Annotated in this window: 46 protein-coding genes and 1 pseudogene (1 of these 47 running past the window's edge); 21 read left to right on the top strand and 26 right to left on the bottom strand. The window is 68.6% G+C overall.

The window, feature by feature from the left end:
* Positions 1-80 precede the first annotated feature (80 nt).
* Together DAT35_RS12320 and DAT35_RS12315 are read left to right on the top strand one after the other, a co-directional pair.
* Complete coding sequence (locus tag DAT35_RS12320) at positions 81-425, top strand: hypothetical protein (RefSeq protein WP_108067125.1); 345 nt, start codon at positions 81-83, stop codon at positions 423-425.
* A gap of 215 nt (positions 426-640) precedes the next feature.
* Entirely contained in the window at positions 641-1,201 is a 561-nt protein-coding gene (locus tag DAT35_RS12315) for a Uma2 family endonuclease (protein WP_233261430.1), read from the top strand.
* Between the two features lie 57 nt (positions 1,202-1,258).
* On the opposite strand, the gene serA is transcribed toward DAT35_RS12315, so the two are convergent.
* From serA to DAT35_RS12300, 3 genes and pseudogenes are all read right to left on the bottom strand, one after another.
* Positions 1,259-2,509 carry a phosphoglycerate dehydrogenase gene (serA, locus tag DAT35_RS12310; protein WP_108067123.1) on the bottom strand — a complete coding sequence of 417 codons (1,251 nt, stop codon included), beginning with the start codon at positions 2,507-2,509 and terminating at the stop codon, positions 1,259-1,261.
* A 143-nt stretch (positions 2,510-2,652) separates the two neighbouring features.
* Positions 2,653-2,895: pseudogene (locus tag DAT35_RS60640) on the bottom strand (serine protease); the annotation flags it as partial.
* A 137-nt stretch (positions 2,896-3,032) separates the two neighbouring features.
* Positions 3,033-3,410 carry an STAS/SEC14 domain-containing protein gene (locus DAT35_RS12300; protein WP_108067121.1) on the bottom strand — a complete coding sequence of 126 codons (378 nt, stop codon included), beginning with the start codon at positions 3,408-3,410 and terminating at the stop codon, positions 3,033-3,035.
* Between the two features lie 180 nt (positions 3,411-3,590).
* Between DAT35_RS12300 and DAT35_RS12295 the strand changes: the two genes are divergently transcribed.
* From DAT35_RS12295 to DAT35_RS12285, 3 genes are all read left to right on the top strand, one after another.
* Complete coding sequence (locus tag DAT35_RS12295) at positions 3,591-3,917, top strand: hypothetical protein (protein ID WP_108067120.1); 327 nt, start codon at positions 3,591-3,593, stop codon at positions 3,915-3,917.
* A gap of 271 nt (positions 3,918-4,188) precedes the next feature.
* Positions 4,189-4,593 carry a hypothetical protein gene (locus DAT35_RS12290; RefSeq protein WP_108067119.1) on the top strand — a complete coding sequence of 135 codons (405 nt, stop codon included), beginning with the start codon at positions 4,189-4,191 and terminating at the stop codon, positions 4,591-4,593.
* A gap of 31 nt (positions 4,594-4,624) precedes the next feature.
* The gene (locus DAT35_RS12285) at positions 4,625-5,257 is read left to right on the top strand and encodes an outer membrane beta-barrel protein (RefSeq protein WP_146209677.1); all 633 of its coding nucleotides are present in this window, start codon (positions 4,625-4,627) and stop codon (positions 5,255-5,257) included.
* 2 nt (positions 5,258-5,259) lie between these two features.
* Here DAT35_RS12285 and DAT35_RS12280 read toward each other — a convergent pair whose 3' ends face one another.
* Positions 5,260-7,194, bottom strand: a complete 1,935-nt coding sequence (locus DAT35_RS12280) for a S9 family peptidase (protein WP_108067117.1) — start codon at positions 7,192-7,194, stop codon at positions 5,260-5,262.
* A 330-nt stretch (positions 7,195-7,524) separates the two neighbouring features.
* Here DAT35_RS12280 and DAT35_RS12275 point away from each other — a divergent pair, with 330 nt between their 5' ends.
* Positions 7,525-8,073 carry a pilus assembly protein PilB gene (locus DAT35_RS12275; RefSeq protein WP_158501668.1) on the top strand — a complete coding sequence of 183 codons (549 nt, stop codon included), beginning with the start codon at positions 7,525-7,527 and terminating at the stop codon, positions 8,071-8,073.
* A gap of 2 nt (positions 8,074-8,075) precedes the next feature.
* On the opposite strand, the gene DAT35_RS12270 is transcribed toward DAT35_RS12275, so the two are convergent.
* On the bottom strand, positions 8,076-8,990 hold the full coding sequence (locus tag DAT35_RS12270; protein ID WP_158501667.1) for a phosphatase PAP2 family protein: 915 nt from the start codon (positions 8,988-8,990) through the stop codon (positions 8,076-8,078).
* Positions 8,991-9,138: 148 nt separating this feature from the next.
* On the opposite strand from DAT35_RS12270, the gene DAT35_RS12265 reads away from it, so the two are divergent.
* Positions 9,139-10,389, top strand: a complete 1,251-nt coding sequence (locus DAT35_RS12265; RefSeq protein ID WP_233261429.1) for a cytochrome-c peroxidase — start codon at positions 9,139-9,141, stop codon at positions 10,387-10,389.
* 7 nt (positions 10,390-10,396) lie between these two features.
* Here DAT35_RS12265 and DAT35_RS12260 read toward each other — a convergent pair whose 3' ends face one another.
* On the bottom strand, positions 10,397-11,896 hold the full coding sequence (locus DAT35_RS12260) for a LysM peptidoglycan-binding domain-containing protein (RefSeq protein ID WP_108067113.1): 1,500 nt from the start codon (positions 11,894-11,896) through the stop codon (positions 10,397-10,399).
* A gap of 266 nt (positions 11,897-12,162) precedes the next feature.
* Here DAT35_RS12260 and DAT35_RS12255 point away from each other — a divergent pair, with 266 nt between their 5' ends.
* Positions 12,163-13,107 (top strand): class I SAM-dependent methyltransferase, encoded by a 945-nt coding sequence (locus DAT35_RS12255; RefSeq protein ID WP_233261446.1) that lies wholly within the window; start codon positions 12,163-12,165, stop codon positions 13,105-13,107.
* Here DAT35_RS12255 and DAT35_RS12250 read toward each other — a convergent pair.
* On the bottom strand, positions 13,094-18,076 hold the full coding sequence (locus tag DAT35_RS12250) for an ATP-binding protein (protein WP_108067111.1): 4,983 nt from the start codon (positions 18,074-18,076) through the stop codon (positions 13,094-13,096). The genes DAT35_RS12255 and DAT35_RS12250 overlap by 14 nt on opposite strands.
* 343 nt (positions 18,077-18,419) lie before the next feature.
* Entirely contained in the window at positions 18,420-19,004 is a 585-nt protein-coding gene (locus DAT35_RS58915) for a collagen-like protein (protein WP_158501666.1), read from the bottom strand.
* Positions 19,005-19,670: 666 nt separating this feature from the next.
* On the opposite strand from DAT35_RS58915, the gene DAT35_RS12240 reads away from it, so the two are divergent.
* Positions 19,671-20,723 carry an alpha/beta hydrolase gene (locus DAT35_RS12240; RefSeq protein WP_108067255.1) on the top strand — a complete coding sequence of 351 codons (1,053 nt, stop codon included), beginning with the start codon at positions 19,671-19,673 and terminating at the stop codon, positions 20,721-20,723.
* A gap of 71 nt (positions 20,724-20,794) precedes the next feature.
* Positions 20,795-22,024 (top strand): MFS transporter, encoded by a 1,230-nt coding sequence (locus tag DAT35_RS12235; protein ID WP_199242868.1) that lies wholly within the window; start codon positions 20,795-20,797, stop codon positions 22,022-22,024.
* A gap of 153 nt (positions 22,025-22,177) precedes the next feature.
* Here the strand turns inward: DAT35_RS12235 and DAT35_RS12230 are convergent, their stop codons facing one another.
* Positions 22,178-23,083, bottom strand: a complete 906-nt coding sequence (locus DAT35_RS12230; RefSeq protein WP_108067110.1) for a LysR family transcriptional regulator — start codon at positions 23,081-23,083, stop codon at positions 22,178-22,180.
* A 170-nt stretch (positions 23,084-23,253) separates the two neighbouring features.
* Here DAT35_RS12230 and DAT35_RS12225 point away from each other — a divergent pair, with 170 nt between their 5' ends.
* On the top strand, positions 23,254-23,754 hold the full coding sequence (locus tag DAT35_RS12225; RefSeq protein WP_233261428.1) for a cyclophilin-like fold protein: 501 nt from the start codon (positions 23,254-23,256) through the stop codon (positions 23,752-23,754).
* 115 nt (positions 23,755-23,869) lie between these two features.
* On the opposite strand, the gene DAT35_RS12220 is transcribed toward DAT35_RS12225, so the two are convergent.
* On the bottom strand, positions 23,870-26,776 hold the full coding sequence (locus DAT35_RS12220; RefSeq protein WP_233261427.1) for a PHB depolymerase family esterase: 2,907 nt from the start codon (positions 26,774-26,776) through the stop codon (positions 23,870-23,872).
* Positions 26,777-27,113: 337 nt separating this feature from the next.
* Between DAT35_RS12220 and DAT35_RS12215 the strand changes: the two genes are divergently transcribed.
* From DAT35_RS12215 to DAT35_RS12205, 3 genes are all read left to right on the top strand, one after another.
* Positions 27,114-28,544: a triacylglycerol lipase gene (locus tag DAT35_RS12215; RefSeq protein WP_158501665.1), complete on the top strand. Its 1,431-nt coding sequence runs from the start codon at positions 27,114-27,116 to the stop codon at positions 28,542-28,544.
* Between the two features lie 99 nt (positions 28,545-28,643).
* Entirely contained in the window at positions 28,644-30,050 is a 1,407-nt protein-coding gene (locus tag DAT35_RS12210; protein ID WP_108067108.1) for a hypothetical protein, read from the top strand.
* 11 nt (positions 30,051-30,061) lie between these two features.
* Positions 30,062-30,832 (top strand): 3-hydroxybutyrate dehydrogenase, encoded by a 771-nt coding sequence (locus DAT35_RS12205; protein WP_108067252.1) that lies wholly within the window; start codon positions 30,062-30,064, stop codon positions 30,830-30,832.
* A gap of 3 nt (positions 30,833-30,835) precedes the next feature.
* Here the strand turns inward: DAT35_RS12205 and DAT35_RS12200 are convergent, their stop codons facing one another.
* The 8 genes from DAT35_RS12200 to DAT35_RS12165 form a co-directional block, all read right to left on the bottom strand.
* On the bottom strand, positions 30,836-32,197 hold the full coding sequence (locus DAT35_RS12200; RefSeq protein WP_233261426.1) for an MFS transporter: 1,362 nt from the start codon (positions 32,195-32,197) through the stop codon (positions 30,836-30,838).
* Between the two features lie 148 nt (positions 32,198-32,345).
* Positions 32,346-33,230: a hypothetical protein gene (locus DAT35_RS12195; RefSeq protein WP_108067106.1), complete on the bottom strand. Its 885-nt coding sequence runs from the start codon at positions 33,228-33,230 to the stop codon at positions 32,346-32,348.
* A 127-nt stretch (positions 33,231-33,357) separates the two neighbouring features.
* Entirely contained in the window at positions 33,358-34,665 is a 1,308-nt protein-coding gene (locus tag DAT35_RS12190) for a TolC family protein (protein WP_108067105.1), read from the bottom strand.
* Positions 34,665-35,897 carry an ABC transporter permease gene (locus tag DAT35_RS12185; protein ID WP_108067104.1) on the bottom strand — a complete coding sequence of 411 codons (1,233 nt, stop codon included), beginning with the start codon at positions 35,895-35,897 and terminating at the stop codon, positions 34,665-34,667. Before DAT35_RS12185 ends, DAT35_RS12190 begins: the two co-directional genes overlap by 1 nt.
* Positions 35,894-36,640 carry an ABC transporter ATP-binding protein gene (locus tag DAT35_RS12180; RefSeq protein WP_108067103.1) on the bottom strand — a complete coding sequence of 249 codons (747 nt, stop codon included), beginning with the start codon at positions 36,638-36,640 and terminating at the stop codon, positions 35,894-35,896. The genes DAT35_RS12185 and DAT35_RS12180 overlap by 4 nt, the downstream gene beginning before the upstream one ends.
* A gap of 18 nt (positions 36,641-36,658) precedes the next feature.
* Positions 36,659-38,101: an efflux RND transporter periplasmic adaptor subunit gene (locus DAT35_RS12175; RefSeq protein ID WP_108067102.1), complete on the bottom strand. Its 1,443-nt coding sequence runs from the start codon at positions 38,099-38,101 to the stop codon at positions 36,659-36,661.
* A gap of 46 nt (positions 38,102-38,147) precedes the next feature.
* Complete coding sequence (locus DAT35_RS12170; RefSeq protein ID WP_108067101.1) at positions 38,148-39,566, bottom strand: cell wall metabolism sensor histidine kinase WalK; 1,419 nt, start codon at positions 39,564-39,566, stop codon at positions 38,148-38,150.
* Entirely contained in the window at positions 39,563-40,291 is a 729-nt protein-coding gene (locus DAT35_RS12165; protein WP_108067100.1) for a response regulator transcription factor, read from the bottom strand. The genes DAT35_RS12170 and DAT35_RS12165 overlap by 4 nt, the downstream gene beginning before the upstream one ends.
* A 299-nt stretch (positions 40,292-40,590) precedes the next feature.
* Between DAT35_RS12165 and DAT35_RS12160 the strand changes: the two genes are divergently transcribed.
* Positions 40,591-41,586 carry a DUF3616 domain-containing protein gene (locus tag DAT35_RS12160; protein ID WP_108067251.1) on the top strand — a complete coding sequence of 332 codons (996 nt, stop codon included), beginning with the start codon at positions 40,591-40,593 and terminating at the stop codon, positions 41,584-41,586.
* A gap of 3 nt (positions 41,587-41,589) precedes the next feature.
* On the opposite strand, the gene DAT35_RS12155 is transcribed toward DAT35_RS12160, so the two are convergent.
* The 6 genes from DAT35_RS12155 to DAT35_RS12130 all read right to left on the bottom strand — a co-directional run bounded on the left by DAT35_RS12155 (position 41,590) and on the right by DAT35_RS12130 (position 48,192).
* A complete protein-coding gene (locus tag DAT35_RS12155; protein ID WP_108067099.1) occupies positions 41,590-42,216 on the bottom strand; it encodes a DUF47 domain-containing protein in 627 nt (208 codons plus the stop codon).
* Positions 42,217-42,260: 44 nt separating this feature from the next.
* Positions 42,261-42,929, bottom strand: coding sequence for a DUF4956 domain-containing protein (locus DAT35_RS12150; protein ID WP_108067098.1), 669 nt, complete (start codon positions 42,927-42,929; stop codon positions 42,261-42,263).
* Positions 42,916-44,598, bottom strand: coding sequence for a dTMP kinase (gene tmk, locus DAT35_RS12145; RefSeq protein ID WP_108067097.1), 1,683 nt, complete (start codon positions 44,596-44,598; stop codon positions 42,916-42,918). Before tmk ends, DAT35_RS12150 begins: the two co-directional genes overlap by 14 nt.
* A complete protein-coding gene (locus DAT35_RS12140; protein WP_108067096.1) occupies positions 44,598-45,707 on the bottom strand; it encodes a porin in 1,110 nt (369 codons plus the stop codon). The genes tmk and DAT35_RS12140 overlap by 1 nt, the downstream gene beginning before the upstream one ends.
* 89 nt (positions 45,708-45,796) lie before the next feature.
* Entirely contained in the window at positions 45,797-46,528 is a 732-nt protein-coding gene (locus tag DAT35_RS12135; protein ID WP_233261425.1) for a VTC domain-containing protein, read from the bottom strand.
* Positions 46,529-46,557: 29 nt separating this feature from the next.
* Positions 46,558-48,192 (bottom strand): CotH kinase family protein, encoded by a 1,635-nt coding sequence (locus DAT35_RS12130; protein WP_108067094.1) that lies wholly within the window; start codon positions 48,190-48,192, stop codon positions 46,558-46,560.
* Between the two features lie 401 nt (positions 48,193-48,593).
* Here DAT35_RS12130 and DAT35_RS12125 point away from each other — a divergent pair, with 401 nt between their 5' ends.
* Together DAT35_RS12125 and DAT35_RS12120 are read left to right on the top strand one after the other, a co-directional pair.
* Entirely contained in the window at positions 48,594-50,957 is a 2,364-nt protein-coding gene (locus DAT35_RS12125) for an FG-GAP-like repeat-containing protein (RefSeq protein ID WP_108067093.1), read from the top strand.
* A gap of 232 nt (positions 50,958-51,189) precedes the next feature.
* Positions 51,190-52,230 (top strand): hypothetical protein, encoded by a 1,041-nt coding sequence (locus DAT35_RS12120; protein ID WP_108067092.1) that lies wholly within the window; start codon positions 51,190-51,192, stop codon positions 52,228-52,230.
* Between the two features lie 3 nt (positions 52,231-52,233).
* On the opposite strand, the gene DAT35_RS12115 is transcribed toward DAT35_RS12120, so the two are convergent.
* Complete coding sequence (locus DAT35_RS12115) at positions 52,234-52,815, bottom strand: TIGR02265 family protein (RefSeq protein WP_108067091.1); 582 nt, start codon at positions 52,813-52,815, stop codon at positions 52,234-52,236.
* A 228-nt stretch (positions 52,816-53,043) separates the two neighbouring features.
* On the opposite strand from DAT35_RS12115, the gene DAT35_RS12110 reads away from it, so the two are divergent.
* The 4 genes from DAT35_RS12110 to DAT35_RS12095 are packed head-to-tail and all read left to right on the top strand — an operon-like array spanning position 53,044 to position 56,139.
* The gene (locus DAT35_RS12110; protein WP_108067090.1) at positions 53,044-54,021 is read left to right on the top strand and encodes a fumarylacetoacetate hydrolase family protein; all 978 of its coding nucleotides are present in this window, start codon (positions 53,044-53,046) and stop codon (positions 54,019-54,021) included.
* On the top strand, positions 54,018-54,665 hold the full coding sequence (gene maiA / locus DAT35_RS12105) for a maleylacetoacetate isomerase (RefSeq protein ID WP_108067089.1): 648 nt from the start codon (positions 54,018-54,020) through the stop codon (positions 54,663-54,665). Before DAT35_RS12110 ends, maiA begins: the two co-directional genes overlap by 4 nt.
* 50 nt (positions 54,666-54,715) lie before the next feature.
* Positions 54,716-55,879, top strand: coding sequence for a 4-hydroxyphenylpyruvate dioxygenase (gene hppD, locus DAT35_RS12100; RefSeq protein WP_108067088.1), 1,164 nt, complete (start codon positions 54,716-54,718; stop codon positions 55,877-55,879).
* Positions 55,880-55,887: 8 nt separating this feature from the next.
* A complete protein-coding gene (locus DAT35_RS12095) occupies positions 55,888-56,139 on the top strand; it encodes a hypothetical protein (RefSeq protein ID WP_304466049.1) in 252 nt (83 codons plus the stop codon).
* Between the two features lie 123 nt (positions 56,140-56,262).
* On the opposite strand, the gene DAT35_RS12090 is transcribed toward DAT35_RS12095, so the two are convergent.
* A protein-coding gene (locus tag DAT35_RS12090) for an FG-GAP-like repeat-containing protein (RefSeq protein WP_158501663.1) crosses the window boundary here: on the bottom strand, positions 56,263-56,448 show its end. Its footprint extends 6,210 nt past the window's final position; 186 of the gene's 6,396 nt are visible here — the last part of the coding sequence; its start codon lies beyond the right edge, outside the window — the gene reads right to left on this strand; its stop codon occupies positions 56,263-56,265.

Here is a 56,448-nt window from a genome sequence, read left to right as displayed (position 1 = left end):
GCGGTAGAGGGGTCTGCCGCCTTGGTGGGCGAGGGCGGTGTCGAACGAGCCCACGCGCCTCGAAGTAGAGTGGCCCGAGAATGAGCACCTCACCTGGCAGCGGCGGCCGCACCCGGTTTCTCTCCATCCTGAGTGGTCTCTTTTTCATCCTGGCGTGCGGCGTGCTCGGGGGCGTGCTGGGAATCTCCCTGGGCGTGCCGATCGACAAGATGCTCACCACCCATCCCCACGCCTTGGCTGGGCTGGGCGGCCTGTTGTTTGGGACGCCCCTGGGCTTCTTGATCGGCCTCGTCACCGGCGCGGCCATCGTCAAGCGGATGCCTCCACCCCGGCGGGTGCGACTCGGGGGGACGGTGCTGCTCGCCGCCATCGTGTTCGTCGCCATCGATGCGCTGGCCATCTCCACCGGCCTCGTGGAGTGGTAGCCCTCACCCTTCACGTCACGTGGGTTGAATCCAGGTGACGTATGAAGTAGTGTCTTGAGGGATAACGCGCCTCCTGCCCAGGGATTGGGAGTGCGGGCCTCCATGCATGTCCACGGCTCCGCATTCCCGAGAATGGAGGGCCGGAGGACTTGGGGGGCGGACGCAGAGGGATGATGCTGAGCCCTGAATCGACGGACTGGAGAGGACACGCTGGAATGGCGGAGGAGAACCAGCCCCCTCATCGTGAGGCCACCTACGAGGAGCTCGTTGCCCTTCCGCCACACCTGGTGGGGGAGATTCTCGGAGGAAAGCTCTTCGCGTCACCCTGGCCTGCAAGCCCTCACTCGGCCGCCAGTCTCGCGCTTGCGGCGGAGCTGGGCGGCCCCTTCCAACGGGGTCGGGGCGGACCGGGAGGCTGGTGGTTCTTCACCGAGCCGGAGCTGCACTTCGGCAGGGATGTGCTGGTGCCGGATTTGGCGGGCTGGCGGCGCTCGCGCATGCCCGTGCGCTCCGATGTTCCCCACTTCACCCTCGCCCCGGACTGGGTTTGCGAGGTGCTCTCTCCCTCGACGGCCCGCATCGACCGGACCCTCAAGAAGCAGATCTACGCCCGAGAGGGATTGGAGTTCCTCTGGCTCGTGGATCCGGCGCTTCGCCTGCTGGAAGTCCTCCGGCTCCACGGCGGTCAATGGTTGGAGCGGGGCTCCTGGAGTGGTGGTTCCCACGTCCGCGTCGAGCCCTTCGAGGCCCTCGAGCTGGAGTTGGAATCCGTCTGATTCTCCGAGTCGCCCGGGGAGCCCGGCTGAATCACCGGGCTCCGAGCGGCGAACGGCTCAGGACACGATGCGCGTCTTGATGTCCGTCTGCAGGCCGGCGATGGCCTGGGCCACCGGTTTGGCCACGTCCTGGTCCAGGTCCATCACCAGGTAGCCGATGTTCGAGTCCGTGCTCAGCACCTGCGCGTGGATGTTGGCGTTGAGGTCCGAGACGATGCGGTTGATGTCACGCAGCACGCCCGGCGTGTTGCGGTGCACGTTGAGGATGCGGTGCGTCCTGGGAATCAGCGGCGTCTCCACCTGCGGGAAGTTCACCGCGCCCGTGGTGGCTCCGCTCCTCACGAACTTGATGAGCGAGGTGGCCACCTCCTTGCCAATCGACGCCTGGGCCTCTTCCGTGGAGCCGCCGATGTGCGGGGTGAGGATGACGTTGGGCAGCCCCTGCAGCGCGGAGATGAAGCCGTCGCTGTTCGTCTCCGGCTCCTCCGGGTAGACGTCCACCGCGGCGCCGCCGATGTGGCCCGACTTGAGGGCCTCCGCCAGCGCCGGGATGTCCACCACCGTGCCGCGGCTCGCGTTGATGAGGTAGGCGCCCTTGTGCATCCGCGCCAGCTCGGCCGCGCCAATCATCTTCTCCGTGGACTGCGTGGCCGGCACGTGCAGCGTCACGAAGTCCGAGGACTCCAGCAGCTCCTTGAGCGTGGCCGTGGGACGCGAGTTGCCCAGCGGCAGCTTCGTCATGACGTCATAGAAGAGCACGCGCATGCCCATGGACTCGGCCAGCACGCCCAGCTGCGAGCCGATGTGCCCGTAGCCGACGATGCCCAGCGTCTTGCCGCGCACCTCGTGGCTGCCCACGGCCACCTTGCGCCACTGGCCCGTGTGCACCTCGCGGTTGCGGTCCCCGAGCTGGCGGCTGAGCATGACGATTTCCGCGATGACCAGCTCCGCCACGCTGCGCGTGTTGCTGAAGGGCGCGTTGAAGACGGGCACGCCGTGCTTGTTGGCCGACGTCAGGTCCACCTGGTTGGTGCCGATGCAGAACGCTCCCACCGCCAGCAGGTTGGGCGCCTTGGCCAGAGCCGGCTCCCACACGTTCGTCTTGCTGCGGATGCCCAGCACGTGGACGCTCTGGATGCGGGCCTCCAGCTCCTCGGGCTTGAGCGCTCCCTTGAGCTTCTCCACCGAGAAGCCCTCCGCCGCGAACATCTCCTCGGCGGATGAGTGGATGTTCTCCAGCAGCAGGACCTTCAGGGGCCCTTCGATGGACACAGGAGTGGACGGTGATGGGAACGTGGGCGTGCTCATATTGACTCTCCGCGTTAGACCCCGCCCTCCGAGCTGTCAAGCATCGGCTGCTGAAAGGAGGGGCCGCCCGCCACGAGGACGAGCGGCCCGGGGGTTCTTCTGTCCGCCCGGTTGCTGCAGCTGTCGTCGTTGACGGCCACCTGCGTGCCCGCCGAGGGCTGGTCGTAATTGAAGACGAAGCGCGTGTTGGTGCAGTCGTTGGCGCTGGTGACGCAGTGGCCCGCGGTGAGCACCAGGTCGTCGTCGATGCGTGTGCCGGAGCAGAAGGCCGCCGTCGGATCATCCCGGAAGCGCTGGCTGGTGCAGAGGTTGTAGGCGGTACCCAGGTTCTGCCCGGGGAAGGTGACGTTGTTGGGGTTCGTCGCGTCGAAGTCCGACGGGCTCATTTTCTCGGGAAATGAGATAGAGACGTCAAGCCGGTAAAACCGGCAAGCGCATGATGCCCCAAGGAAACCCGTACCGCGTCAAACGTTTGACGGAGCGTGAGGAGACGGACGGCCCGGCGGTGTGAAGGAGGGCCGGGCTACTCGTCGTCGGGGTTGCGCAGCCAGGCCAGGGCATCCTCGCGCGTCTCGAAGGTGCGCGTGGGGATGGTGAGCATGGCCTTCTTCGTCATGCGCCAGGCCTGCAGGCCGGAGGCGGCATCGCTCACCACGCGCGCCGAGCGCTTCATGTGGTGCAGCTGCGCGAAGGCGTTGAGGTTGGCCATGATGGCCACCATGTCTGGCGGCATCACGCGCAGCTGACCCTGGTCCACCAGCGCGCTCCAGGGGCCGTTCATGCGGATGATCGTCTCGCGGATGCGCTTGAGGTAGTCCGACACGTCCTCCGCCGAGGGCTGCGGAGGGTAGACGACGTCGATGATGCGGTCTGCCTCGTAGACGGTGATCTGAAAGGGCATGCGTTGCTCGGTGCTCCCAGGCGCGCGGCCGGGGGGGCCGACGCGGGCAGCACTCTAGCGCCAGAGAGGCCCGGGTCGAAAACTCCCTGTCAGACGTCGTGGCTCCTTCCGTCCCTGGCGCTGGACTGGAACCGATGCGCCAGAGGGCGTGACGGTGGTCGCACCCGGCAAGGAGGTCTCATGAACACGAAGCTGTATGTGCTGGGCGCGGTGCTGGGGACGGCGCCGGCCCTGCTGCCGGTGGCGTGCACCTCGTGGGCCCCTCCCTCGCACAAGCGGGAGGAGGAGCCGCGGGGTGGGGCGTCGCGGCAGGCGGATCATCCCATCGGTGGCAACGGGGCCGAGCCCCTGCCGCCCACGCAGGTGGCTCCGGGCCTGGCGCCCGGCGTGCCCACGCACCCGTGCGAGCTCATCACGGTGATGCAGGTGCCGTGTGACCCCAGCGCGGCCACGTGCGAGTACACCTACTGGGAGTGCCCCGAGAGCGTGCAGCCGCTCAGGGCATGAGCGCGGTCCGTGCGCGGGCCGCACTGGGCGCGGCGGGTCGGGGCTCTTCCGGGAGCCCGGCTCGCCGCGTTCGGCGTTTGGAGGGCGGGAGTCAAGGCCTCCTCCGGTGCGGCTCGGAGGCTCGCCTGCCCTACGTTCCGGAGATCGGACGCCCGGGTCCCGGTATGCGGAGCTTCTTGGCGCCTCTCTTCCCGGGTCCCTAGCTTCGCAGAGGCTTCGGGAATGGCTCGTGTGCCAGAGCCCGGAGGCTGTTCATCGAGGAGGCCAGGACATGAAGACGCGCGTGAAGGTACTGGGGGCGGTGGCGCTGGCGGCGGTGCTGGGCGGCGTGGGGTGCGCCGGGCCGAAGGAGGCGACGAAAGACGTCGAGGCCGCTGTGCCGGGGCTCGCGCAGAAGCGCGAGGGCCTGGTGACGAACGTGGACCGGAAGGACAACCGCATCGAAGTGAACGACGTGGACCACCCTGGCGCGCCGGATGCGTGGTTCGCGCTCTCCCCGAAGACGAAGCTGGAGCGGGACGGGCAGATGGTGACCTGGGACGACATCCACGAGGGCACGCCGGTGCGCGTCAGCTTCGAGCCGGAGGTGGGCGCCGAGAAGACCTACAAGGTCGAGATCCTCACCGGCGTGAAGGCCGACGAGGTGAAGGTGAAGGCCGAGCACCTGGGCAAGTAGTCCGGTTCGCGCGCCTGGCCGGGAGGCGGGGATGAGGCGGGCTCGGGTGGGATGGGTGCTCCTCGCGCTCTGCGCGGGGAGTACCTCGGCACATGCGGCACCCTGGTCCAACCTGCGCGAGCTGTCCGTGTGGGTGGGCGGCGGGGTGGAGGGCTATACCCTGAACCTGGCGCCGCGGGTAGACCCCGGCGTCACCTATGGGGTGTCGGTGGGCGCCCGGCCTCCGCGGCTGCTGGGATTTGATGTGGGCCTGGAGCTCGGCTATTCGCACGCCCACAACGATCTCGACGCGAGGAGGGTGCCGCAGGGCGCGGGCGACGGCCTGGCCCTGGTGCGCGATGGGGCCTATGCGGCGGCCTCCGTGGGGCTGCTCTCCTCCCGGGTGCGGCCCTACGTGATGGGCGGGCTGGGCTTCAGCGTCTACAACATCCGCGGCACCGTGCAGGGCTTCGGCGACGAAACCGTGGGCCACGTCCCCATGGGGGCCGGGGTCCACACGTCTCTCGGGGTCTTCTCCGCCGACGCGCGCCTCGAGTACGACGTCCTCTTCGATCAGCGCTATGCCGCCGGGGCGCCCGTCCCGAACGTGGGCGGGCGTACCCCTCTCACCATTGGCCGGAGCGGCCGCTACTCCGGCAGGCTCAACCTCGGCGTGGCGTGGTGACGTCAGTTCACCGGGGCCGGAGTGGTGGCCTTCAGGTGCGCTTCCAGGAAGCCGAGCATCCGCGAGTAGGCCTCCACCTCGTTCTTCTTCTTGGTGAAGCCGTGGCCCTCGTCCGGGAAGATGACGTACTCCACGGGGACGCCGTTCTTCTTCACCGCCTCCACGATTTCATCCGACTCGGGCTTGATGACGCGCGGATCATTGGCGCCCTGGAGGACGAGCAGCGGCTTGGAGATCTTCTCCGCGTGGAAGAGGGGAGAGATGTCGCGCAGCATCTGCTCCTGCTTGTCCGGGTCGCCCATCTCCTTGTAGAGGGCCTCGCGCTGGGCCTCCCACCAGGGCGGGACGTTCTTGAGCGTGCGCAGCCAGTTGGAGACGCCGAAGATGTCGATGCCGGCCTTGAAGGCATCCGGGTGGAAGGCGAGCGCGGCCAGCGTCATGTAGCCGCCGTAGCTGCCGCCGGCGATGCCGATGTGCTCAGCATCCACGTAGGGCAGGCTGGCCAGGTACTTGCGGGCCTCGACACAGTCGAGCAGGGGCTCGCGGCCGTGCTTCTGATCATCCGCCGCGAAGAAGCTCTTGCCGTAGCCGGAGCTGCCGCGGTTGTTGATGCCCAGCACCACGTAGCCGTGGTTGACGAGGTACTGGATGACCGGCGAGTAGCCCTTGCGCGTCTGCCCGCCGGGGCCGCCGTGCACCCAGACGATGGCGGGTGCCTTGGCCGTGGCGCTGGCCTGGTGCGGCTTGAAGAGGATGTTGGGAATCTCCATCCCGTCGAAGGACTTGAAGCGCACCACCTGGGCCTCGACGAGGTCCTCCGCGTCGATGTCCTTGCTCAGCGACTGGGTGAGGCGGGAGACCTTCTTCGAGCCGAAGTCGTAGATGTAGAGGTTGGACGGGGAGCGGTCTCCGTTGTGGTAGAAGGCCATCCGCTTCTCATTGTTGGAGATGGTCACCGAGGTGATGTCTCCCGCGGGGAGCTGCGGCAGCTCCAGGAGCTTGCCGGCCTTCAGGTCGTGCACGCGCACGACGGTACGGCCGTCCTCGTTGATGGCGGTGATGCGGAAGCCGCCCTTGCGCGAGAAGTAGGTGTACATCACGTCCCACTCGGCGCTCTCCACGTCCTCCGTCTTGCCGGTGGCCAGCTCGTAGCGGGCCACGCGCGTGAATTCGGAGCCCTGGTTCGTGAGGAAGTAGAGCGAGGTGGAGCCCGGGTCGAAGGCACTCACCCGGAAGCGCACCTCTCCCTGGTGAGGGGTGATGTGCTTCATCTCCTTCGTCTCCACGTTGTAGAGGTGGATGTCCGCGTCGTTGGTGCTGCGCGGCTTTTCGAAGGCCAGCCATTTGCCATCCGGCGAGATGTCCGAAAAGGAGAGGCCGGAGTCGTTCTGGTACACGAGCGTGCGCGCGTACGTCTTCGCGTCGTAGCGGTAGACGTCGAAGAAGCGCGCGTCGCGCTCGTTGGTGGCGACGTAGAAGGCCGAGTCGTCGCGGCTCCAGGCCATGAACATGGCCTTCAGCTTGTCGCCGGGCGTGAGATCCTTCTCCTTGCCGTCCGGGGTGCGCACGAAGAGGTGGTCGGCCTCGTTGCCGCCCTGGTCTCGCGTGAAGAGGATGCGCTCGTCCTTGGGGAAGTAGTCCACGGCATACGTGGAGTCCGTCTTGGACTGCGTGAGCGCCTTCGCCTTCCCTCCCGTGATGGGCAGGGTGTATGCGTTGAAGATTCCGCTCTCGTTGGAGGAGAAGAGCACGCGCGTCTCGTCTGGCGAGAAGGCGGCGCCGTTGAGCTTCGTCGTCGCCATGAACTGCTCGACGGTGTACTGCTTCGAGGGCCGGGACACCGCCGCGGCTGGGGTTGTCTTGGGGGCCGCGAGCGCGAGGGCAGGGACGAGCGTGGCCGCGGCCATCACTCGCAGGAGGGTGGTCCTGAGCTGCATGAACTCTCCGTGAAGAGGAATCGCCTGGAGCCTGGAGGGCTCGAGGCGGGCACACCTTGGCGGGTGGCGCTCTTCGTACGAACTGCCTTCCTTTCGATTTCCTGCTGTCCCACCCCTGAAAATCTTCCCGCCTTCCGGCATCGGCCCGCGGGACAGGGGGGCCAACCCCTTGGAATCCATGAGGGGCGCGCTGGCACGCGATGCGCAATGAGAAGGGCACGGGTCGGGGTTGTGGGGTGGGTCGGGGGTTCGGGGCCGGGAGCGCTCGGGCGGATGGGTGTGGGGGCGGGGCAGGGGAGACGCCCGAGCGCATGCAGTGGGGATTGGGGAGTGTGTCGGCGGGGGTCGGGCGTGCGGCGGATGCGGCTGGGCGAGCTATGGGTGGCGAGCGGGCTGTTGGCGTCGGCGCAGGTGGAGTCGGCGCTCGCGCTCCAGGCACGGTGGCGGTGCAGGTTGGGAGAGGCCGCGGTGAGGATGGGACTGCTCGGGCCGGAGCAGCTGCTCATCACGTTGGCTCGGCAGCTCCAGGTGCCCTTCATCCGCCGCGAGGGCCTGGAGCGTGTGCCGGCGGGAATGCTGCGCTGCGTGCCAGCGCGGGTGCTCGAGCGCCTGCGCGTCTGCCCGTTGCGGGTGGAGTGGCGTGACGAGGTGCGGGGCACCGTCTTCGTGGCCACCAGCGAGCCGGGCAACCTGGAAATGCTCGACGACATGGCCTTCGCCACGGGGTGCGCGGTGCGCCCGGTGCTCGCGCTCGCGGAGGACATCGAGCACCTGCTGCGGCACCAGGGGATCCTCCACACGCGGGCCCGCTCCATCGACCTGGACCCCGCGGACGCGCACGTGCGGTTGCACATCTTCCGGGACTCCGTCGCGTCCTGAGCTCACGGGCGCACGTGCCGCTCGAGGCCCCGTGGAGTCGTCCCCGCCGGGCCGCACAGCCGGCGCAGCATCGGCACCAGCACCGGTGTCATCAGCGCCAGCATGACTCCGCCCATCAGGTCCACCACGTAGTGGAAGGACAGGTAGACGGTGGTGAAGATGATGGCGGCCACGTGCAGCGTCAGCGGCACCCGCATCCGGGGGAAGGCGCGCCAGCCGAGCCCGAGCAGCACCAGGGACACGGCCGTGTGCGCGCTGGGAAAGGCATTCAACAGGGTGCCCTCGCTGAACAGGAGGAAGGCGCGGATGGCGTGGCTGATGGCTCCGCCTCCCAATAGCGCGTCCTCCAACTCGACGGGGACGCGCGGCCCCAGCGTGGGAAAGAGGAAGTAGCCCACGTACGAGAGCAGGAAGGTGGCCACCGTGGTGAAGACGAAGCGATGGAACTCTCCCCGGCGGTGCTGGATGTAGAGGGCCGCGCCCAGGGCCACCGGTAGCGCGTAGTAGCTCACGTAGACGAGGTAGGACGCGTCCGTGAACCACGAGGGCCGGCCCAGGGCATGGTGCCAGTGCCAGGCGAGGTTCCCGAAGAGGCCCTGGTCCAGCTCCCGCCACCGGTCGTCCCAGCGCACCGGATTGACGGCGGGAATGAGCGGCCCGAGCGCCGTGAAGAGGATGAGGACCACGGGCAGCGAGATGAAGGCATGCAGGACGCGCCCCACGTGCGTGCTCTCGCCCCACATGGCCACCCCCAGGAGGAACGTCGCCGTGGCCGCGAGGACTCCCAGGAAGGGCAGCGGCCTGGGGAGGAAGCACACGCCCAGCATGGCCAGCACGGCGAGCGACCCGAGCAACAGGCGGTCCACGGGCAGCAGGCTTTCCTCGAAGCCCACGCTCTTGATTGAAGCCGCACCCACTTCTTCCTCCTCTCGGAGGGTGGAGTCCGTACGTCGGGGATGCAACGGGCTCGGGAATCGAGTGTCCGGCCGGGACATCGCGGCGCCCGGGGCCATGGAGCCGGTGGTGGGCCAGCCCCATCTTGGGGCCCTCACATGAGGAGATGCCATGCCGTTGCCGAGACTCCGGATTCTCCCTCCCCTCATGGCCGGGTTGCTTGCCTGCAGCGGCCACTCGTCCTCTCCGGAAGCGTCCCCCGGGGTGGCGCCGTCCACGGTGACGCTCTCGCCCACGGAGCAGCTCGGCAGGAGCCTCTTCTTCGACAGGAACCTGTCGGAGCCACCCGGGCAGGCGTGCGCCTCCTGCCATGACCCCCGGGCGGGTTGGACGGGGCCCTCCTCCACCGTCAACGCACATGCCGTCGTCTACGAGGGCGCCGTGGTGGGGCGCTTCGGCAACCGGAAGCCTCCGTCGGCCGCGTATGCCACGCAGTCGCCGCTCTTCCACCTCCTCGACCGGCAGGGCTCATTCGAGGGCGGTGCCTTCTGGGACGGCCGCGCCACCGGCGAGCGGTTGGGCAATGCCGCCGCGGGCCAGGCCCAGGGGCCCTTCCTCAACCCCGCGGAGCAGAACAACGCCAATGCGGCGGCCGTCGTGGCCAAGGTGTGCGGCGCCCCGTATGCGCCCGCCTTCCGCGCGCTCCTGGGCGGGGACATCTGTGACGGCGCCCACGTGGAGCGGGCCTATGACGGCATTGCCCGGGCCATCGCGGCCTACGAGGGCTCTCGCGAGGTCAATGCCTTCTCCTCCCGGTACGACGCGTATCTGGCCGGGCGGGCCTCACTCTCGGCTCAGGAGCTGGAGGGCTTGAATCTCTTCGAGGGCAGGGCGAAGTGCGCGAGGTGTCACCCGAACCGGCCCGGCCCCCAGGGCGAGCCACCGCTCTTCACCGATTACACGTATGACAACCTAGGCGTGCCGCGGAACCCGGAGAGCCCCTGGTACACCCAGACGGAGTCCAATCCGCTTGGCGCCGCCTGGGTGGACAACGGCCTGGGGGCCTTCCTGGCGACGCGGCCGGACTTCCGCTCGTACGCGCGGGGAAACCTCGGGCTGCACAAGGTTCCCAGCCTGCGCAACGTGGACAAGCGGCCCCGGCCCGACTTCGTGAAGGCCTACGGGCACAACGGCTACTTCAAGAGCCTCGAGTCCATCGTCCACTTCTACAACACGCGGGACGTGCTGCCCGTGTGTCTGCCGGGCAGTCCCAACACCCCTGGCACCGACTGTTGGCCAGCGCCGGAGGTGGGGCTGAACGTCAATGAGGAGGAGCTGGGGAACCTCGGGCTGTCGGAGGCGGAGGAAGCCGCGCTCGTCGCCTTCCTCCGGACGCTCTCGGATGGATACCTCGAGCCCTGAGTGTCACCTACCCGCCGAGCACCTGGAGGGCGCGGGCGTAGTAGGCATCGCGGCTGGCCTTGCCGTTGTAGCCGCCGTTCACACGGTAGGTGATGGCGTCGAAGTTGCCCGCGTCCGCGTAGCTGTTGAGGTTGCGCGAGTTCCAGAACCAAGCGGCGGTGCGGAAGCCCACGTCGGGGTCCGCGGCGCGCGTCGGGTTGTTCTCCAGGTCGATGCCCAGCGCCTGTCCCGCGGCCCGGTAGTTGGACCGGCCGGTGAGCTGGATGGGACCACGGCCCTTGTAGCGCACGCCGTCGCCGGGCTGGGTGTTGCCCAGGTCCGTGCGGCCCTCGTAGGCGGCGCCCGAGGCGATCTCCTCCATGTAGCGGAACTCACCGCTCTCGTGGGCGAGCTGCGCGAGGAAGGCGGCCTGGCGCCGGGGCGTGTTGATGCCCGCCTCGGCCATGGCGGCGTTGAGGTGCGGCAGCATCTGGTTGGCGCGCGCCTCGGACAGGTTGGGCATGATGGCGCGCAGCTGTTGCAGGCTCACGCCGCCGCCCGCGCCCGGCCCGGTCGGACCCGTCACGGGCCCCGGCCCGGTCACAGGACCACTCGGCGTCGGAGCCGAGCCACCGGGGATGGAGAGGCGCTGGCCGATCTGGATGAGGTTCGGGTTGGAGATGCCGTTGGCCTGGGCGATGGCGCTCACCGTGGTGCCGTAGCGGGCGGCGATGCCACTGAGCGTGTCGCCCGGCTGCACCGTGTAGCTCTGCGACGACTGGGACGGGGGCGGGGTGCTGGGGCTCGAGCCTCCGGCGCCGGGGATGGAGAGGCGCTGGCCGATCTGGATGAGGTTCGGGTTGGAGATGCCGTTGGCCTGGGCGATGGCACTCACGGTGCTGCCGAAGCGGGCGGCGATGCCACTGAGGGTGTCACCCGACTGCACCGTGTAGCTCCGCGACGACTGGGACGGAGCCGGAGCGCTGGGGCTCGAGCCGCCGGCGCCGGGGATGGAGAGACGCTGGCCGATCTGGATGAGGTTCGGGTTGGAGATGCCGTTGGCCTGGGCAATGGCGCTCACGCTGCTGCCGAAACGGGCGGCGATGCCACTGAGGGTGTCACCCGACTGCACCGTGTAGCTCCGCGACGACTGGGACGGCGCCGGGGCGCTCGAGCCGCCGGCTCCGGGGATGGAGAGACGCTGGCCGACCTGGATGCGGTCCGGATTGGAGATGCCGTTGGCTTGGGCGATGGCGCTCACGCTGCTGCCATGGCGCGCGGCGATGCCGCTGAGCGTGTCGCCCGGTTGCACCGTGTAGCTCGTCGAGGCTGCCTCGAAGCGATCCGAGGCGCTGGCCGTCGGACGGCGCGGCGCGTCGAAGCCATCCGGGATGATCAGCGTCTGACCCGCGAAGATGCGGTTGCGATCCTGGAGGTTGTTCGCCTTCGCCAGCGCATCGACGGAGGTGTTGTACTTCTGGGCCAGACCACTGAGTGTGTCGCCCGGGCGGATGGTGTGTACGGCCATGATGAGCCCCGAGGTGGAAGATGCGTCCGGGGGATTATCGGACTCACTTCCTCAGAAGTTGCGTCTCCCCGGCCTGGCCCTGGTCGATTCTGGTCCGTCCGGCCTCCTGCCCCTCGGACGAGCGCTGATCCGGCACCTTATTTCGGGGGAAGGGAGTGGAAGGGCTCTTCGTTTTGGTGGCGATGGAAGGACCTCCCTCCTCTTCGAGCGATGCTGCTACCCCTGGCGATGTCGAAACCCCGCGCAATGAATTGGCCGCCCCCGTGATGGAGTGGGTCGATTGGAGCGATGCCTTTGTCCGGGCCACCTCGTGGTTGGATGACATCCACGCGCAGATGACCCGGGGTGGAGACGTCCAATCTGGCATGGACTCCCTGCACAAGGGCCTCCGGACCCTCCAGCGCAGATGGGACCGGGAGGAGTGGCGACGCTTCTGCCTGGAAGCCGTCCGCACCCACCCGTTGCGCGAAGTCATCCACCAGTGTCCCTTCACCCGCCACGCGTTCGAGCGTCCGCGCGGGTATGCGGGGGACGCCGCGCTGATCGACTACCTCTATAACGACCACGCGCACGTGGAGGGCCTGGAGCACGAGGCCCGTGAGATCTACCGCTACATGCACGACCAGCCGAGCGCACGCAGTGTGCGCGAGCGCCGGGAACTGCTGGCGCGGGAGATCGACGCCACGGCCGAGCGTGTGCACCTGCCCCGCATCCTCTCCGTGGCGTGTGGCCACCTGCGCGAGGCGGAGCTGTCCAACGCCGTGCGGGACCACCGGCTCGGCGAGCTGATCGCCTTCGATCAGGACCCGCTCAGCCTGGCGGAGATCGCCCGCGAGTTCCCCACCGGCCCGGTGCGGACGGTGTGCGGCTCGGTGCGCTCCATCCTCCTGGGGAAGACAGTCTTCCGGGACATGGACTTCGTGTACTCGGCGGGTCTGTACGACTACCTCGCCGAGGGCACCGCCGCCCGGCTCACCCGGCTGCTCTTCAACATGCTGCGCTCCGGCGGGAAGCTGCTGGTGGCCAACTTCGCCGTCCTGCCTCCCGAGTCGGGCTACATGGAGGCCTTCATGGACTGGTGGCTCGTCTACCGCGACGAGAACCAGATGAGGGCGCTCACCGCGGAGATCGATCCCGCGGAGCTCGCCGAGGTGAAGCTGTTCCGCGACAGCGTCAACAACGTCATCTACCTGATGCTCACGCGTCGGTAGTGCCGTTGCCGCTCCGCGGCTCCTCGGGGCCGCGGCGCGGCAGGGTGACGGTGAAGGTGGCGCCCTTGCCCGGGGCGCTCTCCACTTCGATGGTGCCCCCGAGCGCCTGGACGATCTCCCGGACGATCCACAGCCCGATGCCGAAGCCGCCGTAGTGGCGCACGGACACGGCACGCTCGAAGCGCTCGAAGATGCGCGCGGCGTCCTCCTCGGCGATGCCGATGCCCTCGTCGCGCACCCGAAGCCGGGCCTGGTGGGCATTCCCTTCCACGGTGATGCTGATGGGCCGGCCCGCGCCGTACTTCGTCGCGTTGGTGAGCAGGTTGAGCACCACCTGCTCCAGCCGCATGGCGTCCCAGTGCCCCACCATGCTGGGAGGCAGGTCCAGCCGCAGCTCGCACTCGGCCCGGGACAGCGCCTCGCGCGAGCGCTCCACCACCCCGCGCACCACCGTCACCAGGTCCACGTCCTCGAGCTTGCCCAGCAGTTGCCCCTGGGCGATGCGCGAGATGTCCAGCAGCTCGTTCACCAGCTTGCCCAGGCGCTGCGTCTGGAGGTTGGCCGACTCCAGCTTGGCGCCGAGCCGCTCCGGAGGCAGCCGCTCCAGGCCCTGGCGCAGCTGGGACATGAGGCCCTGGATGTGGAGCTGCAGCGAGGTGAGGGGCGTCTTCAGCTCGTGCGCGGCGATGGACAGGAAGTCGTCGCGGCGCCGCACCGCCTCCTGCTCCTCGCGGTAGAGCCGGCCTCGCTCCTCGGAGAGGGCGGCCATCTGCTCGAAACCCTCGGCGTTCTCCAGCGCGGCGCCGGCCAGGATGCAGACGAAGGAGGCCAGCCGCTCCTCGTCCTCGCCGAAGAGCTCGCCCACCTGCCGGTGGCTGACGCACACGCACGCCACCGTCTTGCCTCGCACCTGGATGGGGGCGCACAGGAGCGAGCGCACGCCCAGCAGCTCCATGCTCTCGCTCACCCCGCCGGGCATGCCCTGGCCCATCACCACCGGGCGTCCCGTCTCCAGCGTCCGGCCAATGGCGGTGCGCGCCACGCCCGCCGCCGCCAGCTCGTCCTCGGGCAGCAGGGCCTCCGGCTCGAACACCACGCAGTGCTCCGGGCGCAGCAGCTCCATCATGGACTGGCGCGCGGCCTCGAAGACCGCCTGGCGGGTGAGGGCGGAAGCGATGCGGCGGCCCGCCTCCAGCACGCGGGGGAAGCGGTCCACCAGCGACAGGGTGTCCGGACGCTCCGTTCCTCCCGGCCCCTCCTGGCCCAGTCCCTGCTCCAGCTCCTGCAGCTCGCGGGTGGCCGTGTCGATGTCCGTGGCGGTGCCGGGCCAGCCCAGGGCGCGGCCCACCTCTCCGCGTGCCAGCAGCGACTGGGCGCGCTCGTGGCGCATGCCCAGCTCCCGGGCCACGCTCAGGCTCTGCTCCAGCCAGCGGCGGGCGCGGCGCGGGCGGCCGGACATGGCCGCCAGCAGGGCCCGCTCGCGCAGGGCGTGGGGCAGGTTGTTGCGGTAGGTGTTCGCCACGTCGTGGGCCCGTCGCGCCACGTGCTCGGCCCGCTTCAACAGCGCCTGGCGCTCCAGCGGGGCCAGCGAGGACACCTGCTCGGCGCGCTGGCGCAGGGCCGTGGCCAGCCAGCCCGGGATGGGGGCCACGTACTCCGAATGCAGGTGCGCCGCCTCGGCGATCCGTTCCGCCTCCTTCAACGTGGCCACCGCGCCCTCGGCGTCTCCCTCGCGGAGCTGGCGGATGGCCTCGGCTTGGAGCACTCCCGCGTGCGACTGCGGATCCGCCTCCGGGTTGGCGATCTCCCCTTCCAGCAGGCCGCGGGGGATGCGGCCTCCCGAGGCCTTTCCCCAGGCCTCCAGCGCCAGCCGGACCGCGTACCGGTCTCCAATGGCCAGGGCCTCGCCATGCAGCCGCTGGCTGGCCTCCAGTGCCTCCTTCAACTTCCCCTTCCGGTAGAGGCACATGATGGTGTTGAAGGTGGCGTTGTTGACCTCCCAGCGGTCGCCCGTCCGGTCCAACAGACGCACCGCTTCCCGGCACTTCTCGATGCTCTCGTCGAAGCGGCTCTCCGCGTAGAGGGCCAGGGCATAGAAGTGCAAGGTCTGTCCTTGTCCCCACACGTCCCCCATCTCCCGGCGCATGGCCAGGGACTTCTCCGCGTAGGCATTGGCCCGGCGGAACCAGGGGAGGGTGGTCATGGCCGGCGAGTGCTCCGAGTAGGCCTGAGCCAGCTCGGGGGTGGGCGGGTAGCGCTCGGCGATGTTGAGGTCGCGCAGGTGCGCCCAGATGACGGCCATGCGCCCGCGGAGGTACCAGTAGTTGTAGGCCAGCCGGCTGTAGATGTGGACGGCGAGCAGGTCCTCCTCGCTCTTGTCGAGGGGCCGGCGCGCGAGCCACAGCCTGGGCAGGAGGGTGTGGCCCGCCTGCACGCCCACCTCCCAGAGGGCCGCGAGGCTCAGGGCGGCGGACGAGCGGGGCACGAAGCGGCCGAGCAGCCGCAGGGCCTTCTCCATGGCGGCGTTGCCCTCGTCCACGTTGCCGCGCCGGAAGGCCAGCTCGCCCAGCTTGGCCAGGGTGCGGGCCTGCTCCAACCGGTCATGGGCCAGGGACTGGGCCAGCGCGAACTGGGGCTGGGCGGCGTCGTAGCGGCCGCGCAGCATGAGCACGTCCCCGAAGCCGGCGGCGATGCGGAAGCGCAGGCCCGGGTCGGCTCCGGCCGCGCCGCGCTCGGCGATGCGGTAGTTGTGCTCCGCCGTCTCCAGGGCGAACTGCTGCCGGGCCCGCTCCGCGGCCAGCAACGCATGGGGCAGGGCCATGGCGTACTCGCCCGCGGCGTCGAAGTGGTAGGCGAGCTCGAAGGGGTCCGCCGGTGGGTTGGCCGCGATGGCGCGCGCCGCCAGTCGGTGCAATTCCCGGCGCTCCTCGGGCTTGAGGAGGCCCAGCAGCGCCTCGCGCAGCTTGTCGTGGACGAACGTGTAGCGGCCGCCACTGCCCTCCCACAGCATGTGCCGGCGCCTGGGCTCCACCAGCGCCGCCGCCACGCGCTCGCGCGGCGTGCCCGACAGGGACGCCACCCGGTCCAGGTCGAAGCCCTTGCCCAGCACTGCGCCCACGGACAGCAGGCGCAGCGACTCGGGCGGCAGCAGCTTCAGCCGGCGCACCAGGAAGGAGGCCGCCTGCCGCGAGGAGCGCACATGCGCCATGGCCTCCGGCTCCACCTGCCAGCCTCGGGGGCCCGCCACCAGCGCGCCGTCCTCCACCAGCCCGTGCAGCACCGCCGAGGCCATGAAGGGGTTGCCCTCTGACAGGCGCACCACCAGGTCCATGGCCTCACGAGGTAGGGTGCCGGCCATGGACTCGAGCATGCGCGCCACGTCCGCGGGCCCGAAGGCCGTCAGGCGCAGGTGCGCCGCGGGGTTGAGCCGGCGCAGCACGTGTCCGGGGCCCACCTCCTCGCTGCGGAAGGACACGATGATCATCACGTGTCCCCCCACACTGCGGCGCGCCTGCTGCCAGCTCTCCAGGGACCGGAGCGTCGGCTCATCGGCCCACTGCGAGTCCTCGAGCAGCACCACCGCGGGTTCCGACTCGGTGCCCAGCGCGCCCAGCAGCAGGGTGAGGGCCCAGATGCCGCGGCTCTCGCCCAGGGACTCGGGGCCGAGGCCCTGCTGATGAACGGGGCGCAGCACCGGCTGCAACTGGGGCAGCACGGTGCACACCGCCGCGGCCTGCTCCTGCAGCCGCTCGCGCAGCAGCTCCGCCAACGCGGGTCGCTCCTTGGCCGCCGCGGCGATGCCCGAGGCCACGTCCGCGAAGAGCTGGAAGGGCCGCTGCGCGGACTGGGCCACGGCCTGTCCCTGCAACAGCCAGGCGCGGTGCTGGCGGGCGCGCGTGGCGAACTCCTCCAGCAGCCGGCTCTTGCCACCGCCGCTCTCGGCCTCCACCACCAGCAGCCGTCCCGGCTCCGTGCGGGCGCGCTCCAGCTCGCGCTCCAGCAGGGCCAGCTCCTCGTGGCGTCCCACGAAGGAGGGCTCGGTGAGGCTGTGGCGCATGTCGTGCGCGCCCGCCACCAACTCCGGGTCCTGCTCGCCCCGGGCCAGGGCCGCCTCGATGGCGCGCAGGTCCTCGCGTGCGGACTCGGCGGACTGGTAGCGGTCCTGCGGGTCCGTCTGCAGCAGTCGCGCGACCACCTCCTCCAGGGCGCGGGGCACCTCGATGCCCACGCTGCGCAGCCGGGGCCGCGAGGTGAGGTGCTGGCGCAACACCTCGCCCACGGAAGCCCCGTCGAAGGCCGGGTGGCCGGCGAGCGTCTCGAAGAGGACGGCGCCCAGCGCGTACAGGTCCGAGGTGGCCTCCACGGGACGGTTGAGCAGCCCGGCCTGCTCGGGCGACAGATAGCGCGCGGTGCCCACGGGCAGATCTCTCAGGGACGGGTCCAACCGTTCACTGCGCGCCAGTCCGAAGTCCACCAGGGTGGCGCGGGTGAGGGTGGGACGGCCCTCGACGATGATGTTGGAGGGCTTCACGTCCCGGTGGAGGATGCCGTGGGAGTGGGCCTCGGCGAGGGCGGCCAGCACACACTGGCCCACGACGAGGGCCTCGGGCACGGAGAGGGTGCCGCTGGCGAGCCGCTCCTGGAGCGATACCCCGGCCACGAAGGGAGTCACGAGGAAGAGCAGGTCGCCGCCCGTGCCGAAGTGCAGGACGGGCACCAGATAGGGGCTGCGCAGCGAGCGAAGCACACCGGCCTCGTGCTCCAGACGCTGTCGGGCGGTGGGCACCAGGGAGAGGGCGGATGTTGTCTTGATGACGAGGCGGGCGCCGGTGTGGAGATCCACCCCGAGCCACGTGGTGATGCCACGGCCCTGCTTGATGCGCTGGGTGAGTTCGAAGCGGTTGCCCAGCCGCCTGCCGGGGTGCGCCCCTTCCAGAGAGGGTCCCGCCTGTTCGTAGCCCTCCGCCATCAATGCCCTCCCCCTCTGGTCGCACCACCGTTGGTGGTGGGGTCGGCGCGTCATCGACAAGCTTGGGACCGCAGAGTGCGGTGCCAAGGGGGACGAGGCGGCTTCATGCACCAGAGGGTAGGGTGCTTCAAATGGAGAGGGTCCCTTGCTTGTGCATCCCCTCGAGCGCGGGCACGAGGGCCCGAGCCATCGGCCGGAGGGCAGACGGGCGGGCGGTGCTCATTCCCGGTAATGGCGGCCGTAGATGAAGGGATGGACCCTGGGAAGGGACCCGTGGAGTGCCTCGGGTCCCTTCCGGGTCAGTGCTCACTCCCGGAGACGGGAGCGTCACCCGGAGCGTGGCTCACAGGTCTCCACTGAAGGTTCCGGTGAACCGGATGCTGCTCTTGCCTGTCTCGCTGCAGGTGGCATCGAAGGTGACGCTCCAGCTCGGCACGTCCGAGTTCCAGGTGACGGTACCCGTCCATGTGGAGCAGCTCTTGGTGCTGTCATAGCTGCTGAGCGATAGGTACACCCGGGAGTTGGGCAGCGAGATGACCTCTCCAGGGGTTGTCATGGGGCGCTTCAGGGACAAGGAGATTTGGTAGTAGGTGGGTTTGGGGCACACGACTCCGCCCGCGTCCGGCCTGAGTTGCAGCGCGAAGGCGTTGTCCTCCGCGCATTGCGAGGTGACGGTGCAGTAGGGCTGTTCCGGGTCATAGAGGAAGTAGCTGCCGCTCATGGCGGGGTTCGTGAGGTTCCAGCGGCAGGTTGGCTTGGTGGTCCGGCAGCACCCGGGCGAGCCTGGAAGGCACTGGGTGGTGAAGCACCCCACGGGATTCGTCGTGGAGCCACCGGTGCACTCCGTGGTGAGCACGGCGTCCGTCCCTGTCTTCGTGCAGGCCCAGAGCTTCGAGCCCTCGCAGAACGAAGCGCCCGGTGTGCACATGGGCGTGCCGCCAGCGGAACCCGGCGGGCCCTGCGGGCCTACGGGGCCTTGAGGGCCCGTATCACCCTTGGGCCCAACGGGACCCGGAGGACCTCCCGAGGGGCCTTGCGGACCCATCGGTCCCTGCGCGCCTTGCGGTCCCTGCGCCCCTTGCAGACCCTGCGGTCCCTCGAGCTGCGTGCACGCGCTCAGCAGATAGCCCATCAACAGCGTGGCCAATGCCACACGGATACCTCGCACCAATGCCCCTCCTTTGGGTTGATTCGCGGGCACGTTAATCGGGCTTTGTTCTCTCGCGGAGCCAAAGATTACACGCGGGCTGTGGATTTTCTGTGAGTGGGCGTTGTGATACGCGGCGTGGCACCAGTCCACCATGCAGCCGACGCCCGCCATGTCGCCCACCTTCGGCTTCGTGACGTGCTTGCCCGCCTGCTTGATGCGGCCGATGAGCTCGTGGCGTTCGCACACCCCTCTCACTTCCGGTAATCGCAGCCAGTCAGTCGCACACTGTCAACCATCGGTTCACAGCCTGTCTGCTCCCTGAACGTAGTCATTCGAGGAGCTGGCGCGTACTTCTATTCGTGAACGGGGCGCACCGGCTCCGGATCCGCGCAGTCGGCTCGGCATCACAAGATGAATGAAGGTCCAATGAGAAAGAGCATCATCATGAGAAAGACCATTGGGTTTTTAGGACTTCTGATCAGTTCATTCTGGGTCATGGCTGCCTGCAGCCTGCTGGCGAGTCCGGCGAGAAACCTGGCGCTCGGAGATATGTCCAATGGCGCGGATAATTTCTACACGAGCGATAGGGTGAACATGCAGAAGATTACCTTGAAGAATCAATACAAGATGGACGTCGTGGGGAATCTTTTCGTTCCCAAGGACTTGAATCGGAATGCAAAGAATCCGGCGATCGTCGTCGGGCATCCCATGGGTGCGGTGAAAGAGCAGAGTGCGAATCTATATGCCACGAAAATGGCTGAACAGGGATTCGTTACTTTGTCCTTGGATTTGTCTTTCTGGGGCGAGAGTGATGGCCAGCCTCGCAACGCTGTTTCGCCGGACATCTATGCTGAGGATTTCAGTGCCGCGGTGGATTTCCTGGGCGCCCAGCCATTTGTTGACAGGGAGCGGATTGGTGCCATTGGAATTTGTGGCAGCGGGAGCTTTGTCATCAGTGCGGCCAAGATTGATCCGCGCATGAAGGCCATCGCGACAGTCAGCATGTACGATATGGGCGCTGCCAACCGCAACGGGCTCAGGCATTCCGTGACCCTCGAGCAGAGAAAGAAGCTCCTCGAGGAGGCAGCGCAGCAGCGCTATGCGGAGTTCACGGGAGGTGAAATGAAATACACCAGCGGGACGCCTGAGCAGCTGGATGGGAATTCAACTGCGATTGATCGCGAATTCTATGACTTCTACCGCACTTCCAGAGGTCATAGCCCGAACACCACGACGCATCCAACGCTGACCAGTAACGTTAAATTCATGAATTTCTACCCATTCACGGACATAGAGACGATTTCTCCTCGTCCTATGCTTTTCATCACGGGTGAGAACGCTCATTCCAGAGAGTTCAGTGAAGATGCCTACAGGCTTGCCGGTCAACCCAAGGAACTGGTCATTGTTCCTGACGCTGGCCACGTGGATCTTTACGATCGTGTCAACCTCATTCCATTTGACAAGTTGACCACCTTCTTCCGGGACAATCTAAAGTAACCCAAGCATCGCCAAGAGCGCCTAACGGACGCGCCGCGAGCCAGTTCTAAAGAAAGTCATTCGACTCTGCCATGTCTGCTCAGGTCCAATCACGTCCGGCGAAGTCCGGTCTTCCTCTCGTCACCTACGTCCTGGGGGCCGGCACGTTCCTGATGGGAACGACCGAGTTCATCACCGCGGGCCTGCTGCCTGAGGTCGCACGCGATCTGGGAATCTCGGTCGCCAACGCGGGGATGATGATCACGGTGTTCGCCATCGGCATGATCGTCGGCTCCCCGCTCATGGCGATCGCGACCCTCTGGCTTCCGCGCCGGGTCACGCTGAGTCTCGCGCTCGGAATCTTTGCCATCGGTCACGTCGTCCTGGCTGCGAGCTCGAACCTCACGCTCCTGCTGGGCGCGCGTTTTGTCACTGCCCTCGCAACCGGTGCGTTCTGGTCGGTGGCCGCGGTCGTCGCGGCGCGTGTCGCCGACGACAAGGCGAGTGTCCGCGCTATGGGGATCGTGCAGGCGGGAGGAATGCTCGCCGTCGTGCTCGGCGTCCCGCTAGGCGCGTTCGCGGGCCAGCTCATGGGGTGGCGCGGCCCGTTCTGGGCGCTCGCCGTGCTGGCGGCTGTCAGCGCCGTCATTGTCTTCCGCATGGTGGCGCCCGATGACGCGAATCGTCCGCTTCCTTCGGTACGTGCGGAACTTGCCGGGCTGCGGAACCTGCGAGTGTGGCTGGTTCTCGCCAGTTGCGCGATCGTGTGCGGTTCGTCGCTCGCCGCATACAGCTTCATCTCCCCGCTGCTGACGGAGAACGCGGGGCTGACCAGCGCGATGATCCCGTTCGTTCTCGTCGGCTACGGTGTCGGTGCTTTCGTGGGCTCCTTCCTGGGCGGTCATTACGGCTCTCACCGGCCGTATGTCGTCTTGTTCGTCTCGGCGACGATGATCTTCCTGGTGCTCGCCGCGCTTTGTTTCTTCTCGCACGGGCCGATCCCAACGGTGGTGCTGGTGGCGCTCCTCGGCCTGTTCGGCATGTCCACGAACCCCATCCTCATCTCGATGGCCGTCCGATTCGCCGGTCAGGCGCCGACGCTTGCATCTGCACTCACCACGTCCTCCTTCAACCTGGGCACGGCGATCGGCTCGTGGATCGCCGGGATCGCTCTGGAGACGTTCCTGGGTGCGACGGGACCCGTCGTCGTGGGAACCGTCATCGCCGTTCTCTACTTCATTCCGCTGGGTCTTCTGGTTGCCAAGGAGCGAACCGCTGTACCGCTCCGGCGGAGTCCACACCCATCACCCAACAGGGCTTGATGGCCCGTTTCCATCCCGACGTCTGGTCCTGCGCGCGCGAACCGTATCTCTAGAGAGACATGTCGGGCATCCGAGGGAAGGGGGTCGTCGTCACGGAGGCATGCGCTGCGCGGTTCATCGTGGCCAGCGCACGCACTCGAGAAGTGCATGGCGTCACCCCCTCATCGCGGCCAGCTCCTTGGCCGTCTCGACGAAGAGGCGGAGCGGCCCGGAGCGCTGCGCGCGACTTGGGTAGTAGAGGAAGAAGCCGGGGACGGTGGGCGCGTAGGCCTCGAGCACCCGCACGAGCCGCCCGGAGCGCAGATGCTCCTGCACCGCCGGCTCGAAAACGTACGCCAGGCCCAGCCCCTCGACCGCGAACGCCACGCTGGTCTGTTCGTCGTTGGTGGCGACGCCGCCGCGCACCGGCACGCGCCAGTTCCTGCGTCCGCGCTCCAGCTCCCAGGCGTAGGGGGTCCCGGTCGTCTGTGAGCGCAGGGTGATACACTCGTGGCGCAGCAAGTCCTCGGGACGTTCGGGGGCCCTATGGCGCGCGAGGTAGCCGGGTGCGCCCACCACCACGAAACGGAAGGGGTTGGTCAGTCGCACCTGCACCATGTCGCGCTCGAGGAACTCGCTCAGGCGTACGCCCGCGTCGTAGCCTTCCGCGACGACGTCCACGAGGCGATCTTCGATAACGATGTCCACCTCCACGCGCGGGTGGCGCTCGCGAAAGGTGGGCAGCACCGGGGTGATGACGAAGGGCACGGCCGCGCGCGGGACCGACAGCTTCAGCCTCCCCACGGCCTCCCCGGGCTGCGCCGACACCCCTTGGAGCGCGGCGAGTGCTTGCCCCAGGCCTGGGCCCGCGTCCTCCACCAGTCGCCGTCCCGCCTCCGTCAGCGCCACGCTGCGGGTGGTGCGGGTGAGTAGCACCACGCGCAGCTGCTCCTCCAGCTGCCGCACCGACTTGCTCACCGCGGCCGTGGAGACGCCGAGCTCGCGTGCCGCACCGCGGAAGCTCTTGAGGCGCGCGACGGCAAGGAACACATGGAGCTGCGGGAGGAGAACCGTCTTCATTGCAGTGGCTCCTGCGAAGCGCCGGTGGAGAGCTTCGTGACGGCCCGGCGGAGGAATGCCGCGACGTTCGGCGAAGAGGCCCTCTACTTTCAACCACCGGTTAACAGCCCATTCGCCTCCGGGGCCTTGTCCGGGGGGGAGCAGGGGCGTACCTCTAGACGATGGCAAGGATGAACGAGAAGGGACGCTTTGAAGGGAAGGTCGCGTTCGTGACCGGCGCCGCCAATGGCATCGGACGGAAGGCCGCGCTCGTCTCCGCGCTCGCGCTGGCGGCGGCCCCGGTCCATGCGCAGCAGCCCGTTCGCACTCAGGTAAAGGCCATGAAGATTCGACTGACGATGGGGGAGAAGGTCCTGACAGCCACCCTGCGCGATAACGAGACGGCACGCGACTTCGTCTCCCTGTTGCCGCTGACCCTGACCCTTGAGGACTACGCGGCGACCGAGAAGATCAGCGACTTGCCGCGCAGGCTGTCCACGAAGGGCGCGCCTGCAGGCACCGCTGCCGCTGCCGGGGACATCACCTACTACGCCCCCTGGGGGAACCTGGCCCTTTTCCACCGAGATTTCCGCCACTCGACCGGGCTCGTCACGCTCGGGAAGCTCGACGGCGGCGTCGAGGCCCTGAGGGAGCCCGGTCCGCTGAAGGTGCGGATCGAGCTCGCCGAGTAGGATGCGCGCGTGAGCCAACTCCTGGTGACAACTCCGTTGACGCTCACCGCTGGCAGTGCCACCGGAAAGGCCGCTGGGGCTGGAGCGAGCGTGGCTCCGGCCCCGCGGCTCGCGACTACTTGTACTCCACCGTCAGGACGGCGCCGGTGCCCTCGGTGAGGAAGACATAGGCGGTGCCGGCCTGGTTCTGCGTGAACTGGAGCCGGGCCTGCGTCTTGCCCGTCTTGTTGATGGCGGCGAGTCCCTCGGCGTTGAAGTCCGTGGAGCTCTGGGTGCCGGTGGTGAACTTGATGAGCTCGGCCACACCGGAAGCCGTGGCGGCCGCGGTGAAGTCGGCGGTCTCCGTGGTGGAGGCGGTGCCGAACGCCCCGTTCTTCAGGTCGACCGTGAGGGTGTTGGCGGAAGGATCCGCCCACGGGTCGGCGGACGAGGAGGACAGCGTCACCTTGAGCGAAGCGCGCGTGAGGGTGGCGGTGTCCGGAATCGAGGACGTGTCGAACGAGAAGAACGCCCGGTTGTACTTGGCGTCCGCGCCCTTGCCGATGGCCGGAGTGGTGTACGTGCCCACCGCGGGGGAGCTGCCATCCGCGTTCGCCTTCACATACCCGTCATCGGCCGAGATGCTGCTGAACGTGACGACGGTCGCCGCCCCACCGCTGCTGTTGCTCACGGTGACGGAGGTGTCGTTGTCGGTGCCCACGTTGTTCGCGGCGTCATAGGCCTTGGCCATGAGTGAGTGGCTGCCGTTGGCCACGCCCGCCGTGTTCCAGGTGAAGGCATACGGCGAGGTGGTGTCAGTGCCAGCCAGCGAGCCATCGACGTAGAACTCGACCTTCGACACGCCCACGCCATCCGAGGCGCTCGCCGTGACGTCGACCGTGCCGCTGACGGTGGCGGCGTTGGCGGGGGCGGTGACGTTCACCGTGGGGGGAGTGGTGTCGGCGGAGGCGCTCGGCGGGCCGAGGGTGATGCCGTCCACCCACGCCTTGGCGCGGCTGATGTTCGAGCCGGTGTCCGTCCCGGTGACGATGAACTTCAGCGTGACGTTCCGGTTGGCATACGCGGACAGGTCGAGGTCCGCGCGCTGCGTCCAGTTGGACTCGGAGAGGGAGCCGGCGCCGGTCTTCGACGCCGAGTCCACCACGTGGTCGGTGCCGTCGTTGACGACGACCTTGAAGGCCACGGACGCGGAGGTGTTGGCGGCGGAGAGGTCCAGCTTGCGCCAGTAGGAGAGCCGCGGGTTGGACGTCAGGGCCACGGCGACGCTGGCGGTGCGGGTGACGGTGTTGAAGGCGGGCGTGGCGGAGCCGAGGATGGACTGGCTGCCGGTGACGCCGGTCTGGTCGCTGGCGTCGAGCGCCCACTCGGTGAGGCTCCAGCCCGCGTTGTCGGGGCCGCTGTTGGAGAAGCGCTCGGTGAAGCGGACCGAGCCCTGGTCCACCGTCACGGCCACGGCCGTGGAGAGGGCGGTGTTGCCGGCGGCGTCGGAGGCCCTGGCCTGGAGGCTGTGAATGCCGGTGGAGGTCCCGGTGGTGTTCCAGTTGAACTCGTAGGGCCCGGCCTGCTGGGCGGGTACGCCCTGGCCCACCACGGAGCCGTCGATGAGGAACTCGACCTTCGTCACGCCGATGTCATCCGAGGCGGTGGCGGCGATGTCGATGGCACCGGCCACGGTGGCACCGGCGGTGGGGAAGGTGATGGCCACGGTGGGGGGCGTGGTGTCGGAGATGCCGCCCGTCACGGTGACGGAGACGGTGCTGGAGGTCGCGGTATTACCGGCGGCGTCGGAGGCGCGGGCGACCAGGGTGTGGGTGCCGTTGGTGGCCGCGGCGGTGTTCCAGCTGTACTCGAAGGGCGACGCCGAGTCGGTGCCCACGAGCGTGTTGTCGATGGAGAACTCGACCTTCGCCACGCCCACGTTGTCACTGGCGTTGGCGGTCACCTTCACCGTCCCGCTCACGCTGGCGCCATTGGCCGGAGCGGAGATGCTGACGGTGGGGGCGGCGGTGTCCGAGTTGTCGAGCCCGAAGAACTTCGCCACGTACCAGGTGGAGCAGATGTCCGTGTCGAGCACGTAGGCGCCCGCGGTGCCGCACGCGACGCTGGTGCCGGGGAACTTGGTGGCCGGGTCGATGGGCGTGCCGTGCCCCATGCCGGTGATGGCATAGGTCTCCACGAGGGCGTTGCCCGCGGCGTCCTTGTAGACCTTGTGGGGGTAGCCGGCGACCGTGTCGCTGACGTCCTCCTTCATGTCGATGCCGTGCACCGTGGTCCACTGCTCCACGGCCTCCGTCTGGTTGGTGTTCTTCACGGTGTAGTCGGACGTGCCGTGCCAGATGGAGATTTTGGGATACCGGCCGGTGTAGCCGGAGTAGGCGTTGCGGACCAGGTCGCCCCACTGCTGGGGCGTCTTGTCCACGCCCGGGCTCATGCAGGTGAAGGCATCCGTCATCGAGGTCGCGCACTTGTACGGGATGCCGGCCATGCTGGCGGCGCCCGCGAAGACATCTGGGTAGGCCGCGGCCATGACGTGCGTCATCGCGGCTCCCGCCGACAGGCCGGTGACGAAGACCCGGCTCGCGTCGATGGAATAGTCCGTCTTCATCTTGTCGACCATCTGCTTGATGGAGAGCGCCTCGCCCTGTCCTCGGGCGATGTCACCCGGCTCGAACCAGTTGAAGCAGGTGTTCTGGTTGTTGGAGCTCAGCTGCTCCGGATAGAGCACGTAGAACTTGAGCTGGTCCGCCAGCGCGTTCCAGCCGGTGTTGGTATAGGCGTCCGCCGTCTGGGTACAGCCGTGCATCGCCACCACCAGCGGGGCATTCGCGGGCACGCCGGCCGGGACGTACTTCCACATCTTCAGGTTGCCGGGGTTCGTCCCGAAGCTCGTCACCTGGGTCAGCGCGCTGTGCACCTGTCCCACGGGAGGTGGGGCTTCTTCAGGGGGCGGTAGCTCGTTGCATCCGAAGACAGCCAGCGTCAGAAGTGCTCCCGCGGCTCCTGCGATACGTCGCTTCTGCATGCATCCTCCCGGGAAAGGGGAGGTAATGCCTTAGCATAATTCCTTGAATACTGCTTATGCCGTTGCATGCAAGGGAATGCGCCCGTGCATGACGCGTGATGTCAAGATTGTGGCGCCGAGGACCGCGCGAACATGAAACTACCATCATGTAAACATGAATCTTTCATCAGGTGTGGCCTGGGTTGGCATGACGCGCAATGTCAAAGCCGCGCGGTGCGGGTGAACATGAACCGACCATCATGCAAACATGAATCTGGCATCAGGTGGCGCTAGGATGCCGCCGCCGCCCGTGATGGCCGGCCCCTCCGTCCCCCGACGTCTCCCACAGGAGCCACACATGAGGATGTCCAAGCACTCCCTCCGCTTCTACGCGACCGGGCTCGCCGCCTGCGCGCTGCTCGCGTGCGACCCCAAGACCGGCAAGCCGACCGACCCCGGCGGCGAGGAGGGAGAGGTGTCGGCGGCGAAGTGCAAGGCGCAGATCGCCGCCCGGCAGGATGAGCTGCGCGCCGAGGGGGTGGACGTGGCCGCCTGGTCCTTCCACGACGCGCCCGAGATGCTGGATCCCGGGCTCACCGCGCGGCAGACCCCTGGGACCTTCAAGCAGTACGACGGCAAGTACCGCCCGCTGACCAACCACCCCGGCTGCACGGTGGAGAACCTCTACTACGACAAGTCGAACACCTCCGGCACCACGCCCTACGCCGACGGCAACAACGATGGAAAGTGGACCGGGCGCGTCGACTTCGGCGGCCCCAACGTGGCCAAGAACTTCGTCGACGGTGACAAGGCCACCATCCCCGGCTACCCCTGCGCCGCCAAGGAGTACAAGCAGCCGGACGAGGACACCTCCAAGCCCATCGTCATCCTGGTGCACGGCAACTCCACCCGGCCGCACACCTGGGAGAAGTTCCTGCTGCCGCCGGGCACGGCGATCAACGCCGCGGTCGAGAAGGTCCAGTTCAATCCGGACACGGCGGAGCGGCCCCAACTCGCCGAGCAGCTCATCGCCGCGCACTACCGCGTCATCGCCGTGGACTTCCGCACGGATCTGATCGCCACCGTGGACCCCTCCGCCAACAGCAGCACGGAGAACGCGGCGGGCAACATCGACCACGGTTGGTCCACGCCCATCCTCGAGTCCCTCATCAAGGCGGTGATGAAGAACAACCCCGGCCGCAAGGTGGCCCTCGTCGGGCACTCGCTGGGCGTGACGGTGGTACGTGATGCCCTCCGCCGGCTGTACGTGGAGTACGCCGACGGCAAGCCGGAGGCCATCAACCCCTTCCCGCAGGTCAGCCACGTCATCGTCGGCTCGGGCGCCAACCACGGCGTGTCCACCTATGACGCCGGGCTGTGTACCGCCAACCCCACCATGCGTGGCACCATCGTCTGCGAGATGGGCAGCCGCTCCAACTACGTGCAGACGTACTTCCACAAGCCGCTCAACGGCCCGAAGGACCTCTTCGCCACCCCGTGCGCGGATGGTGACTACGCCTTTGGCAAGACGGGCCAGTGCGGCGGCAACGTGGTGAAGTACCTGACCATCACCATGACGGACATCCAGCAGGGCGCCAACTACCAGGACTACTACGTGTCCGAGGCGGCCTCGCGCATCGACATGCCGGGGTGCGTGGAGAACAAGCTGACGACGCTCAACGACTACGACACCAGCGGTTACTTCAGCAAGGGCTTCATCGCCAACCACTTCGGCTCCCTGCGCTCCGATGCGGGCCTGAAGCTCGCCATGGAGTTCCTGGCGAAGTAGCCGTCGTCTCCCCGGTCTCAACCCGCCGCCCGCGGCAGTGGCTGCCCGCGCGGGCGGCGGCCCCTCTTTCGAGAGCAGCCGCAGAGAGAGTCCTCCCCCATGAATCCGTCGTTCTCCGCCGCGTCCCGTCTAGCGCTCGCGTGCACGCTGGCGTCCGCCCTGGTGTCGGGCGCGGCCCGGGCGCAGGCCACCGAGGCCTCCGCTCCCGCTCCCTCCGAGGCCCCCGCCGCACAGGCCGCGCCTCCCCCCGCTCCCGAAGCCGCTCCCGCGAAGCCGGACCCCGCCGTCAAGCAGGACCCGGAGGCGCTGGTGCTGGGCCCCCCGACGCCCGCGACCCGGCCCCTCTTCGCCCTGGGCACGGACACGTACTTCCTCAGCCCGGTGCTCTCCATCGCGGGCGGTCTCCAGTCGGAGAATCTGCTGGTCAACCCCAACCCGGGGAAGGAGGGCCGTATCACCACGGTGGCCCTCGCGCGCTTCGGAGCGGAGGGGCGGCTGGGTCCCTACGTCACGTTCCGCAGCGAGTTCGAGCGCAACATCCGCGCTCACGGCTCGGGCATCTGGGAGGGCACGGCCTCGATGTCGGTGCGCGACCAGGTGCTGCGCCTGCAGCGCTGGGGCGCGACGGTGGAGGCCGGCATCCTCCTGGACCCGGCGAGCGTGGACTACTTCTCCGCGCACATGGGCGACGTGCTCATGGCGGACAAGTACACGCGCGACCCGTTGCTCTACAGCGGCTTCAACCGCGGCCAGGGCGTGCAGGCCCGCTATACGCGCTGGGGCTTCACCGTCGGCCTGAGCTACACCGAGGCCAACCCGCTGAGCTCCTCGGCCTCGTACATGGTGGGCGGCTCCTTCGGTGGCAACAGCCGCTTCTGGGAGAGGCCCCTGGCCAACTTCCGCAACGGCCAGCCGGACGATGACATCCACTTCCGCGTCATCAGCCCCTCGCTCTCCTACGAGCACCCCTGGTTCGAGGCCAAGGCCATGGCCCAGGTCTTCAACATCAACTACCAGGCCTCCTCGACGGAGGATCCGCCGCTGACGGGCTACAACCTGCGCGGCAACGTGAAGCTCAAGCTCAAGGGCATGGTGCCGGCGCTGCCCTTCGAGGTGACGCCCTTCTTCAACGTGGCGCGCGTGCAGAACGACGTCGTCAACTCGGCCGCGGGCTACGCCAACCAGCTCCTGAACACCCCCTTCGACGCGCTCACCCTGTCGGGCGGTCTGGACGTCTTCTTCTTTGGCAGGTCGGGCGTGGGCTTCAACTTCGCGCGCGTGGATGACCACACGCCCTCCTTCGTTCCCCCCACGGGAAGCAACCCCGCCAGCGAGCCTGTTCTCTCCACGAGCACCACGTACTTCAACGTGGGCGCGACCTGGTGGATGTTCGATCAGGTGGCACTGGGTGCGCGCGTCGCCACGTATTCGAAGAAGATCGAGGGCAAGCCCGAGCTGGAGGAGAAGGACCTGTCGGGCTTCCTCACGCTGCGGATGATTCTCTGAGAGGCATGCACATGGGAGAGCTGACGGGGAAGTGCGCGCTCGTGACGGGCGCGGCGAGTGGTATCGGCCGGGCGGTGGCCGAGGACCTGGGCGCGCGCGGGGCCCGGGTGCTGGTGTCGGACCTGGACGAGGCCGGTGCGCGCGAGGTGGCCAGCAAGATTCCGGGCGCCATCGCGCAGCGGGCGGACGTGTCCTCGCGCGAGGAGTGCCGGGCGCTGGTGGAGCGGGCCCAGAAGGAGTGGGAACGGCTCGACATCCTGGTGAACAACGCCGGGTTGCAGCACGTGTCCCCGGTGGAGGAGTTCCCGGAGGAGCGCTGGGAGCTGATGATCCGCATCATGCTGGTGGGGCCCTTCCTGCTGACGAAGTACGCCCTGCCGCTGATGTACGCGCGCAAGTGGGGACGCATCATCAACGTCTCCTCGCTGCACGGGGTGGTGGCGTCGCCGTACAAGTCGGCCTACGTGTCGGCCAAGCACGGGCTGATGGGGCTGACGAAGACGGTGGCGCTCGAGGCGGCGGACAAGGGCGTGACGGTGAACGCGATCTGCCCCAGCTATGTGCGCACGCCGCTGGTGGAGAAGCAGATCGCCGACCAGGCCCGGGTGAACAACCTCACCGAGGCCGAGGTCGTCGAGCGCATCATGCTGGCCCCGGCGGCGGTGAAGCGCCTGCTGGAGCCCTCGGAGGTGGCGGCGTACGTGGCCTTCCTGTGCTCGGAGGCCGCGGGCGGCATCACCGGGGCCGCCCAGATGATGGACTGCGGCTGGACGGCCCGCTGAGGCTCAGGCCACCTCGCGCTGCTTGTCGGTCCCCGAGGCACTCTCCTCGGGGGCCTTGGCGGCCGGGTCGGTGAGGTGCTCGCGGAACGTCTCGGCGGAGAGGTAGACGGAGACGAGCGTGATGAGCGCCAGGCCCACCATGTAGAGGGACACGGGCCAGGCCTTGCCGCCGGACTCCGTCAGCAGGAAGGTGGCGACGAGCGGCGACAGCCCCCCGGCGAACACGGAGGCGAGCTGGTAGCCCAGCGAGGCGCCGCTGTAGCGCACGCGCGTGCCGAAGAGCTCGGAGAAGAAGCTGGCCTGGGGCCCGTACATGGCGGCGTGGGCGATGATGCCCAACGTAATGGCCAGCCAAATGAGGCCCGTCGTCTTCGTGTCGATGAGCCAGAAGAAGGGGAAGGCCAGCACCGCGCAGGCCACGGCGCCACCGAGGTAGACGGGACGGCGGCCGAGCACGTCCGAGAGCGCCCCGAAGGAGGGGATGGCCACCAGGTGGACGGAGGTGGCTACCAGCACCGCGGTGAGCATGTCGGAGCGCTCCAGCTTGAGCTGCCCGGTGCCGTAGGTGAGCACGAAGGTGGTGACGATGTAGAAGAAGCCGTTCTCCGCGAAGCGCGCCCCCATGGCGAGGAGGATTTGCTTGGGATAGGTGCGCAGCGCCTCGAGCGCGGGAATCTTCGAGCTGGCGGCGGGGGCCTTCGTGCTGGCGGCCTGGTGCGCGCGGAAGGCGGGGGACTCGGCGACGCTGTGGCGGATGAAGACGCCAATGCCGATGAGCACCGCGCTGAAGAGGAAGGGCACGCGCCAGCCCCACGCCACGAATTGCTCCTCGGGCAGGCGGGAGAAGATGGAGAACACGGCGTTGGCCACCAGCAGGCCCGCGGGCGCGCCCATCTGCGGCCAGCTTCCATAGAAGCCGCGCCGGTTGGCGGGGGCATGCTCCACGGCCATCAGCACCGCGCCTCCCCACTCACCGCCCAGGCCGAAGCCCTGGAGGATGCGCAGCAGCACCAGCAGGATGGGAGCCCACACGCCGACGCTCGCGTAGGTGGGCAGCAGCCCGATGCCGAACGTGGCCGCGCCCATGATCATCAGCGTGGCGCTCAGCATGGACTTGCGGCCGATCTTGTCGCCGAAGTGGCCGAAGATGATGCCGCCGAGCGGGCGCGCCACGAAGCCCACCGCGAAGGTGGCGAACGCGGCGAGCGTGCCCATCAGCGGATCAAACGAGGGGAAGAAGAGGCGGTTGAAGATGAGCGCCGCCGCGGTGCCGTACAGGAAGAAGTCGTACCACTCCACGGCCGTGCCGATGAAGCTCGCGGCGGCCACCTTCCAGATGTTCGTGTGCTGGGATTGCTCCGTCACGATGTCTTCTCTCGCGTGGGGATGGGGGGCTTCCTGCATAGTCCCTCCACCCGCGGGAAGACAACCCGGCCTCCCTCGGAGGTGAAGCGAGGGCGCCCCCCTCCCTCCGGGGCGCCCCTGTCACCGCCCTGTCACAGAGGCGGGTGGCTCAGTAGGCGTAGGTGGCGACGTCCTGGCGCACCACTCCGACAATGCCTTCCCAGTTGCCGTTGCCGTAGTGGTTGTAGTTCTCGCCATCATCCCGGAACTGGACCGTGTGGTAGGACCACTTGGCCTTGCCGTTGCTGGTGGCGGCGGTGCCCGTGTTCAGCGTGCCGTCGCAGAACCAGTCACCGGGGTTGCAGAAGCCGCCCTTGGCGGAGACGCCGCCCGTGGAGTGGTAGGCCACCGCCTCGTCGTCCTGGCCCGACAGGATGCCCGAGTAGGCCGTGCCCTTGGCTCCGGCGAACATGTAGAACCAGACCGAGGCCGTGGTGTTGTGGTTGTACTTGGATCGCGCGGTGGAGGTGACCAGGTCGCTCACGATGGGGTCGCTCACCGCCCACTCGCCATAGTCGGCCAGCTCGCTGCCGCCGCCAGCGCCCGAGGCCACGTCCACCCACTTGATGTTCCAGCCCGTCTGGGTTCCGCCCGCGTCGCCACAGACGCCACTGGAGTTGGGCGTGGCGTTCTTCTTGTTGCGCGCGGAGGTACCGTACAGCGCCAGCGTGTAGCCGATCTGCAGGTCGCCCGCGCTGTGCACGGCGATGTAGCACCAGTTGTCGCCGGTGCAGAAGCAGTCGAGCGCGTTGCGGATATAGGCGTTTTGCGAGGCGATGCTCTGCGAGCCGTTCCAGTTGACGGCCTTCTTGTTCACACCGGCCGAGGCGCTGCTCGGGCCCCAGTTGGAGAAGTCGGCGTAGTTGCCAATCTGGGTACCGCCACCGTTCTTGCCGTGGATCCACAGCGTGTAGTTGGTGGCCGAGGCCTCCGGGGCGGCGAGGAAGGCGGCGGCCGCGGCCGCGACGACTGCCGTTCTGACGGGTGTGCTCATGCGGTGTTCCTGGGGTAGGGGGGGTTGCGCCCGCCCGGCTGATGAGCGGGCGAGTTCAATCCTACCACCAAGTTTTATCGCACAGCAGGGGTATTCCCTTAAAACGAGAAAGAAGACTCCCGTTTGCTCAAGCGCTGGGGGGAGTCTGGCGTCCGAGGGCGCGTGCCAGCTCCGTCCGGGCGGTGGCCAGGTTGTACGAGGCTTGGACGCGCTGGACGGCGGCGTTGGTGGCGGAGAGCTGCGCGTCGGACAGCTCGATGATGTTGCCCACGCCCGCGCGGTAGCGGCCCTCGGCAAGACGGAGCCGCTCGCGGGCATTGGTCAGGGCCTCCTCCGCGGCGGACAGGCTCTCGCGTGCGGCCGTCACGGCGAGCTGCGCGCGCTCCACCTCCAGGCGCACCTGCTGGCGCAATGCGTCACGCTGGGCCTGGATGCTGTTGAGGTTGGCCTGCTGCTCGCGCACCTGGGCGCGGGTGAGCCCGCCCTGGAAGAGGGGCCAGCTCAGCCCCACCTGGCCGCTCACGCCCCAGTCCAGGTTCGCCGGGTTCGGGCCCGAGTCCGTCGCCGACACCGAGGCGGACAGGCTCGGCCAGTAGTTGCCGCGAGTGGCGGAGATGGTCAGCTCCTGGGCGCGCAACTGGTGCTCGTTGGCGGCCAGGTCCGGCCGGCCCTGGAACGCGGCGTCCACCAGCGTGTCGACGGACTGGTCCTCGCCCTGCACGACGCCCACCGTCTCCTCCTGGACGGTGTAGCCGGTGGTGGCCTCCACGCCCATGGCCTGGTTGAGCTGGGCCTTGCTGGTGGCGGCGTTGTTGCGCGCCTGGATGAGCTGCACCTGGGCGTTGGCCACCGCCGTGCGCTGTTGAAGCAGGTCGATCTCCGGCCGCGTGCCCACCTGCACCTGGGCCTGCACCTGGGCCAGGTGTGCCTTCTCGTTCTCCAGCGTCTCCTGGGCCACCTGCACCAGCACCTGCTGCGCCAGGGCGTTGAAGTAGGCCGCCTGCACATTGGCCTGCACGTTGATCAACGTCTGGGATTCGGTGGCCTTCTGGGCCTCGGCGGACTGCTGGGAGGAGTGCCACCGGCCGGTGGTGCGGCCGAAGTCCCAGATGAGCTGGTTGAGCGAGGCGCCCACGTTGAAGCCCTCGCGGCTGATGAAGCCGGAGGGGGTCGTCGTACCCACGCCAGCTCCCTTGTTGGAGAAGGAGCGGTTGTATGAAGCGCTGGCGCTCACCTGGGGCAGCAGCGAGGAGAAGTTCTGGTCCACGCGGGCACTGGCCGCGGAGGTGTTGGCCTGGGCCTGGCGCAACTGCGGCTGCCGCTCGCGGGCGGTGCGCAGGGCCTCCTCCAGGGTGAGGACGCGCTGCTGCGTCTGCTGGGCCCACGCCGGAGCGGCGGCGAGCAGCAGGGCAAGGATGGGGAAGAGCGTTCGCATTACTCGTACCTCAGGGCGTCGATAGGGTCGAGCTGACTGGCCTTGCGTGCGGGGTACAGGCCGAAGCCCACGCCCACCAGCGCGCTGAAGCCGAGCGCCAGGAAGATGACATCCGGCCGTACCAGCAGGGGCCATTGGAACTGGACCGCGAGCAGCCGGGCCACGCCCAGTCCGGCGGCCGCGCCAATGAGCCCTCCGAGCAGTGACAGCGTCAGCGCCTCGATGAGGAACTGGAGGAGGATGTCGCGAGGCCGCGCGCCCACCGCCACCCGTACACCAATCTCGCGGGTGCGCTCGGTGACGCTCACCAGCATGATGTTCATGATGCCGATGCCGCCCACCACCAGGGACACGGCGGCGATGGAGGCCAACAGCAGGCTCAGCGTCTCGGTGCTCTGCTGCCGGCTGTTGGCCAGCTCGGACAGGTCCCGGATGTCGAAGTCGTTGGCGGCGTCGTCGGCCAGCCGGTGCCGCTCGCGCAGGAGCGTGGTGACGTCCTGCTGGGCCTTCGCGGTGCCGGCGCTGGCGTCGGCCTGCACGTAGAGGATGCCGGTGATGAACTTGCCCAGGCTCTGCGCCTGCAACTGACGTTGGAAGGTGGTGGCGGGGACGAAGATGCTGTCGTCGTAGTCCTGCCCCATGGGGGACTGCCCCTTGCGCGCCGTCATCCCGATGATGGTGAAAGGGGTCTTCTTGATGCGGATGACCTGCCCCACCGGGTTGAAGCCCGCCCCATAGAGCTTCTCCACCACCGTCTGGCCGATGACGGCCACCTTGGCTCCCGCGTCCACATCCGCCTGGGTGAAGCGCCTGCCCTGCTCGATGGTCCACACGCGCACGTCGAAGAATTCGGGCGTGCTGCCCGTCACGCTCGTCGTCCAGTTCTGGTCCTCGGAGAACACCTGGGTGTTCGTGCGCATCTCGGGAGCGGCGGCGCGCACGCTCGACACCTGCGTGCGGATGGCGTCCAGGTCGTCCCAGGTGATGGTGGGCTGGCTGCCGAACCCGCCCCGCGCGCCTCCCGAGTTGGTGGAGCCGGGCATGACGATGAGCAGGTTGGTGCCCATGGAGTCGAACACCTTCTGCACGTTGGCACGCGCCCCATCGCCAATGGCCACCATGGCGATGACGGCTCCCACGCCGATGATGATGCCCAGCGCGGTGAGGAAGGAGCGCATCTTGCTGCGCAGCAGCGAGCGCACCGCCAGTGACAGGGTCTCCAGCACGTTCATGACACGGCCTCCTCCAGCGGGGGCACTTCCGCGGGCACCGGCTGCTGGCGCCGGTCCGAGAGGATGCGCCCGTCCTTCACCACCACCACGCGTCCGGCGTACCCGGCGATGTCCGGCTCGTGCGTCACCAGCACGAGCGTGATGCCCTCGTGGCGCAATTCCTGGAAGAGCGCCATCACCTCCACGCTGGTGCGCGAGTCCAGGTTGCCCGTGGGCTCGTCGGCGAGGATGACGCGCGGTCGGCTCACCAGGGCCCGGGCGATGGCCACGCGCTGCTGCTGTCCACCGGAGAGCTGGCGCGGGTGGTGGTCCAGGCGCGCGCCCAGGCCCACCCGCTCGAGCGCTTCACGCGCCCGCTTCCTGCGCTCGCGCGCGGGCACCCCGGCGTAGAGCATGGGCAGCTCCACGTTCTCCAGCGCCGTCGTGCGTGCCAGCAGGTTGAAGCTCTGGAAGACGAAGCCCAGGGTGCGGTTGCGCACGATGGCCAGGTCGTTGCGGTCCAGGCGCGAGACGTCCTGGCCATCCAGCAGGTACTGGCCCGCGGTGGGCCGGTCCAGGCAGCCGAGGATGTTCATCAGGGTGGACTTGCCCGAGCCGCTCGAGCCCATGATGGCCACGAACTCGCCGGCCTCCACGGAGAAGTCCACGCCCCGCAGGGCCGCCACCTCCACGTCTCCCGTCCGGTAGATCTTGCTCACGCCGCGGAGCGCGATGAGTGGTGTCTGTTCTGGGTTGTCGTTCATGTCGCGCCTCCCCATCACCTAGAAGGGCCCCGGGGGACGGAAGCCGCCACCCCGTCCGCCACCCATCCCGCCACCCATCCCACCGCGCTGGCCGGAGCTGGCGCCCTGCGGCACCTGCGCATCCGCGGCCAGGGCGGTGATGACCGCGTCACCCTCGCGCAGGTCTCCCTCCACCTCCGTGTACGTGCCATCCGTCACTCCGGGCTTCACGTGCACGGGCCTCGGCCGCCCGTCGCGCAGGACGAACACCGTCTTGGTTCCGGGCTCGGGCTTCTTCCACGCACCCGGCTCTCCAGGGCCTCCCGCGCCGCCCGCACCACTGGCGCTGCCCGCACCACTGGCGCTGCCCTCGCCACCGACACCCCCCGCGCCGCCCATGCCAGGGCCTCCGCGCCGAGCTCCCTCGGGGGGCATGGGCGGCCGGAAGCGCAGCGCCGCATTGGGCACGGTGAGCACGTTCTCCCGGTGCGCGGTGATGAAGGTGACGTTGGCCGTCATTCCTGGCTTGAGCTTCAGCTCCGGGTTCGCCACGTCGATGACGGCGTCATAGGTGACGACGTTCTGCACCGTCTGCGACGCGTTACGGATCTGCCGGATGACGCCCTCGAAGCTCACCCCGGGCCAGGCATCCACGGTGAAGGTGGCGCGCATGCCATCCACCAGCCGGCCCACGTCGGACTCGGCGACGCTGGTGTCCACCTGCATCTTCCGCAGGTCCTCGGCGATGGTGAACAGGGTGGGGGCCTGCAGCGAGGCCGCCACCGTCTGCCCCACGTCCACGCTGCGCGAGATGACGATGCCGTCCGTGGGCGACACGATGGTGGCGTAGTGCAGGTTCACCTCCGCCTCGTTGAGCGCAGCCTGGGCCTGGGCCAGCGAGGCCTCGGCCGAGGTCACCTGGGCCTGGGCCGACTGGGCGCTGGCCTCGGCGGTGTCCAGCTCCGACTGGGAGATGAACTGCTGCTCGCGCAGAGTCTTTGAGCGCTCGGCCTGGCGGCGGGAGTTCTCTGCCTCCACGCGAGCCTTCTGCACGTTGGCCTTCGCGGACAGCAGGTTGGCCCGGGCCCGCTCCAGCGCGGCCTGGAGCAGCTGCGGGTCGATGCGGGCAATCACCTGCCCCTTCTTCACCGGCGAGTTGTAGTCGACCAGGATCTCCTGGATGCGGCCGGACACCTGGCTGCCCACCTGCACCGTCACCAGCGCGGACACCGTCCCGGTCGCCGTCACGCGGGACTCGACGTCGCGCCGCTGCACCGCCGTCGTCTCGAAGTTGGCCGCCGGGTCCTTCGCCTTGGGCCGCAGCAGCCACACGCCCCCGGCCACCACTGCGGCGATGAGCAGCGCCCACAGGGGCCAGCGCCTGGGCAGGCGTCCGCGCCGGGTGACGTCCTCCGGCACGGGGGCGGGCTTGATGGAACGGGACGGCTCTTCCTGTCGCGGCGACTCGGTCGTGGACCTCATGGCCCACGATCTATGTGCCGCAATGTTTCGGTGAATCTCGTGATTGTTACGAAAGATGACGGGCGACGTTCGCCTGCTCGGCTGCCTGCCCTGCGGGCGGGGCGGCGGGGAGGATGACGCGGGCCGTCGTACCCTGGCCGGGCTGGCTCTCCAGGGTGAGCGTGCCCCCGTGGGCGATGACGATGCGGCGCGCGAGCGCGAGTCCCAATCCCACACCGCCCGTCTTCCGGGCCCGGCTGCGATCGCTGCGGAAGAACGGGGTGAAGAGGTGGGGCAGGTCGTTCGCGTCGATGCCGATGCCCTCGTCCCGCACCTCCACCTGGAGGCCGTTGTCCAGCGGGCGGGCGAGCAGCCGCACGGTGGTGTGGGGCTCGGAGTACTTGCCCGCGTTGTCGAGCAGGTTGTCGAACGCGCGCCTCAACAGCACCGGGTCCGCCTCCAGCGCGGGCAGGGCGCCCTCCACGCGCACGTCGAGCCGATGCTCGGGCCGGGCGGAGCGGAAGCGGGTGGCGGCCTTGTCCAGCAGGGATTGGGCCTCCACGTGCTCGCGGCGCAGCGGAGGGGTGGCGCCGGGCGTCTGTTCCGTGGCGAGGTCCAACCGGGCCGCGGTGAGCACGTCGGAGATCAACCGCTCCAGCTCACCCAGGTCCTCGGCGATGTCCCCGAGGGATTCACGTGCCAGCTCGGCGCTCCCCTCGTTGGCCAGGTCCAGGGCCACGCGGATGCGGGCCAGCGGGGTGCGCAACTCGTGCGAGACGTTGGCGAGCAGCTCCTTCTGCGAGCGCAACAGGTAGGTGACGCGCTCGGCCATTTCGTCGAAGGCCTCGGCCACCTGTCCCAGCTCGTCGCGCCGGCGCACGCCCGTGCGCGCGCCCAGGTTGCCCGAGCCGAGCGCCCGGGCCGCCGCGGCCAGCTGTTGGAGGGGCACGGCCAGGGAGCGGGCGAAGACGATGGACGTGATGGCGGTGCACCCGAGGACCACGGCGAGCATGATCCACAGGTCGGGGGGAGGCCCGGGCGGCGGGGGCGTCTCCATGAGGGCATAGGCCTCCAGAGGGCCCTTCTCCGGGATGCCCACCACGATCGTATGAGGCGGCTCGGGGCTGCTCTCCATGCGATCCGTCTCGAGCTGTTGGAGCTCCTCGGCGGAGAGGGGTTCGCGGGGCCGCGGGAGATTGGAGGCGAGGAGCCGGCCGTCGACGGCGCGCATCGTCACCCGCAGCCGGAGCTGCTGGCCTGCCCGGTCCAACGCCCCTTGCAGTTCCTCTGGCTGGTCGCGGAACCGGGCCCACTCGGAGACGAAGTAGGCCGCGTTCCGCTCATAGAAGTGCGGCCGGGGTCCCCCCTCGTTGACGTACCGGCGGGCGAGGGTGAACGCGAAGGCGATGAGCAGGAGCTGCGCGAGGCCCACCAGGTAGATGCGCAGCAGCAGCCGACCGGGGAGCCGGGGGCGCCGGCCACTCATGTGTCGTCCCCGGTGGCGAGCATGTAGCCCGCGCCGCGCACCGTCTTGAGCAGCTTCGGGTTGCGGGGGTCCTCCTCGATCTTCTGGCGGATGCGGAAGATGTGCACGTCCACGGAGCGGTCGAATACCTCCTCCGCGTTGCCCTTGACCAGGTCCAGGAGCTGCTCACGGCTGAGGACGCGCCCGGCGCGCTCGGCCAGGACGCGCAGCAGCCCGAATTCGTAGGTGGTCAGCGGCAGCGTCTTGCCATCGAGCGTGGCGCTGAGGCTGCGGGGATCCAACGACAGCTTGCCGACCAGGAGGGGCTGGGTGGAAGGCCCGGAGCGCCCGCGGGCCCGGCGGACATGGGCGCGGATGCGAGCAAGCAGCTCGCGCGAGGAGTAGGGCTTGGCGAGGTAGTCATCGGCGCCCGTCTCCAGACCGAGCACTCGATCGGCCTCCTCGCCGCGGGCCGTCACCATGATGATGGGAACGTCACTGCGCGTGCGCAGCTCGCGGCACACCTCCATCCCATCGCGCCCGGGCAGCATGAGGTCCAGGAGGATGACGTCGTAGGCATGGCGGCTCGCCTCGGCCAGCCCCTCGGGGCCGGTGCGGACGATGGTGACGAGGATGCCGTGCTCCTGGAGGTAGCGGCTGGTGAGCCGGGCCAGGCGCTCGTCGTCCTCCACCAGCAGCACCTGGATGGTTCCTTCTTCGGTGGCGGGCTGTGTCGGTTGATCCATGGTCGCGTCTCTCCTCTCGTCGTACCCACCGCCCCTGGGGTCACGACGATGAAGATACGACCCGGGGGCAAGTTAGAGGGGTTCGAGGTGCCACCGTCTGACGGACGGCTGACAGGATGCTTGCCCCCGGGCCGCATCGTGGAAGTTGCCAGCCTGACATGTCCGGCGGGCTTCGGTTGTATGAAGAAATATTTCCGGGCGAGAAGCGGAGGTGGAGCCGGGAGGGACCCTCCGATCGGGCCCCCGGGCCGCCGCTGTATGGCAAGCGGCCCGGGAGGGCCCTGTTTATGATTCGCGGCATGCTCAAGACTGCCTTTGTGATGACCGCCGTCCTGGGTTCGTCGCCGGGTGATCGGCCTCCTTCCCCCCCGACGACGAAGGTCGTGACCTTCGAGGGCGCCTGTGATGCGTCGGGCGCCGTGGTGCAGGGCAAGTGGTCGTTCACCGTCGCCGATGACGAGGACAACATCATCCGCGTCTATGACGGCAAGACCGGGGGCCGCCCCATCCGAACCACCGACCTGTCCTCGTCGCTGGGTCTTTCCATGGGCAAGAAGGGGGCTCCGGAGACAGACATCGAAGCCGCGACGGAGATACCGCCCCTCTCGTTCTGGCTGTCCTCTCATGGACGCAAGAGCTCCGGAAAGCTGGATACCAATCGCTTCCGCTTCTTCGCGACCCGCACCTCCCGGAATGGGACGGTCCAGCTCGAGGGAAAGCCATACACCCAGCTGCTCGATGACCTGCTCGCGGCGCCCCAGCTCGCGGCGTTCGACCTGGCCTCGGCCTCCAAGCGCGCTCCGAAGGCGGAGGGGGGACTCAACATCGAGGGCATGACGGCGATGGAGGATGGGAAGTCCGTCCTGATTGGCTTCCGGAATCCGCTTCCCGAGGGCAAGGCCCTCACCATCGTCCTCTTGAACCCGGCGGAGTTGCCGCAAGGGAAGCCCGCGCGTCTGGGAGCCGTGCGGCTGCTGGACTTCGGTGGGTTGGGGATTCGCTCCATCTCCCGGTGGAAGGGCCGGTACCTCTTCATCGCGGGCCCCACCTCGGGACAGGGCGGCTCCCGCCTGTTCACCTGGGATGGCAAGGCGGAACGGCCCACGCTGGTGGAGAGCGCCGACTTCACCGACCTCAACCCCGAGGCCTTTGTCACGTTCGAGGACAAGGAGGAGATCCTCGCCCTCAGTGACGACGGAACGCGCCTGCTCGACGGCGTCGAGTGCAAGCGGCTCCAGGAGCCGGAGAAGAAGCGCTTCCGAGGGGTCTGGCTCCGGCTGCCCCCGAAGTCCTAGCGCTCAGGAGTGCTCCAGGACGACGCCCTGGATGACGTTGGCCACATCGAGGCACTTGTCGGTGGCGCTCTCGATGAGGTCGTAGATCTCCTTCCACTTGATGATGGTGAGGTGGTCCACGCCGCTCTTGAAGAGCTTGCCCATGCCGGCGCGCAGGGTCTCGTCCGCCTGGGTCTCCAGCTGTTTGATGGCCTTGCAGCCGGCGAGGATCTTCTCCGGCTGTTTGATGAGCCGCAGCATGGCCACCACCTCGCGAATCTTCTCCGCGGACAGGACCAGCAACCGGGCCAGCTCGGTGGCCTCCGGAAGGCTGGTCTGGATTTCGTAATAGAGGAGGCGGGCGGCGGCCGCGTTGGTGAAGTCCAGCACGTCGTCGATGCGGGAGAGCAGGGCGTGGATCTGCGTCCTGTCGAAGGGCGTGATGAACTGCTGGTGCAGCCGGTTGAAGGCGGCGTGCGTGACGGAGTCCCCCTTGTGCTCCACCTCCTTGAGCGCCAGGACCCGGGCGGGGACGTCCCGGTAGTCGCTCAACAGCTCATGCAGCATCCGCGCCCCCTCCAGGGTCACGGCACACTGGGCGTCGAAGTCGTTGAAGAACTCGTCGGACCTGGGCATCAGTTTCTCGAGCATTCGACCTCCTGAGCGCCCTGTCTGCGGGCGCGGCAAACCACGAATCACTCCGGATCGATGGAGGCACTCCGGACGCCCGGCAGCGCGCCGCGCACCCCTTCGAGCAGCTCGAAGCCATCCATCCGCCGGGGCATGGCGATCTCCACCACGGCCGTGCCTCCCAGCGCCGAGGGCGCCTGTTCGAGCGTGACGACGCGCGCTCCCGGGTGCAGGGCTCTCAGCGGTGGCAGTGCCGCGCCCAGGTCCTCCACGTCCAGGGACACCTTCACCCACTGCGTGTCGTGCTGGGCCGTCGAGTCCAGCACCATCAGCACGGCGCCGAGGAAGAACGTCGCGCACAGGGCGACCTGGAAGGCGCCCAGCCCGCAGGACATGCCCACGCCGATGAGCACGAACATGACCGCGGCATCCCGGGGGTCCTTGATGCCCGAGCGGAAGCGGATGAAGCCGCCGAGGCCCACCAGCCCGAAGGCGCGGGACATGCTGTCGCCGATGACTGTCGTCATCACCGCTCCGGCCACGGCGATGAGCAACTGGGTGTGCACGGTCTGCTGGGCGGGGGCCAGGGCGTTCGGCATCCACTTGCGCCAGGGCCGGTAGGCGAGGATTCCGCCGAGCACGAGGGCGAGGCTGAAGCGCAGCAGGGCGTCGAGGACGGGCAGGACATGGGGACTGACGGAGGCCCCGTGTGTCAGGGCATCAGGCGGAGGCATCGCGTCTCTCCTGGGTAGTGTCCGAGGCGGCGCGTGCGGCTTGGCGCAGCAGGGCGAAATCCTGGGGGTGGTTCTCCAGCAGCCGCTCGATGAGGGCCTGTCCCCGGGAGGTCGTGGCCAGGGGCCCCAGGTTCTTCACCGTGGCGGCGGGCCAGGTGTCCGCCAGCGCGGTGCGCAGCTTCCACGCCGTGGCTCCCTCCATTCCCACGAACGAGTCCAGCGCCTCCTCGCACTGAACTCCGAAGGACTCGCGCAGCGCCCAGGCGCGGGGAACGTCCAGGCCGTCCAGGGTTCCGAGCACCGCCCGGGGCGCGCGTGCCACGTGCCGCTCGCGCATCTCCCAGGCCCGCTCGCTGTCGAGCCCTTGCAGGGTGCGCAGCACGGCGTCGGGTGCCGCCTCGAAGGCGCGCTCGCGCCAGTCCCAGGCCTGTGCGTCATCGACTCCCCGGATGGCGCGGCAGGCGATGCGCGCCACCCGCTCCAGGCCGAGTGCCGGTTCGCCTCCCATGTCCGACAGCCAGCGCCAGCGCTCCTCCCACGCGCGCTCACCGCCGAGCCTCGCGAGCGACGAGACGACATGCTCCGCGGCGGAGAAGTAGAGCCGCTCGCGCATCTTCCACGCCCGCTCCGAGTCGAGCCCGTCCAGCGAGTCCGCGACGGCCTCGTGCTTGCGCGTCTCCCAGCGTTCGCGGAGCTCCCAGGCCTCGGGGGTGTCCGCGGCCAGGTCCTTGAGCGAGCCGAGCACCTGCACCGGGGCCGCCTCCTCCAGTTGTCCGCGCAGGCTCCACGCCTCCGCGTCCGTGAGTCCGGACAGACCATGGGCGATCAGCTCGGGGCACGGTCCGGCCAGCAGTCTCCGGCGCTCCGCGATGTCCGGGCCCTCCAGGCCCGCGAGGAACCAGGCGGCGAGCTGCGGCTCCTGCTTCATCCAGCCATCCAGCCGCGCGAGGAAGCGCACGCGGGCCTCCGTCAGCGAGCGGATGGGCGCCACCGGACGCGAGCGCACGGGCGGAGACGCGGAGGACTCGCCGTTCTTGAGCCGCAGCACCTCCTGGACGAGCAGGGCCACGAGCGCGTCGAGCGGCACGTCCGAGTTCTCGATGAGGCACCACCGCCTGGGAGACTCCGCGGCGAGTGCCCGGTAGCCGGCGCGTAGCCGCGACTGGAGCCCCACTCCCGCCAGTCCCTTGCGGGAGGGCGTGCCCTGCGGGGGCGTCAGGAGCTTCGAGATGCGGCGGCGGGCTCGTGCGATCGCCGGGTCCACGTCGATGAGGAAGACGCGGTCGGGCTGAAGGCCGCGGGAGCAGGCGTCCAGGATGGGCCGCACCTCGTGCTCCGGAAGCCCTCGGCCCCAGCGGGCGAGCACCTCGGCGGTGTAGAGGAAACGGTCGGCGATGACGACCTCGTACTCGGCGAGCGCGGGGCGGGTCACCTCCTCGAGGAGCTGGGTCTCTCGAGCCGAGTAGAGGAGCAGCTCGGCCATGGGGGTGAGCGCGAGGTGGAGGGGGTTGCGGGTGAAGCGCCGCAGTCCCTCGGACACGGGCGAAGCCAGCTTGCCGTCCTCTCGGACGTGACGCACGCGCAGCCCCGCCCGGCGCAGCTCGCGCGCCACGCGGTTGGACAGCGTCGTCTTGCCGGAGCCATCGATTCCTTCGAAGACAATCAACATCAGAAGCTCACCTCCATCTGCAGCAGCACCGCGCGCCTGTCCGTGAGGCTGTTGTCGAGGGACTGGACGGAGGCGGGCACGGACGCCTCGGCCCGGCGGCTCTCCACCTGGGCCTGCAACCGCCAGCGGCCCCTCTGACCGAAATTGAGTCCTCCCGCGGCCTCCCAGAGCCGGTCCTCCGGGAGTTGGAGATCCGGATCGAACAGCGACAGCATGAGGAAGGGCTCGAGGAACAGTGCGCCCTTGCGGCCGCCGCCGATGCGCCAGGCCGTGAGTGCCCGCGCCGTGAGCAGAGGCCCCTCGGCCCCCACCAGGAGCGCATTGCGTCCCACGAGCACCTCGGCCCAGGTGCGCAGCTCTCCCTGGCCGATGGGCAGCGAGTGCTTCGCGTCGACCCCGGCCGTCCAGGTGGACCTTGTGTCTGCCATGGCGGAGACGCCCAGCTCGAGCGAGTCCAACACCTCCCAGGTGCCACGGAAGCCCGGGACGAGGCCGAGCCCGTCCGCCAGGGGAGCCTTGTCGCCGGAGTCGTCCATCTGCCACACGCCGGCGCGCAGCTTGAGTGCCCGCTCACACCCGGTGCACTTCCACTCGAGCTGGGCGCCGATGCGGCGGCCGGTGAGCCCGAGCGCGTCGGAGAGGACATCGCGGAGCAGGCCGCGGCGCACGAGCGGGAGCCGCGTCGTGGATTCGAGCTCCACGAGGGACAGGGGCACCTTGAAGTGGCCGGCCCGGACGGAGAAGCCCCCGGCGAGATTCAGCGAGATATAGGCGTCCTTGAGGCCGTCCTGGACGTCGAGCTCCACCACGGCGCGAAGGCGCTTCTTCCACTGGTAGGTGAGCTCGATGCGCGCGGCGGGGATGGAGAGTTCCCCGGACCAGGCCTTCTCGCCCTTGGCACCGAGCGCTTCGCGGACGGAGAGCCGTCCGCCCACCGTCACCGAGCCGAACGCGGAGGGAAGCCGGAGGCTGTCCGAGGTCTCCTCGGGGGCGGGGGCTGTGGAGGGAGCGGGGGCCGGCGGGGCTTCGGGAGCCTCCTCGGTCTTCGAGGCCTCGGGGGCCTCCTGGGGAGCTGCGTCCTGTGCCCGAGCGGAGGACGCGAGGATCATCAAGGCAATGGGGAGCCATCCGGCGGAGCGACTCCGGCCGCCGGTGGGGAGAAGACGAGAGCTGTACACGACTGGGATGTCCTTGGGAGCTATTGCGTGGAAGGCGCACCGGCGAGACGCGCTCGCATGCCTTGTTCGAACTTCGAGCCCTGGGTCTCGAAGGGCTCCAACGTCCAGAGCAGCCCCTCCAACCAGAGAGGGGTGCGGCCCCGCCACTTCACCTCCAACAACGTGGCGGGGGCGCGTTGGAGCAGCCGCGAGGGGGCCGCGAGCTCGCCCGTGGCACTGCGCTCCGGTGGGAGCGCGAAGACGAGGTCCTCGTCCACGGTGATGCGCACGCTGGCATCGTGGGACGCGTGCGTGCCGCGCCGGTACCAGGCCGTCACCCAGGGTCTCACCGGCGCGTGGGGCAGTTGCCGCAGGAGCCGGGCCGCCTCACACGTCTCGGTCAGGAGTGCACCCGAGAGCAGTGTCCCCGCCTCCTCCGCGGTGAGGGGGATGCGGACCTTGGTGCGCCGGTCTCCGGCGTTCTTCTTCATCTCGAGGAACCGCTTGCCGGAGAGCACGGGCGGGTGGGCGAGATCCGCCGTCCCCGCGTACTCCCGCAGCCGCAGCCGCTCGGCGTGTCCGGCCCGGCACGAGCCCAGGAAGTCCAGCTCCTCGGTGTCGAAGTAGGTCGTCCGCGTGAAGGCGAAGGGAAGACCGGAGTTGTACACACAGGGGCTCGTCCAGCGCCGGGCATCCCTCATGAAGAGGTCCAAGGCCTCGCGAGAGGGCTGGAATTTCCTCTCATGATCCAACTCCACCGAGGCGGACGGCATGGGACGGGGACTCGTGCAGGCCGGGGTGTTCATGGGCTCGTTCCGAAGGCGGTTTCGACTTCGGCCTGGCGCTTCGCGGCGAAGTTCAGCAGGCCACTGGTGCCCGTGAGCGAGTCCTCGAAGGCCTGGGTATTGCTGATGAAGGTGTAGCCCGGCTGCTCCGCGTTCTCGCCCACCACCCATGGAGCGATGAGGTCGTGCTCCTCGCGCAGGCGGGCCTGGAACTTGTCCGGGGCGAGCGGTCCCCGCGCCGCCTCCAGCGCGTATTGCTTGTAGATGGCGAAGTAGGTGGGGTCATCCATCAGGTAGCGGATGAGCGGCCAGGTCGCGTCCACGTTGTCCTGCGTCAGCGACGTGGCCCGCCCCATGCCTTCACCCATGGACCGGTCGTGGTCCCAGGTAATCCAGCGCAGGCGCCCGTTCCCGTTCGGGTCGGCATACAGGAAGTAGTTGTGGGACATGCCGCCGTAGGCGTCCCAGTTCTGCAGCACCGTGTTGACCGCGAGCCACTTGAGGAAGCCATCCACGTCCAGCTTCGCCTCGAGCCGTGCGCGCCAGGCCGCCGCGTCGGTGCGGTCGGAGTTGAGCGCGGCGATGGCCTCCTCCACGGGCGCCCAGCCCTGCTCCTCGTTCGCCTGGATTTCAAAGGACTCCTGGTCGAAGGTGCCCCAGCGCGCGCCCGTGCCGTCCGCCTCGTAGAGCGCTCCCTTGTGGCTTCCGAAGCTCCTGTCGAGCAGCGGCTCCTCGGGGTCCTCGTCGAGCGTGTAGAGGCCGAAGTACTGGGAGCCCTCTCCGTGGTCCACGTACAGGGCGACGAAGGCGGTGTGGCCGGCGGGCACACCGAACTCGCGGAAGATCTGCGTGGCCACCTTGTCGCGCAGCAGCGACGTGTCGGCCGCGCCGTTGCCGAAGGACAACTTCTTGAAGCCGTAGAAGCGCTGGTCCTCGATTTCGGGATGCTCATCCTCGAACTTGTCGAAGTTGAGCCGGAACGGCAGCTTGCCCACCCCGCTGCGCCACGTCTGCGACAGGGAGGAGTTGCCCTTCATCCGCACGCCTACGTACTGCCAGGTCTTGCCGTTGAAGCGCACCGTCGAGGGCACGTACACCGGCGTGTTGGGGAGCAGATCTCCTCCGCCTCCGCCACCCGGAACGCCCCCTCCATCCGGAGCGCCACCGCCTCCACCACCAGGGCCGAAGGGGGGACGGCAGATGAGCTGGCCGGCCTGCATCGCGGTGCACGTGCTGGTGAAGGTGCTGCCCATGAAAGTCGCGGTGCAGGAGTCGCCCTCCGCCTTGTCCACGCAGGCCTGGGTGAGCTCGGTGGGGAATCCGCCACCACCGCCGCCAGGACCACCGCCGCCGGGGACGCCACCGTCCGCGTTTCCGCCGGGGACGCCGCCACCCGGGCCCATACCGCCGCCCGAGCCGAACGCGCCCAGCATGCCCGTCATGTCGTCCTGCATCGTCTGCCAGTCCTCTGGCGTGATGACGAGGTCGATCCGCTGCACCTTGCCCTGGGGGAAGACGACGTCGTAGGCGGGCGCTGCGTCCTTTCCGTGCGACGCCTCGGTCCAGCCGTCGGGCCGGTCGACGCCACCACACGCGGTGGTGAAGGCGATGGCGAGTGTGGCGAGCGCTCCAAGGTGGGGACTTCTCTTCATAGGGGTCCTCTCGACAGGGGGGTCGGTGTTCCTTCGCCAGTGCGCGGCCTGGAACCGGCACTGACGCTGCGAGTGGGCACCCTGAAGCGGCTCCGTGACCTGTTCTTTACATGTTTGTGACGAAATATTTTGAACGTGAATATGCGGCGGGGATGTCGGGGCTCGCTCTGTGATTGCGGTGGCGACCGTCCTCGCTGAGCGCCCTACCTCCGGTGCCTGTCTGGCTCATCCGTTACACCCGAAACGGAGAGTTCCGCTCGCAGGGGGCGTCGGAGCGATGGTTGGAGGCGGAAAGATCCACTCCCCGACGTCTTCCTCAAATCAACACAGGGCCCCCACAGGCATGGCGGTCCCGGGTGGGCCGTGGACCGGCTCGGCCCCGCGATCGGAGGAGACGCGACATGAGGATGCGAGGCGGTATTCATGGCCGTGTGGGAGGTATGGGGGCGCGGTACGGGCGGCTGCTCGTCACTGTGGGGCTGATGTCCGCGGTGGGGGCTTGCGGCACCACGGCTTCACCGGAAGGGGCGGGCGCGAGGGGGTCGGAGAACCTCTCGGAGCGCTGCGAGGTGAGGCCGCCCTTGTCGGGGACGCTCGAGCCGGAGCTGCAGTGGGCGTGGACGGGCAGCCCGGTGTTGCCCGAGCACCATCAGGTGATGATGACGCCCGTGGTGGTGGACGTGAACGGGGACCACATCCCAGACATCGTCTTCAGCACCTTCGCGGGAGCCAACTACAGCTCGGACGGAGTGCTCCGGGCCGTCAGTGGAGATGACGGGCACGAGCTGTGGTCGGTGACGGACCTGTCTGCCCGGGTGAAGCCCGCCGCGAGCCTCGCCGCTGGTGACATCGATGGGGATGGCAAGGTGGAAGTGTGCGGCATCCCCGAGAACGGCCGGGGCATCCTCTGCTTCGAGAACGACGGCACCTTCAAGTTCCGCTCGGCCGAGGACGCCTACGATTACAACGAGTGGGGTGGCCCTTCGCTCGCGGACCTCGACGGGGATGGCTCGGTGGAGATCCTCGACGGCAACCGTGTCTACGATCACACGGGCTCGCTGAAGTGGGTGGGCTCCGACGGCATGGGGGGCGCCGAGTACACGGGCCCCGTCTCCTTCGCCGCGGACATCGACCAGGACGGCACGCAGGAGGTGGTCAACGACCGCGCCATCTACCGGCACGACGGCACCCTCAAGTGCGCCAACACGGAGATTCCGCACGGCTTCGCGGGCGTGGCCAACTTCGACGGTGACGCGGCCGGTGAGGTGGTCGTGTCGGGCTACGGCAAGGTGAGCCTGCTCGACGACGACTGCTCGCTGCGCTGGAGCGTCGACGTGCCCTCCGGAGGCCACGGGGGCCCGCCCAACATCGCGGACTTCGACGGGGACGGTCAGCTGGAGATCGGCCTGCCCGGCGAGTGGGCGTACTCGGTGCTTGAGGCCGATGGCTCCGTGAAGTGGTCGCTCCCCATCCAGGACCAGAGCTCCGGAAGGACCGGCTCCACCACGTTCGATTTCAACGCGGACGGCAGGCTCGAGGTCGTCTTCGCCGACGAGCTGAAGCTGCGCATCCTGGACGGAGCCACTGGCTCGGTGCTCTGGGAGATTCCCAACAGCTCGGGCACCACGCACGAGAACCCCATTATCGCGGACGTGGACGGGGACAACGCCGCGGAGCTCGTGGTGGTCTCCAATGACCATGCGTACGCGGGCTCCCATGGCGTCCGCGTGTTCCATGACCGGAACGAGGGCTGGGCCGGTACGCGGCGCATCTGGAACCAGCACGCCTACTCGGTGACGAACATCAACAATGACGGCACGCTCCCCGCGCACCCGGCGGCGCACTGGCTGGACGCGAGGCTCAACACCTTCCACGCCAACGTCGCCAACCACTTCGGTGACGGCCCGAGCCCCTATGCCGTCGCGGACCTCGTCGTGTCCGAGCCGTCCGCCACGTGCGATGGCGAGGGGACCCTCGTGCTCCGCGCGAACGTGCGCAACCAGGGAGATGCCGCGGTGGCCGCGGGCCTGAAGGTGGCCTTCTACGCGGTGGACGCGGCCTCGGGCGGCACGTTGCTCGGCGTGGCCACCGTCCCCGAGCCTCTGCCCGTGGGCGGCAGCTTCCTGGCCACCGTCTCCGTGTCCTCGCCCCTCTCCGGCAGCGCCGGGCTCATCGCCAGCGTGGACGACGATGGCTCGGGTGTGGGCCGCGACACCGAGTGCCGCGAGGACAACAACACCGCCACCGCGACGGTGGACCTCTCCTGCGAGGCGCCCCCGAGCAATGAGCCACCGGTGGCGCTCTGCCGTGACGTCACCGTCACCGCCGATGCCTCGTGCCGGGGCTACGCGAGCGTGGACCATGGCAGCTACGACCCGGACCACGGGCCGTCACCGCTCTCCCTGTCCCAGTCTCCGGATGCGTCCTTCGGCCTGGGCCGCCACGCCGTCACGCTGACGGCCTCGGACGGCGAGGCGAGCGCCCAATGCGTGGGCACTGTCACCGTGGTGGACACCACGCCGCCGTCCATCACCTGCCCCCTGTCGGTGGACGCCCGGGTGGGGCTTGGCAACATCGGCCTCAACATCCAATTCGCGGTCTCGTCCAAGGACTCCTGCGGCCCCGCGCCCGTCACCTGCTCGCACCCCTCGGGCTCGCTCTTCCTGCTGGGACTGACTCAGGTCACCTGCACCGCGAAGGATGGGTCCGGCAACACCGCGTCGTGCGACTTCGGGATCCGGGTGAGCCTCGACCTGTCGCTCTGACCGCTCACCCCGGGCGCGTCACACGCCGGACACCCGGCCGGGATTCCGCCGTGAAATCGGCGCGTTACCCGATCGGGTGTCCTCGTGCCAACGAGATTCGCAGTCATGGCAAAGTTACCCCCTATCTGAGTGGGCTCGCATGGGTTAGGGTCCACCCACGTGTCGATTCCGACACCTCGCTGTGTCGTAAGAGACCCCGCCCCCGAGGGGTCTCAAACACGAGGGAAGATGCATGGGCAACGCACTCCAGTCCCCCCTGGTCGTTCCGCAACGGTCCCCGTCCTCCATCTCCGCGCTGGCCACGCCCGCACTGGCCAGGCTCAGGGGAGACCGCGTCCCCTTCGAGACGCCAGGAACATGCCTGTACCAGGAGTTGAGCCGGCCAGAGCTCTACGAGCGCATCTGCGTGAGGGACCCGTACTTCGCGCTGAGCGAGGTGACGGTGGTGGGGGACGGCGAGGTGGTGGCGAAAGTGCCGGTGGAGCAGGAGACGGAGGGGGAGGCCTCGCCCATCAATGCCGCGGAGGTGGGGCGGCACCTGGCCATCCTCGGCTCGTGCGCGGCGTCGCTGGTGAACCCCAAGGAAGGGCAGCACTACTACCTGGCGCGGCGCGCGAGGTTGGAGCGGCTGCACGAGGGGCCGCTGCCCCGGGCCACCGGGCTGCTGCGCGGCGCGGCGAAGGCGGAGTTCAAGGAGCGGCGCACCGCGACCGCGTACACGCGGCTGAGCAGCGCCGGAGGTCAGCCGCTCTTCGCGCTGGAGGTGGACTACAACGTGCTGTCCGCGGCGGCCTTCGCGCGTCTCTTCCAGGGCTCGCGCCAGGAGATGCGCCGTGAGCCGAGGGCCGGGCGGGAGGGGCGGGGAGCGCCGGCCGACTTCGCCGCGATGCGGCAGAACCCGCACCGTGCTCCGCCGCCGTTGCAGGACACCGTCCGGGATGGCGAGTGCCTCAAGGCCACGCTGCCGGTGACCGTGGAGATGTGCAAGGGCCACTTCGCCCTGCACCCGGTGCTGCCGGTGGCGGTGGTGATGAGCGGCCTGTCGGGGCTGGCGGGCACGCTGCTGCGCCAGCTCGTGGGCAACGCGTCGGCGCGCTATCTGGTGACGCACGGCGAGGTGCGTGCCGAGAGCCTCGCCAATGCCGGGGAGTCGGTGACGTTCTGCGCCCACCGCCATGGGGTGGAGGGGCGCGAGCACCGCTTCTACTGCTGGGCCTCGGTGGGCTCGCGCTTGGTGGGCGTGATGGAGCTGACGCTCACGAGCCTGGAGTGAGCCTCACTCCCAGGTGATTTCGTAGTCCACGGAATCGATGCTGAGCGGGCGTGCGGTGACGGTGCCCTTGAAGCCCAGGGCCACCAGGGCGCCCTCGAAGATGCCCACGTGGTAGGCGGGCGGCTGCATGTCGCCGCGGTAGGCGAGGATGCAGGCCTTGGGGGCGATGGGGTTGTGATCCCTCTTGCCGTACGTCACCACGGTGCTGAAGGCCACGCGCGTCTGGGCGAAGAGCCGCTGCGGGTCCCCCTTGCCGAGGATGCCGAAGACGACCTGGCCCGGCCCGTGGGAGAAGCGCTGCACGCACGCCCGGCCGCAGGCGTTGAAGACCGCGTCCTCGGGACCCAGCTTGTGCTCGAGCGCGTCCGCCGCGGTGTAGAGCATGGTCAGGTAGTCCGCGGCGGGGTAGGTGCGCAGATCGTGGATGTCCTTCGCCAGCGGACCGGTGCGCACCTGGCGCAGCGCGTGCGGGCCCCCCGTCTTCTCGATGAGCTCGAACACCTCTCGGAAGAAGAGGCCTCTCACTCCGTCATTGGGCCGGGTGACTGCGATGCGAGCGGCGAGCTCGGTCTTGTTGGAGGGCATGGCTGGGCCGGCAGATTACCGGGTAGGCAACGGCCGTCCAACCTGCACCCGGGTCGCGAGTCACCGGGATGACGCGGTGCGGAGTGCCCATTTCGGACGCTTCGTAAGATTCCACCGGCAGCCTCTGCGAGCCTCTGCTTGACACCCCGCGCCCCGGCACGGAAAAGCCGGGGGCGAAGGCGCCGGCCCGCCTCCCCGTTCTCTTCTCGGCCACCTGGAGTCTGACGAGTGAAGCTCGCGACCCTCAACGACGGAACCCGCGACGGACGGCTCATCGTCGTCAAGCGGGACAACTCGGCCTACGCGCTCGCCACCAACGTGGCCCTCACGCTGCAGGCCGCGCTCGACAAGTGGGACGAGATGGAGCCCAAGCTGCGCGCGCTGGCCGAGGAGCTCGAGGCCGGTCGCGTGCAGAGCCGTCCCGTCGACGTGAATGCGCTGCTCTCCCCGCTGCCTCGCGCCTACGAGTGGGTGGATGGCAGCGCCTACCTCAACCACGTCATCCTCGTGCGCAAGGCGCGCAACGCCGAGCCCCCGCCGACGATGAAGACGGATCCGCTCGTGTACCAGGGCGGCTCGGGCACCTTCCTGGCGCCCACGCAGGACCTCGCCCTGGTGGACGAGGGCTGGGGCATGGACTTCGAGTCCGAGGTGGCGGTCATCCTCGGCGACGTGCCGCTGGGCACGCAGGCGAAGGACGCGGCGAAGCACGTGAAGCTGGTGATGCTCTGCAACGACGTCACCCTGCGCAACCTCATCCCCAACGAGCTGGCCAAGGGCTTCGGCTTCTTCCAGGGCAAGCCCTCCAGCGCCTTCAGTCCCTTCGCGCTCACGCCGGACGAGCTCGGCCCCGCGTGGAAGGATGGCCGCGTGCACCTGCGCCTGCGCTCCACGCTCAACGGCCAGGTGGTGGGTGACACGGATGCCGGCCCGGAGATGCACTTCTCCTTCTTCGACCTCATCCAGCACATCTCCAAGACGCGCGCCTTCACCGCCGGCACCGTGCTCGGCAGCGGCACCGTGTCCAACGAGGACCGCGCCCGGGGCATCTCCTGCCTCGCCGAGCGCCGGATGATCGAGACCATCGAGTCGGGCGGCCCCAAGACGCCCTTCATGAAGGTGGGGGACACCATCGACATCGAGATGTTCGGTCCCGAGGGGCAGAGCCTCTTTGGCCGCATCTCTCAGAAGGTGGTGAAGCCGTGAAGCTCTACAGCTACTGGCGTTCGTCGTGTTCGTGGCGGGTTCGCATCGGGCTCAACCTCAAGGGCCTGTCCTACGAGTACGTGCCCGTGCACCTGCTGAAGGACGGCGGCGAGCAGCACTCCGAGGCCTACCGCGCCGTCAATCCCATGCGCACCGTGCCCACGCTGGAGTTCACCGAGGGCGGCAAGGTGCGCCACCTGTCCCAGTCGCTGGCCATTCTCGAGTACCTGGAGGAGCGCTACCCCTCGCCCGCCCTGCTGCCGGCCGACCCGTATCTCCGGGCCCGCTGCCGGATGTTGTCGGAGATAGTGAACTCGGGGATTCAACCCCTGCAGAACACGGGGGTGCTGCAGCGCATCAAGGGGGAGCTGAAGGGAGATGAGAAGGCCTGGTGCGCGTACTGGATCGACCGGGGTCTGGGGGCCTTCCAGGCACTCGCGCAGGAGACGGCGGGCACGTACTGCCTGGGGGACACGGTGTCGATGGCGGACATCTGCCTGGTTCCCCAGCTCTTCGGTGCACGGCGTTTCGGGGTAGACCTGCGGCCGTACGAGCTGCTCACCCGCATCGAGGCGGCCTGCGCCAGCCTCCCCGCCTTCCAGGCGGCCCAGGCGGATCGGCAGCCCGACGCCGTGCCGGCCTGAGCCCGGTGACGACGCAGTAACGGATTCGAACCACCCAGGGGGGTGTGCACATGGCGAAGCTCGAGTCGTTGGGAATCAAGGGTCTGGAGAGCGTCCACTGGTACGTGAATGACGTGGAGCGCAGCCGGCGCTTCTACGTGGACGGGTTGGACTTCGCGGAGCAGGGCGTGTCCTCGCCGGAGCTGGAGAAGCAGGGCAGGCAGAAGTCCGCCGTCTTCCAGGCGGGGAACGTCGTGCTGGTGGTGAGCCAGCCGGTGGGCGAGGGCGGCCGGGCCTGGCGCTACCTGCGCAGGCACCCGGACGGGGTGGGCACGCTCAACTACCAGGTGGAGGACATCGAGAAGACGTTCCGCCTGCTGGAGCAGCGCGGTGCCACCTTCATCACGGACATCGAGCGCTACACCGATGACAAGGGCGGCAAGCTGGCGCAGTTCTCCATCACCACGCCCTTCGGTGACACCACGTTCCGCTTCATCCAGCGTGACGGATACAAGGCGCTCTACCCGGGCTTCGTGCAGTACGACAAGCCGCGCGGCGGCTCCAACCGCTACGGCTTCACGCACATCGACCACATCACGTCCAACTTCCAGACCATGAGGCCCATGCTCCTGTGGATGGAGCACGTGATGGGCTTCGAGAAGTTCTGGGAGATTCAGTTCCACACCGAGGACGTGGCCTCCAAGCAGAAGCGGGACCATGGCTCGGGCCTGCGCTCGGAGGTCATCTGGGATCCCGTGAGCCGGGTGAAGTTCGCCAACAACGAGCCGCTGCGGCCCTTCTTCAAGTCCTCGCAGATCAACGTCTTCACCGAGGACCACCGGGGCGACGGCGTGCAGCACCTGGCGCTCGCGGTGAAGGACATCCTCTCCTCGGTGAAGGGCATGCGCGAGAAGGCGGGCGTCGAGTTCATGCCCACCCCGGGCACGTACTACGACGCGCTGCCCGAGCGCATCCAGCGGCTGGGCATCAAGAAGATCGACGAGGACGTGAATGTCCTGCGAGATCTGCAGGTGCTCGTGGATGGGGCGGGGGAGAACAGCTACCTGTTGCAGATCTTCATGAAGGACGCGGCGGCCCTGTACAAGGACCAGAAGGCGGGCCCGTTCTTCTACGAGATCATCCAGCGCAAGGGGGACCAGGGCTTCGGCGGCGGCAACTTCCGAGCACTCTTCGAGAGCATCGAGCGCCAGCAGAAGTCGGAAGGGCGGATCTAGTCTCGTCGGTGGACTGCGACGAGTTCCTCTTCTATTGCCGGGGCAACTTCACCAGCCGCAGGGGTGTGGGGCCGGGCAGCGTGAGCTTCCACCCGAAGGGCGTGGCGTACGGTCCGCACCCGGGCGCGTACGAGGGCAGCATCGGCCACCGCGAGACGAACGAGCTGGCGGTGATGCTGGACACCACGCTGCCGCTGCACCCCACGGCCGCGGCGGTGGCGGTGGAGGACCCGAACTACCAGAAGAGCTTCATCCCCTGAGCCGTCAGGGCCCGGCCTTCGTCGGCCGGGCACTGGTTTCCGGCGCCCGGCCGCTGAGACGCACCCATCCGCGTCCCAGAAGGGCCTTCACCCCGAGAGTGCTCGGGGCGAAGGCCGCTCCAACTAGGGATGCGGAAGCTGTATGTTCATCGCATTTCCAGCATGCCGCTGGTTGTTCCACTGTTCGAGCGCGCCGTGTAGTAGATCGGGGAGACCGCTTCCGTGGATCAGCTTCGGCTTGAGCAGAGCCACCTCTCCCGCGGCGTTGACGTCGTAGCCCCACCTGACGGCGCCCAGGTACTGACCGGA

Origin of the sequence: Vitiosangium sp. GDMCC 1.1324 (assembly GCF_003044305.1) — a bacterium.
Classification (GTDB): Bacteria; Myxococcota; Myxococcia; order Myxococcales; family Myxococcaceae; genus Archangium.
This window is presented reverse-complemented; position numbering and strand designations above follow the sequence as displayed.

Bases quoted from the DNA above. Each gene is read 5' to 3' on its own strand.
- DAT35_RS12125 (WP_108067093.1), top strand. From the start codon at position 48,594: ATGAGGATGCGAGGCGGTATTCATGGCCGTGTGGGAGGTATGGGGGCG.
- DAT35_RS12320 (WP_108067125.1), top strand. From the start codon at position 81: ATGAGCACCTCACCTGGCAGCGGCGGCCGCACCCGGTTTCTCTCCATC.
- DAT35_RS12250 (WP_108067111.1), bottom strand. From the start codon at position 18,076: ATGGCGGAGGGCTACGAACAGGCGGGACCCTCTCTGGAAGGGGCGCAC.
- serA (WP_108067123.1), bottom strand. From the start codon at position 2,509: ATGAGCACGCCCACGTTCCCATCACCGTCCACTCCTGTGTCCATCGAA.
- DAT35_RS12130 (WP_108067094.1), bottom strand. From the start codon at position 48,192: ATGAAGAGAAGTCCCCACCTTGGAGCGCTCGCCACACTCGCCATCGCC.
- DAT35_RS12265 (WP_233261429.1), top strand. From the start codon at position 9,139: ATGCCGTTGCCGAGACTCCGGATTCTCCCTCCCCTCATGGCCGGGTTG.
- DAT35_RS12215 (WP_158501665.1), top strand. From the start codon at position 27,114: ATGAGGATGTCCAAGCACTCCCTCCGCTTCTACGCGACCGGGCTCGCC.
- DAT35_RS12180 (WP_108067103.1), bottom strand. From the start codon at position 36,640: ATGAACGACAACCCAGAACAGACACCACTCATCGCGCTCCGCGGCGTG.
- DAT35_RS12300 (WP_108067121.1), bottom strand. From the start codon at position 3,410: ATGCCCTTTCAGATCACCGTCTACGAGGCAGACCGCATCATCGACGTC.
- DAT35_RS12115 (WP_108067091.1), bottom strand. From the start codon at position 52,815: ATGCCCTCCAACAAGACCGAGCTCGCCGCTCGCATCGCAGTCACCCGG.
- DAT35_RS12235 (WP_199242868.1), top strand. From the start codon at position 20,795: ATGTCTGCTCAGGTCCAATCACGTCCGGCGAAGTCCGGTCTTCCTCTC.
- DAT35_RS12285 (WP_146209677.1), top strand. From the start codon at position 4,625: ATGAGGCGGGCTCGGGTGGGATGGGTGCTCCTCGCGCTCTGCGCGGGG.
- DAT35_RS12210 (WP_108067108.1), top strand. From the start codon at position 28,644: ATGAATCCGTCGTTCTCCGCCGCGTCCCGTCTAGCGCTCGCGTGCACG.
- DAT35_RS58915 (WP_158501666.1), bottom strand. From the start codon at position 19,004: ATGTGCACACCGGGCGCTTCGTTCTGCGAGGGCTCGAAGCTCTGGGCC.
- DAT35_RS12155 (WP_108067099.1), bottom strand. From the start codon at position 42,216: ATGCTCGAGAAACTGATGCCCAGGTCCGACGAGTTCTTCAACGACTTC.
- DAT35_RS12205 (WP_108067252.1), top strand. From the start codon at position 30,062: ATGGGAGAGCTGACGGGGAAGTGCGCGCTCGTGACGGGCGCGGCGAGT.
- DAT35_RS12195 (WP_108067106.1), bottom strand. From the start codon at position 33,230: ATGAGCACACCCGTCAGAACGGCAGTCGTCGCGGCCGCGGCCGCCGCC.
- DAT35_RS12140 (WP_108067096.1), bottom strand. From the start codon at position 45,707: ATGATCCTCGCGTCCTCCGCTCGGGCACAGGACGCAGCTCCCCAGGAG.
- DAT35_RS12165 (WP_108067100.1), bottom strand. From the start codon at position 40,291: ATGGATCAACCGACACAGCCCGCCACCGAAGAAGGAACCATCCAGGTG.
- hppD (WP_108067088.1), top strand. From the start codon at position 54,716: ATGGCGAAGCTCGAGTCGTTGGGAATCAAGGGTCTGGAGAGCGTCCAC.
- DAT35_RS12225 (WP_233261428.1), top strand. From the start codon at position 23,254: ATGAACGAGAAGGGACGCTTTGAAGGGAAGGTCGCGTTCGTGACCGGC.
- DAT35_RS12170 (WP_108067101.1), bottom strand. From the start codon at position 39,566: ATGAGTGGCCGGCGCCCCCGGCTCCCCGGTCGGCTGCTGCTGCGCATC.
- DAT35_RS12290 (WP_108067119.1), top strand. From the start codon at position 4,189: ATGAAGACGCGCGTGAAGGTACTGGGGGCGGTGGCGCTGGCGGCGGTG.
- DAT35_RS12230 (WP_108067110.1), bottom strand. From the start codon at position 23,083: ATGAAGACGGTTCTCCTCCCGCAGCTCCATGTGTTCCTTGCCGTCGCG.
- DAT35_RS12120 (WP_108067092.1), top strand. From the start codon at position 51,190: ATGGGCAACGCACTCCAGTCCCCCCTGGTCGTTCCGCAACGGTCCCCG.
- tmk (WP_108067097.1), bottom strand. From the start codon at position 44,598: ATGTTGATTGTCTTCGAAGGAATCGATGGCTCCGGCAAGACGACGCTG.
- DAT35_RS12175 (WP_108067102.1), bottom strand. From the start codon at position 38,101: ATGAGGTCCACGACCGAGTCGCCGCGACAGGAAGAGCCGTCCCGTTCC.
- DAT35_RS12295 (WP_108067120.1), top strand. From the start codon at position 3,591: ATGAACACGAAGCTGTATGTGCTGGGCGCGGTGCTGGGGACGGCGCCG.
- DAT35_RS12220 (WP_233261427.1), bottom strand. From the start codon at position 26,776: ATGCAGAAGCGACGTATCGCAGGAGCCGCGGGAGCACTTCTGACGCTG.
- DAT35_RS12135 (WP_233261425.1), bottom strand. From the start codon at position 46,528: ATGCCGTCCGCCTCGGTGGAGTTGGATCATGAGAGGAAATTCCAGCCC.
- DAT35_RS12185 (WP_108067104.1), bottom strand. From the start codon at position 35,897: ATGAACGTGCTGGAGACCCTGTCACTGGCGGTGCGCTCGCTGCTGCGC.
- DAT35_RS12240 (WP_108067255.1), top strand. From the start codon at position 19,671: ATGAGAAAGACCATTGGGTTTTTAGGACTTCTGATCAGTTCATTCTGG.
- DAT35_RS12160 (WP_108067251.1), top strand. From the start codon at position 40,591: ATGCTCAAGACTGCCTTTGTGATGACCGCCGTCCTGGGTTCGTCGCCG.
- DAT35_RS12190 (WP_108067105.1), bottom strand. From the start codon at position 34,665: ATGCGAACGCTCTTCCCCATCCTTGCCCTGCTGCTCGCCGCCGCTCCG.
- DAT35_RS12260 (WP_108067113.1), bottom strand. From the start codon at position 11,896: ATGGCCGTACACACCATCCGCCCGGGCGACACACTCAGTGGTCTGGCC.
- DAT35_RS12255 (WP_233261446.1), top strand. From the start codon at position 12,163: ATGGAGTGGGTCGATTGGAGCGATGCCTTTGTCCGGGCCACCTCGTGG.
- DAT35_RS12150 (WP_108067098.1), bottom strand. From the start codon at position 42,929: ATGCCTCCGCCTGATGCCCTGACACACGGGGCCTCCGTCAGTCCCCAT.
- DAT35_RS12315 (WP_233261430.1), top strand. From the start codon at position 641: ATGGCGGAGGAGAACCAGCCCCCTCATCGTGAGGCCACCTACGAGGAG.
- DAT35_RS12280 (WP_108067117.1), bottom strand. From the start codon at position 7,194: ATGCAGCTCAGGACCACCCTCCTGCGAGTGATGGCCGCGGCCACGCTC.